General features: G+C 61.1%; 49 protein-coding genes. 28 read left to right on the plus strand and 21 right to left on the minus strand.

Annotation, left to right across the window (positions count from 1 at the left end; all coding sequences use genetic code 11):
* The 12 genes from D8U60_RS17125 to D8U60_RS17180 form a co-directional block, all read left to right on the plus strand.
* On the plus strand, positions 1-275 hold a 275-nt coding region (locus D8U60_RS17125), incomplete at its 5' end, for an aldehyde dehydrogenase family protein (RefSeq protein WP_130900568.1).
* A gap of 172 nt (positions 276-447) precedes the next feature.
* Positions 448-1899, plus strand: a complete 1452-nt coding sequence (eat, locus tag D8U60_RS17130; protein WP_039761854.1) for an ethanolamine permease — start codon at positions 448-450, stop codon at positions 1897-1899.
* Positions 1900-1951: 52 nt separating this feature from the next.
* The gene (locus D8U60_RS17135) at positions 1952-3346 is read left to right on the plus strand and encodes an ethanolamine ammonia-lyase subunit EutB (RefSeq protein ID WP_039761855.1); all 1395 of its coding nucleotides are present in this window, start codon (positions 1952-1954) and stop codon (positions 3344-3346) included.
* Positions 3347-3351: 5 nt separating this feature from the next.
* Entirely contained in the window at positions 3352-4176 is an 825-nt protein-coding gene (gene eutC / locus D8U60_RS17140) for an ethanolamine ammonia-lyase subunit EutC (RefSeq protein ID WP_016773003.1), read from the plus strand.
* A 115-nt stretch (positions 4177-4291) separates the two neighbouring features.
* Entirely contained in the window at positions 4292-4753 is a 462-nt protein-coding gene (locus tag D8U60_RS17145; protein WP_016773002.1) for a GNAT family N-acetyltransferase, read from the plus strand.
* A gap of 228 nt (positions 4754-4981) precedes the next feature.
* Positions 4982-5632: a DedA family protein gene (locus D8U60_RS17150; RefSeq protein WP_016773001.1), complete on the plus strand. Its 651-nt coding sequence runs from the start codon at positions 4982-4984 to the stop codon at positions 5630-5632.
* A gap of 4 nt (positions 5633-5636) precedes the next feature.
* Positions 5637-6449 (plus strand): M90 family metallopeptidase, encoded by an 813-nt coding sequence (locus D8U60_RS17155; protein ID WP_130900569.1) that lies wholly within the window; start codon positions 5637-5639, stop codon positions 6447-6449.
* 112 nt (positions 6450-6561) lie between these two features.
* Entirely contained in the window at positions 6562-7089 is a 528-nt protein-coding gene (ppa, locus tag D8U60_RS17160) for an inorganic diphosphatase (RefSeq protein ID WP_003205933.1), read from the plus strand.
* 320 nt (positions 7090-7409) lie between these two features.
* Positions 7410-8156 carry a S24 family peptidase gene (locus D8U60_RS17165; RefSeq protein WP_073475694.1) on the plus strand — a complete coding sequence of 249 codons (747 nt, stop codon included), beginning with the start codon at positions 7410-7412 and terminating at the stop codon, positions 8154-8156.
* 424 nt (positions 8157-8580) lie between these two features.
* Positions 8581-8820, plus strand: coding sequence for a type II toxin-antitoxin system RelB/DinJ family antitoxin (locus D8U60_RS17170; RefSeq protein WP_039761862.1), 240 nt, complete (start codon positions 8581-8583; stop codon positions 8818-8820).
* Complete coding sequence (locus tag D8U60_RS17175) at positions 8810-9106, plus strand: type II toxin-antitoxin system RelE/ParE family toxin (RefSeq protein WP_041477706.1); 297 nt, start codon at positions 8810-8812, stop codon at positions 9104-9106. The genes D8U60_RS17170 and D8U60_RS17175 overlap by 11 nt, the downstream gene beginning before the upstream one ends.
* A 148-nt stretch (positions 9107-9254) precedes the next feature.
* The gene (locus D8U60_RS17180; RefSeq protein WP_130900570.1) at positions 9255-10340 is read left to right on the plus strand and encodes a macro domain-containing protein; all 1086 of its coding nucleotides are present in this window, start codon (positions 9255-9257) and stop codon (positions 10338-10340) included.
* Positions 10341-10385: 45 nt separating this feature from the next.
* Here the strand turns inward: D8U60_RS17180 and D8U60_RS17185 are convergent, their stop codons facing one another.
* Genes D8U60_RS17185 through D8U60_RS17210 form a run of 6 tightly spaced genes read right to left on the minus strand, consistent with a single transcriptional unit; the run spans position 10386 to position 20568 of the window.
* Entirely contained in the window at positions 10386-11198 is an 813-nt protein-coding gene (locus D8U60_RS17185; protein WP_110646086.1) for a DUF2135 domain-containing protein, read from the minus strand.
* Positions 11199-11201: 3 nt separating this feature from the next.
* Positions 11202-12821, minus strand: a complete 1620-nt coding sequence (locus D8U60_RS17190; RefSeq protein ID WP_130900571.1) for a DUF2300 domain-containing protein — start codon at positions 12819-12821, stop codon at positions 11202-11204.
* A 1-nt stretch (position 12822) separates the two neighbouring features.
* Entirely contained in the window at positions 12823-17397 is a 4575-nt protein-coding gene (locus tag D8U60_RS17195) for an alpha-2-macroglobulin (RefSeq protein WP_130900572.1), read from the minus strand.
* Positions 17394-18044 carry a DUF1175 family protein gene (locus tag D8U60_RS17200; protein ID WP_071173713.1) on the minus strand — a complete coding sequence of 217 codons (651 nt, stop codon included), beginning with the start codon at positions 18042-18044 and terminating at the stop codon, positions 17394-17396. Before D8U60_RS17200 ends, D8U60_RS17195 begins: the two co-directional genes overlap by 4 nt.
* Positions 18029-19741: a DUF2138 domain-containing protein gene (locus D8U60_RS17205; protein WP_130900573.1), complete on the minus strand. Its 1713-nt coding sequence runs from the start codon at positions 19739-19741 to the stop codon at positions 18029-18031. The genes D8U60_RS17200 and D8U60_RS17205 overlap by 16 nt, the downstream gene beginning before the upstream one ends.
* A gap of 35 nt (positions 19742-19776) precedes the next feature.
* Positions 19777-20568 (minus strand): DUF2135 domain-containing protein, encoded by a 792-nt coding sequence (locus D8U60_RS17210; RefSeq protein ID WP_024014479.1) that lies wholly within the window; start codon positions 20566-20568, stop codon positions 19777-19779.
* A 278-nt stretch (positions 20569-20846) separates the two neighbouring features.
* Here D8U60_RS17210 and D8U60_RS17215 point away from each other — a divergent pair, with 278 nt between their 5' ends.
* The 5 genes from D8U60_RS17215 to D8U60_RS17240 all read left to right on the plus strand — a co-directional run bounded on the left by D8U60_RS17215 (position 20847) and on the right by D8U60_RS17240 (position 27229).
* Positions 20847-21980, plus strand: a complete 1134-nt coding sequence (locus D8U60_RS17215; RefSeq protein ID WP_122610992.1) for a Fic family protein — start codon at positions 20847-20849, stop codon at positions 21978-21980.
* Between the two features lie 105 nt (positions 21981-22085).
* Positions 22086-22328 carry an exodeoxyribonuclease VII small subunit gene (locus D8U60_RS17220; protein WP_016772991.1) on the plus strand — a complete coding sequence of 81 codons (243 nt, stop codon included), beginning with the start codon at positions 22086-22088 and terminating at the stop codon, positions 22326-22328.
* Positions 22325-23212 carry a (2E,6E)-farnesyl diphosphate synthase gene (gene ispA, locus D8U60_RS17225; protein ID WP_122610993.1) on the plus strand — a complete coding sequence of 296 codons (888 nt, stop codon included), beginning with the start codon at positions 22325-22327 and terminating at the stop codon, positions 23210-23212. Before D8U60_RS17220 ends, ispA begins: the two co-directional genes overlap by 4 nt.
* Positions 23213-23303: 91 nt before the next feature.
* Positions 23304-25202 (plus strand): 1-deoxy-D-xylulose-5-phosphate synthase, encoded by a 1899-nt coding sequence (dxs, locus tag D8U60_RS17230; protein WP_130900574.1) that lies wholly within the window; start codon positions 23304-23306, stop codon positions 25200-25202.
* Between the two features lie 140 nt (positions 25203-25342).
* Positions 25343-27229, plus strand: coding sequence for a TonB-dependent receptor (locus tag D8U60_RS17240; RefSeq protein WP_130900575.1), 1887 nt, complete (start codon positions 25343-25345; stop codon positions 27227-27229).
* Between the two features lie 103 nt (positions 27230-27332).
* Here the strand turns inward: D8U60_RS17240 and D8U60_RS17245 are convergent, their stop codons facing one another.
* The 12 genes from D8U60_RS17245 to nrdR form a co-directional block, all read right to left on the minus strand.
* On the minus strand, positions 27333-28133 hold the full coding sequence (locus D8U60_RS17245) for a cobalamin-binding protein (RefSeq protein WP_122700408.1): 801 nt from the start codon (positions 28131-28133) through the stop codon (positions 27333-27335).
* Complete coding sequence (locus tag D8U60_RS17250) at positions 28133-28552, minus strand: MFS transporter (protein ID WP_073475718.1); 420 nt, start codon at positions 28550-28552, stop codon at positions 28133-28135. Before D8U60_RS17250 ends, D8U60_RS17245 begins: the two co-directional genes overlap by 1 nt.
* Positions 28549-29166 carry a GTP cyclohydrolase II gene (gene ribA, locus D8U60_RS17255; protein WP_024014485.1) on the minus strand — a complete coding sequence of 206 codons (618 nt, stop codon included), beginning with the start codon at positions 29164-29166 and terminating at the stop codon, positions 28549-28551. The genes D8U60_RS17250 and ribA overlap by 4 nt, the downstream gene beginning before the upstream one ends.
* Positions 29167-29410: 244 nt before the next feature.
* Entirely contained in the window at positions 29411-30148 is a 738-nt protein-coding gene (locus tag D8U60_RS17260) for a transporter substrate-binding domain-containing protein (protein WP_130900576.1), read from the minus strand.
* A gap of 25 nt (positions 30149-30173) precedes the next feature.
* Positions 30174-30677: a phosphatidylglycerophosphatase A gene (locus tag D8U60_RS17265; RefSeq protein ID WP_024014487.1), complete on the minus strand. Its 504-nt coding sequence runs from the start codon at positions 30675-30677 to the stop codon at positions 30174-30176.
* Positions 30674-31639, minus strand: coding sequence for a thiamine-phosphate kinase (thiL, locus tag D8U60_RS17270; protein ID WP_024014488.1), 966 nt, complete (start codon positions 31637-31639; stop codon positions 30674-30676). Before thiL ends, D8U60_RS17265 begins: the two co-directional genes overlap by 4 nt.
* Before the next feature lie 27 nt (positions 31640-31666).
* Positions 31667-32167: a transcription antitermination factor NusB gene (gene nusB, locus D8U60_RS17275; RefSeq protein WP_024014489.1), complete on the minus strand. Its 501-nt coding sequence runs from the start codon at positions 32165-32167 to the stop codon at positions 31667-31669.
* Positions 32164-32640, minus strand: coding sequence for a 6,7-dimethyl-8-ribityllumazine synthase (gene ribE, locus D8U60_RS17280; RefSeq protein ID WP_003228649.1), 477 nt, complete (start codon positions 32638-32640; stop codon positions 32164-32166). The genes nusB and ribE overlap by 4 nt, the downstream gene beginning before the upstream one ends.
* A 90-nt stretch (positions 32641-32730) precedes the next feature.
* On the minus strand, positions 32731-33822 hold the full coding sequence (gene ribBA / locus D8U60_RS17285) for a bifunctional 3,4-dihydroxy-2-butanone-4-phosphate synthase/GTP cyclohydrolase II (RefSeq protein ID WP_039761895.1): 1092 nt from the start codon (positions 33820-33822) through the stop codon (positions 32731-32733).
* A gap of 21 nt (positions 33823-33843) precedes the next feature.
* Entirely contained in the window at positions 33844-34506 is a 663-nt protein-coding gene (locus tag D8U60_RS17290) for a riboflavin synthase (RefSeq protein WP_016772981.1), read from the minus strand.
* A 47-nt stretch (positions 34507-34553) separates the two neighbouring features.
* Positions 34554-35687: a bifunctional diaminohydroxyphosphoribosylaminopyrimidine deaminase/5-amino-6-(5-phosphoribosylamino)uracil reductase RibD gene (gene ribD, locus D8U60_RS17295; protein ID WP_130900577.1), complete on the minus strand. Its 1134-nt coding sequence runs from the start codon at positions 35685-35687 to the stop codon at positions 34554-34556.
* A complete protein-coding gene (nrdR, locus tag D8U60_RS17300; protein WP_007910946.1) occupies positions 35684-36148 on the minus strand; it encodes a transcriptional regulator NrdR in 465 nt (154 codons plus the stop codon). Before nrdR ends, ribD begins: the two co-directional genes overlap by 4 nt.
* A 128-nt stretch (positions 36149-36276) precedes the next feature.
* On the opposite strand from nrdR, the gene D8U60_RS17305 reads away from it, so the two are divergent.
* The 3 genes from D8U60_RS17305 to trxA all read left to right on the plus strand — a co-directional run bounded on the left by D8U60_RS17305 (position 36277) and on the right by trxA (position 38396).
* Positions 36277-36741 (plus strand): YbaY family lipoprotein, encoded by a 465-nt coding sequence (locus D8U60_RS17305; RefSeq protein ID WP_130900578.1) that lies wholly within the window; start codon positions 36277-36279, stop codon positions 36739-36741.
* Positions 36738-37394, plus strand: a complete 657-nt coding sequence (locus D8U60_RS17310; RefSeq protein ID WP_130900579.1) for a 50S ribosomal protein L11 methyltransferase — start codon at positions 36738-36740, stop codon at positions 37392-37394. The genes D8U60_RS17305 and D8U60_RS17310 overlap by 4 nt, the downstream gene beginning before the upstream one ends.
* 129 nt (positions 37395-37523) lie before the next feature.
* On the plus strand, positions 37524-38396 hold the full coding sequence (gene trxA, locus D8U60_RS17315; RefSeq protein WP_016772977.1) for a thioredoxin: 873 nt from the start codon (positions 37524-37526) through the stop codon (positions 38394-38396).
* A 4-nt stretch (positions 38397-38400) separates the two neighbouring features.
* On the opposite strand, the gene D8U60_RS17320 is transcribed toward trxA, so the two are convergent.
* Positions 38401-38760 carry a hypothetical protein gene (locus tag D8U60_RS17320; RefSeq protein WP_130900580.1) on the minus strand — a complete coding sequence of 120 codons (360 nt, stop codon included), beginning with the start codon at positions 38758-38760 and terminating at the stop codon, positions 38401-38403.
* 136 nt (positions 38761-38896) lie between these two features.
* Between D8U60_RS17320 and D8U60_RS27925 the strand changes: the two genes are divergently transcribed.
* The 8 genes from D8U60_RS27925 (at position 38897) to D8U60_RS17370 (ending at position 45301) form a co-directional block, all read left to right on the plus strand.
* A complete protein-coding gene (locus tag D8U60_RS27925; protein ID WP_225930982.1) occupies positions 38897-39478 on the plus strand; it encodes a PAAR domain-containing protein in 582 nt (193 codons plus the stop codon).
* Complete coding sequence (locus D8U60_RS17335; RefSeq protein ID WP_024014497.1) at positions 39475-40422, plus strand: CHAP domain-containing protein; 948 nt, start codon at positions 39475-39477, stop codon at positions 40420-40422. The genes D8U60_RS27925 and D8U60_RS17335 overlap by 4 nt, the downstream gene beginning before the upstream one ends.
* Complete coding sequence (locus tag D8U60_RS17340; RefSeq protein WP_024014498.1) at positions 40419-40985, plus strand: hypothetical protein; 567 nt, start codon at positions 40419-40421, stop codon at positions 40983-40985. Before D8U60_RS17335 ends, D8U60_RS17340 begins: the two co-directional genes overlap by 4 nt.
* Positions 40986-41140: 155 nt before the next feature.
* The gene (locus tag D8U60_RS17345) at positions 41141-41746 is read left to right on the plus strand and encodes a DUF2796 domain-containing protein (protein WP_130900581.1); all 606 of its coding nucleotides are present in this window, start codon (positions 41141-41143) and stop codon (positions 41744-41746) included.
* A gap of 127 nt (positions 41747-41873) precedes the next feature.
* A complete protein-coding gene (locus tag D8U60_RS17355; protein ID WP_073475782.1) occupies positions 41874-42584 on the plus strand; it encodes an ABC transporter ATP-binding protein in 711 nt (236 codons plus the stop codon).
* Between the two features lies 1 nt (position 42585).
* Positions 42586-43851 carry an ABC transporter permease gene (locus D8U60_RS17360; protein WP_130900582.1) on the plus strand — a complete coding sequence of 422 codons (1266 nt, stop codon included), beginning with the start codon at positions 42586-42588 and terminating at the stop codon, positions 43849-43851.
* An 11-nt stretch (positions 43852-43862) separates the two neighbouring features.
* Entirely contained in the window at positions 43863-44381 is a 519-nt protein-coding gene (locus D8U60_RS17365; protein ID WP_024014502.1) for a DUF3299 domain-containing protein, read from the plus strand.
* Positions 44382-44602: 221 nt separating this feature from the next.
* Positions 44603-45301, plus strand: coding sequence for an OmpW family outer membrane protein (locus D8U60_RS17370; protein ID WP_024014503.1), 699 nt, complete (start codon positions 44603-44605; stop codon positions 45299-45301).
* 183 nt (positions 45302-45484) lie between these two features.
* Here D8U60_RS17370 and D8U60_RS17375 read toward each other — a convergent pair whose 3' ends face one another.
* Both D8U60_RS17375 and D8U60_RS17380 read right to left on the minus strand, forming a co-directional pair.
* On the minus strand, positions 45485-46417 hold the full coding sequence (locus tag D8U60_RS17375; protein WP_130900583.1) for an NAD-dependent epimerase/dehydratase family protein: 933 nt from the start codon (positions 46415-46417) through the stop codon (positions 45485-45487).
* Positions 46410-47294 (minus strand): sugar nucleotide-binding protein, encoded by an 885-nt coding sequence (locus D8U60_RS17380; RefSeq protein ID WP_038860943.1) that lies wholly within the window; start codon positions 47292-47294, stop codon positions 46410-46412. The genes D8U60_RS17375 and D8U60_RS17380 overlap by 8 nt, the downstream gene beginning before the upstream one ends.
* Positions 47295-47574 lie beyond the last annotated feature (280 nt).

Raw genomic sequence — 47574 nt, forward strand, 5'->3', positions numbered from 1 at the left:
AAGCCGAAGCCCTGGCGATTGCCAACGACACCGAGTTCGGCCTCGGCGCCGGCCTGTGGACCCGCGACATCAACCGCGCCTACCGCATGGGCCGGGCGATCAAGGCCGGTCGCGTGTGGACCAACTGCTACCACCTCTATCCGGCGCATGCCGCGTTCGGCGGTTACAAGAAGTCCGGCGTCGGGCGTGAAACCCACAAAATGATGCTCGACCATTATCAGCAGACCAAGAACCTGCTGGTGAGCTACGACATCAATCCGTTGGGATTCTTCTGATCCTGCGATGCTGATCGTTCCCACGCGCAGCAAAGGAATGCCTCAACGGACGCTCCGCGTTCGGTTTCGAAGGGACGCGGAGCGACCCGGGCTGCATTCCCACGCAGAGCGTGGGAACGATCAGGTTCCTGGCTGTAGCCGGGCCTATAAAACAATAAGAAAGGTGAACCCTATGCCAAGCGAATCCCCGGCCGGCGCTCCGGCGACCGGCTCCTCCGTCGACTTCGAAAAAGTCGGCTCCGACTACTTCCAACAACGCGAACTGAAAAAAGGCGCCGCTGGCTGGGTCCTGCTGGTCGGCCTCGGCGTCGCTTATGTGATTTCCGGCGACTACGCCGGCTGGAATTTCGGCCTCGCCCAGGGTGGCTGGGGCGGCATGTTTCTCGCCACGCTGCTGATGGCGACCATGTACCTGTGCATGTGCTTTTCCCTGGCCGAACTGTCGTCGATGATTCCCACCGCCGGCGGCGGCTACGGTTTCGCCCGCAGTGCTTTCGGACCGTGGGGCGGGTTTCTCACCGGCACCGCGATCCTCATCGAGTACGCCATCGCCCCCGCTGCCATCGCGGTGTTCATCGGCGCCTACTGCGAGTCGCTGTTCGGTATTGGCGGCTGGATGATCTACCTGGCGTTCTACATCATCTTCATCGCCATCCATATTTTCGGGGTCGGCGAAGCGCTCAAGCTGATGTTCATCATTACCGCCGTCGCCGCGCTGGCGCTGGGCGTGTTTCTGGTGGCGATGGTGCCGCACTTCGACGTTGCCAATCTGCTCGACATCCCGGTGACCACTGCGGTCGGCGCCAGTCCGTTTCTGCCGTTCGGCTATGTCGGCGTATGGGCGGCGATTCCCTATGCGATCTGGTTTTTCCTTGCCGTTGAAGGCGTGCCATTGGCCGCAGAAGAAACCAAAAACCCCAAGCGCGACCTGCCGCGTGGCCTGATCGGGGCAATGCTGGTGCTGCTGATGTTTGCCCTGCTGATTCTGATCGTCGGCCCTGGCGGCGCTGGTGCGAATTCGCTGCTGACCTCGGGTAACCCGCTGGTCGAAGCACTGAGCAAGGCCTACGGTGGCTCGACCTGGATGGGCAGCTTCGTCAACCTTGTCGGTCTGGCGGGGCTGATTGCCAGTTTCTTCTCGATCATCTACGCCTACTCGCGGCAGATCTTCGCGCTGTCGCGGGCCGGTTACCTGCCGCGCAAACTGTCGCAGACCAACAAGAGCAAGGCGCCGGTGCTGGCCCTGGTGATTCCCGGCATCATCGGCTTCGGTCTGTCGCTGACCGGCCAGGGCGACCTGCTGATTCTCGTCGCGGTGTTCGGCGCTACCATTTCCTATGTGCTGATGATGGCCGCGCACATCACCCTGCGCATCCGGCGCCCCAAAATGGACCGGCCGTACCGCACGCCGGGTGGCATTTTCACCTCGGGTGTGGCGCTGGTATTGGCGTGCATCGCCGTGGTGGCGGGCTTCCTCGTCGATCCACGGGTGGTGATCGGCGCGGCGATCATCTATGGAGTGTTAATTGCTTACTTTGCTTTCTACAGTCGGCATCACTTGGTAGCGGGCACGCCGGAAGAAGAATTCGCGGCGATTCAAAAAGCTGAACAAGCCTTGCACTGATTGTCGAAAACCACGGCGCAGACGCATTCTGCGCCGTCACGGAGAACGCTGAATGGCCAGTTTTGCTCACACGGTCGGCGCGCAGACTTACCGCTTCGACAGCCTCAAAGACGTCATGGCCAAGGCCAGCCCCGCCCGCTCGGGGGATTTTCTCGCCGAGATCGCCGCGCTCAACGACGGCGAACGGGTGGCCGCGCAAATGGCCCTGGCGGACATCCCGCTCACCCACTTCCTGCAAGAAGCGCTGATTCCCTACGAAGCCGATGAAGTCACCCGGCTGATCATCGACACCCACGACAAGCAAGCCTTCGCCGTGGTCAGCCACCTCACCGTTGGCGGCTTTCGCGACTGGCTGCTCAGTGATGCGGCGGACGAAACCAGCCTGCGCGCCCTCGCCCCCGGTTTGACCCCGGAAATGGTCGCCGCCGTGTCGAAGATCATGCGCGTGCAGGATCTGGTGCTGGTCGCGCAGAAAATCCGCGTGGTCACCCAATTTCGCGGCACCCTCGGTTTACGCGGGCGCCTGTCGACCCGCCTGCAACCCAACCACCCGACTGACGAGCCGTCCGGCATCGCCGCGAGCATTCTCGACGGCCTGCTCTACGGCAACGGCGACGCAATGATCGGGGTCAACCCGGCCACCGACAGCATCGCTTCGATCTGCGCGATGCTGGAAATGCTCGACGCGATCATCCAGCGCTATGACATCCCGACCCAGGCCTGCGTGCTGACCCACGTCACCACTTCGATCGAGGCGATCAACCGTGGCGTGCCGCTGGATCTGGTGTTCCAGTCGATTGCCGGCACTGAGGCTGCCAATGCCAGTTTCGGCATCAACCTCAACGTGCTGCAGGAAGGTTACGACGCCGGGCTCAGCCTCAAGCGCGGCACCCTCGGGCAGAACCTGATGTATTTCGAAACCGGTCAGGGCAGCGCGCTGTCGGCCAACGCCCACCACGGCGTCGATCAACAGACTTGCGAGACAAGGGCCTACGCCGTGGCGCGACATTTCAAGCCATTCCTGGTGAACACCGTCGTAGGATTTATCGGCCCGGAATACCTCTACAACGGCAAACAGATCATCCGCGCCGGCCTTGAAGATCATTTCTGCGGCAAGTTGCTCGGCGTGCCGATGGGCTGCGACATCTGCTACACCAACCACGCCGAAGCCGATCAGGATGACATGGACACCCTGCTGACGTTGCTCGGCGTCGCCGGGATCAACTTCATCATGGGCATCCCCGGCTCGGACGACATCATGCTCAATTACCAGACCACTTCGTTTCACGACGCTTTGTACGCACGCCAGACCCTGGGCCTGAAACCGGCACCAGAGTTCGAACAATGGCTGGCCAACATGGGCATCTTCACCCAGGCGGACGGCAAGGTTCGCTTCGGCAACAACCTGCCGCCGGCCTTCCGCCAGGCCTTGGCGCACTTGGGATGAGTCTTATGGAAAAACCTCCGGTCGATCCGCAAAACCCCTGGCTGGAACTGCGCCGCCTGACCCCGGCACGCATTGCCCTGGGCCGCACCGGCACCAGTCTGCCGACACGGGCGCAGCTGGATTTTCAGTTTGCCCACGCCCAGGCCCGCGATGCTGTGCACCTGGCCTTCGATCACAGCGAAATCAGCGCACAACTGAGCGAGCGCGGACGGGAAACCCTGGCGCTGCAAAGCGCCGCGCCGGACCGACACACCTACCTGCAACGCCCGGATCTGGGGCGCAAGCTCAGCGATGAATCGGCGCAGACCTTGCGCGACTACGCCAGCCAACATCCGGGCGGCGTCGATCTGGTGATGGTCGTCGCTGATGGCCTGTCGGCACTGGCGGTGCATCGCCACACCCTGCCGTTCCTGACGCGCCTGGAAGAGCAGATGAGCGGCGACGGCTGGTCCGTGGCACCGGTGGTGCTGGTCGAGCAGGGCCGAGTGGCCATCGGAGACGAAATCGGCCAACTGCTCGGGGCGAAAATGGTGGTAATGCTGATCGGCGAGCGTCCGGGCCTGAGTTCGCCGGACAGCCTCGGGCTGTATTTCACCTACGCGCCAAAGGTCGGCCTGACCGACGCGTATCGCAACTGCATTTCCAATGTCCGGCTTGAAGGTTTGAGCTACGGCATGGCGGCGCATCGCTTGCTGTATCTGATGCGCGAGGCCTGTCGGCGGCAGCTGTCGGGGGTCAACCTGAAGGATGAAGCTCAGCTGCACACATTGGAGGCGGACGACGCTGTCGACATGAAAGGCAACTTCCTGCTCGATCCACCGCCAGCCTGAACCGTTTCCGCATTGCCTTTCTGCGCTGCTTTCAGGCAGGATCGACGCACGGCCGCCCGGGTTTCCCATCGCCGTCAGAGCAGTTGAAGACAGCCACTTGAAGACGAGACCTATCATGCGGATTATTCAAGCGACCCTCGAACATCTGGATTTGCTGACTCCTTTGTTCGTCAAATATCGCGAGTTCTACGGCTCCCTGCCTTACCCGGATTCCTCCCGCGCGTTCCTCGAAAAACGCCTGCGCCGCAAAGAGTCAGTGATCTATCTGGCCCTGGCCGACGATGACGACAAGAAACTCATGGGCTTCTGCCAGCTCTATCCGAGCTTTTCGTCGCTGTCGCTCAAACGCGTGTGGATTCTCAACGATATCTACGTTGCCGAAGATGCGCGCCGGCAACTGGTGGCCGACAACCTGATCCGCACCGCAAAGAAAATGGCCAAGGAAACCCAGGCCGTGCGCATGCGCGTCTCGACCAGCGCAAACAACGAAGTGGCGCAGAAAACCTACGAATCGATCGGCTTCAAGGAAGACACCGAGTTCAAGAACTACGTACTGCCGATCAGCGACGAGCTCTGACTCCAACGGCTTCGGTGATGAGGGAGTCCGCTCCCTCGCCACGGCCGCCCCTTCCCTGACAATTGCTCACTTCGCGACACTCCCCGCTACAAAACCGACGCGCTTTTCATCGCTCAGACCGTATAATCCCGATCTTTCCGGCTTGTAAGAAAAACTACACCCCGCTGTAGGCTTACACGAAGTCATCCGCACAGGCCTGCCGAGTCGGGCCGTCATACAGGTGCCCCCATGGATTTCAACCCGCTCGACCTTATCCTGCATCTCGATGTGTATCTCGATTTGCTGGTGAACAACTATGGGCCATGGATCTACGCCATCCTGTTTCTGGTGATCTTCTGTGAAACCGGTCTGGTGGTGATGCCGTTCCTGCCGGGTGACTCGCTGCTGTTCATCGCTGGCGCAGTGGCGGCCGGCGGTGGCATGGATCCGGTGCTGCTCGGCGGCCTGCTGATGCTGGCGGCGATCATGGGCGACAGTACCAACTACGTGATCGGACGCACGGCCGGGGAGAAGCTGTTCAGCAACCCGAACTCGAAAATCTTCCGTCGCGACTACCTGCAAAAAACCCACGACTTCTACGACAAGCATGGCGGCAAAACCGTGACCATGGCGCGTTTCCTGCCGATCATCCGCACCTTCGCGCCGTTCGTCGCGGGCGTGGCGCGGATGCCGTACCCGCGTTTCTTCGGCTTCAGCGTGCTCGGTACCATCCTCTGGGTCGGCGGTCTGGTCACCCTGGGTTATTTCTTCGGCAACGTGCCGTTCATCAAGAAAAACCTCTCGCTGCTGGTGGTGGCAATCATCCTGCTGTCGCTGGTGCCGATGATCATCGGCGTGGTGCGCAGCCGGTTCGGCGGCACCAAAGTGCAATCGCACTGATCCGATGTGGTCACTGAGCGCCTGGCGACGCCGGCGCCTCCTGGCCAGGCACCCGATTGCCGACGACCTGTGGCAACGGGTGCGCGATCAACTCTCCTTCCTCGATGGCATCAGCGCGACTGAAGACCAGTGGCTGCGCGAAGCCTGTGTGCTGTTTCTCGACGACAAACACCTGACCGCCCTGCCCGGCGTCGAACTGCATCAGGAACAGCGCCTGCTGCTCGCCGCCCAAGCGCAGTTGCCGTTGCTGCATCTCGGCGATCTGAACTGGTATCAGGGTTTCCACGAGATCGTGCTGTACCCGGATGACTTCCTCAGCCCGCAACGTCATCGCGATGCCAGCGGCGTCGAGCATGAGTGGGACGGCGAACACAGCGGCGAAGCCTGGCAACAGGGGCCGGTGATTCTCGCCTGGCCCGGCGTACAGGCCAGCGGTGGCTGGGAAGGCTACAACCTGGTGATCCACGAACTGGCGCACAAGCTCGATATGCTCAACGGCGACGCCAACGGCCTGCCGCCACTGCACACCGACATGCGCGTCAGCGACTGGGCTGAAGTGATGCAGGCCGCCTACGACGACCTCAATCGCCAACTCGACCACGATCCAGACGCCGAAACCGCCATTGATCCCTACGCCGCCGAGAACCCGGCGGAGTTCTTCGCCGTCACCAGCGAATACTTCTTCAGCGCCCCGGATCTGCTGCATGAGGCTTATCCACAGGTCTACTTGCAACTGCAGCTTTTCTACCGGCAGGATCCGTTGGGCAGACTGCAGCAACTTCAGGCCACAGACCCGGTCTATCAGGCGCACGACTAAGCTCTGCACGACTTCTGGTACGTGGCGTCGGCGTAGGAATGTGCCTATAATCGCCGCCACTTTTTGGTCAATCCGGCCAAGTGTTTTTGGTCAACTACGGGGGCAACGCCCAATGAGCTACAGCAAGATTCCGGCTGGCAAAGACCTGCCGAACGACATCTACGTCGCGATCGAGATCCCGGCCAACCACGCGCCGATCAAATACGAAATCGACAAAGACAGCGATTGCCTGTTCGTTGACCGTTTCATGGCCACCCCAATGTTCTACCCGGCCAACTACGGTTACATCCCGAACACCCTGGCTGACGACGGTGATCCCCTCGACGTGCTGGTTGTGACCCCTTACCCGGTAGCGCCAGGCTCGGTAATCCGCGCGCGTCCAGTCGGCATCCTGAACATGACCGACGACGGCGGCGGCGATGCTAAAGTCATCGCCGTGCCACATGACAAGCTGTCGCAGCTGTACGTCGACGTGAAGGAATACACCGACCTGCCACCCCTGCTGATCCAGCAGATCGAGCACTTCTTCGCGAACTACAAGGATCTCGAGAAGGGCAAGTGGGTCAAGATCGAAGGCTGGGCCGGTGCAGACGCCGCCCGCGAAGCGATCACCAAGTCGGTTGCCGCCTACAAGGGCTAAGCCAATGCGCCTTGCGTGACGCTTGAAAAAAACCCCGGATTTCCGGGGTTTTTTGTTATTGGCGTCTGCATAATCGACTCGGTTGTTCTGGTCGATATAACTCGAAATACACCTTGGTTGGCCCCCTCTCCCTCCGGGAGAGGGTTGGGGTGAGGGGCTCTTGAAAAAGCCCGACTAAACAAACCGTTTAAATTCCTACATGCAGTTTTAATCTGTTTAATTTCCCACAAGTACGTCTTACATCCCGTCGCAAAATACAGGCTTTTTTTGAACGCCCGGTTTATTCAAACCGCTCTAGTCCGGCCGTAGACTCCGTGTTTATGAGAAAGAACACTAGCGGTCCACGATTCAAGGCACTCCTGGAAGCAGCGAACATCAGCACCACGGATTTCGCAAGGTTCTGGGGCACGGAAGCCCAAAACGTTCATAACTGGTACACCCGGGGCGTCCCGGCGTATCGCATGGAAGAAGTCTCACGCCTGTTGTCGGTCAATAGTGAATGGCTGAAAACCGGGGAAGGCGTCAAGGAGGTCGCGCGCCTGCACCCACCCGCCAGCAACGGCGACACGTTCGATGCCCAGTCCATCTGCGGCGTCTACACCGTCATCAACCCCAGCGACATCGACCTGGCATTTTTCAAGGAAACCCCGATCGCCAACGGCGACGGCAAAACCCACGTCATCCTCGACCCCGACCAATCCCTGCGCCTGCCCCGCGCCCACCTCGATCAACTCGACATCCAGCACGCCAATGCCATCTGCGCGCACATGATCGGCAACAGCATGGCCGATCGCATCGAAGACGGCTCCATCGTCGCCATCGACCGCGGTCTGACCCAGGTCGTCGACGGCGAAATCTACGCCGTAGAGCACGACGGCATGCTGCGCATCAAATACCTGCACCGCATGCCCGGCAACGGCCTGCGCATGCGCAGCCACAACAGCGCCGAATACCCCGACGAGGTCTTCCGGCCGGCGCAGATCGAAGAGCAGCGGATTCACATTCTTGGCTGGGTGTTCTGGTGGTCGACACTGGGCAAGCGCCGGCCGGTGGTGCCGTTTCTATGACTGTTTGCCAGAACCTGTGGGAGCGGGCTCGCCCGCGAAGAGGCCCTGACAACCGGTACAAATCCCGAGTTTGTACCGCTTCAGTCGCTCTAAACCGCACTTGAGGCTGGGAATCCAAAGCAAAACTCAGTATCCTGCGCCCCACATTCGCGCATCGACCCGCCCAGCGGCTCGGATGACGCCCGACGCGGCAGACCAACGTCTGACCAAGTCCCACAGCCGGACGCAGATCCGGATGTACGTTTTGAAGGCTGGCGCGGTTTACCAAAAATAAACCAAGCCAGTCCCCGAGAAGCCGGCCACAAGCCGGCTTTTTAATGCCTGCAAAAAGGCTACGCCTACCGTCCGGAACTTGAATTCTCACTTGTCGAGAACGCGATCCCCTTGTTACCGTAACGACAACCGTCATTACAGGTATCCCATCATGGCTTCCATCAACATCCGCATCGATGATGATCTGAAACAGCGCTCATTCGCAGAACTCGAAAAGCTCGGCGTCACGCCGTCGGAGCTTCTGCGCCAAACCCTCCAATATGTAGCAGAGCGAGGCAAGTTACCCTTCAAAGCGGCGCTGCTCAGTGAAGAGGATGAAGCGCTGATTGCCGTAGTCACCGAACGTCTCGCATCCCCTCAGCGGGTCAAGGTGAGTCTGGATGACTTATGAGCTTGAGTTTGATCGACGTGCGTTAAAAGAGTGGAACAAGCTGGGCGATACGGTTCGCCAACAGTTCAAAAAAAAACTGGCTGAGGTCTTGGAGAATCCTCGAATCGAAGCCAATCGGCTTCGCGAGCTACCAGACTGCTATAAAGTGAAATTGAAAAGCGCCGGTTATCGCTTGATCTATCAGGTACTTGATCACGAAATCCTGGTGTTCGTGGTCGCCATAGGCAAACGTGAGCGGGAGGCAGCCTACGAGGTTGCGCAAGATCGCTTGCCATCCCGGACCTGATTTCGAAACATCCCATTTGCCGGACGCACGCCGCCGAGGTGCAAGTGCTGATCATTTGTAAAAAGTACAACGCGTACACCCTCAGAAGCAGACATCGCACCCAGAGCCTGACGTTGCATGTCCATGCGCGTCCCAAATGGTATTTCCAATGATCAGATTCACCCAAGGCAACCTGCTGGAAGCCAAAACAGAAGCCCTCGTCAACACGGTGAATACCGTAGGCGTGATGGGCAAGGGCATCGCATTGATGTTCAAAGAGCGCTTTGCGCAGAATTACCGCGTGTATGCAGCGGCGTGTAAGGCCGGGGAAGTAGAAACCGGCAAAATGCATGTGACTGCCACCAACGAACTCGACGGCCCTCGCTGGATCGTGAATTTCCCCACCAAGCGCCACTGGCGGTCGCCGTCGCAGATGGCATGGATCACCGAAGGTTTGCATGACCTGCGGCGGTTCCTGCTTGAAAACGAAGTGAAATCCGTTGCGGTTCCACCGTTAGGTGCTGGTAACGGCGGTTTGAAGTGGCCTGACGTCCGTGAACAGATTGTCGAAGTGTTGGGAGATCTCGATGCTGATGTCTTGGTGTTCGAGCCGTCCAATCAGTATCTGAATGTCGCCAAACGCGCGGGCGTAGAAAAGCTCACGCCAGCCCGGGCGCTTATCGCCGAACTGGTTCGTCGCTACTGGGTTTTAGGCATGGAGTGCAGTCTGCTGGAGATTCAGAAGCTCGCCTGGTTTCTTGAGCGCGCTATCGAGCAGCTGCCAGATACCGAGAACCTTCTGAACCTGAAGTTCGTCGCACATAAATATGGCCCATACGCCAACCGGCTTGAACACCTGCTTGATAACCTCGATGGCAGCTATCTGCACTGTGACAAGCGCATCAGCGACGCAGGCATTAATGATGTGATCTGGTTTGATCAAGATCGCAAAGCGTTTTTACAAACGTATCTCAAGACTGAGGCCAAGGCATATTCGCAAGCGTTGGAACGTACGGCTCAACTGATTGACGGTTTTGAATCGCCATTCGGTATGGAGTTATTGGCCACGGTCGATTGGTTGTTGAGCCAGGAAGGGGTATCTGCGACTGTTCCAGCGCTACGCGAAGCATTGAAGCATTGGGAAGGTGGCGCCGGTGCTGCGGCTCGCAAGAGCAAACTGTTCGATGATCAGGCCCTTGATATTGCGCTCAAGCGCCTGACATCCAGTACTTTCCGGCCTGGATTAGCGGCCTGAAAGACGCTCGATAAAATTGGGCAGCAACCTGCTGCCCAATTTCCGTCACGGATAACTGAACGACTTCACCAGCGTCAATTCCCCGGCCGTCCGCATCGGCACTACAAACGTCTCCATCTTCTCGCTCGGCGTGCCTTCTTCTGTGATGACCGTCACCTGCGCCGTGGTCAGCGCCTGCACCGCTTCATCCCCACCTTCGTCATCCCCGCGATATCCGCCGCCGTAATAATTCACGTACACCAGATACTGCCCTTTGATCGGCGCGGGCATGGCGGCGATCTCCGGGCCGTAGCCGGTGGTGACGTCGACGTCGAGGGCGGCGCCGTTGGCGGCGCTGCGGTTGCCATACCAGATGTGGGCGCCATCGGGGGTGATCAGGTGCAGGTCGAGGTCGGTGCCGTCGCTGTCCCAGGCGAGCAGGACGCGCAGTTTGGCCGGGGTGGCGCCGCCGCGGGCGTTGAGGAATTGCGTGCGGTGGCGTTGCTGGCCGTCGGCGCTGCGCACTTCGACGCTGTTGCTGCCGTTGGGGAAGGAGAACGGGCGATCGAAGCCGCCGGCGGGGTCGATTTTCAGCGGCATGCTGACGCCGTTGACGATCAGGCGGCCGGGTTCGTTGTTCTTCGGCACGGCTTTGATCTGGCCGCTGATTCTGGCGGTATTGGCCTGGCCAAGCGGTGTGTTGACCGACGAGGCCGGGTAGTTGACGGTCTGGCGGAAGCTTTCGCCCTCGCCTTGCGGTGCGCCGCTGCGCCAGCCGCCCACCGGGGTGTCGAGTTTGACGCCATCGGCGGCGAATGCTTGCGGCAGCACGTTGAGGGCACAGAGCAGCAGCAAGACCTGTGGATAACGGAGTGTCATGGTCTATTCCAGCAAAAGGTGACGGGCGAGCCCTTCGATGTAGGTTTCATCCTGGCCGTTGGGGTGTGCTTCGAAGGCCAGGTGCAGATATTCATGAGTCAGGTCGAGGCGATCCTGCAGGGTCAGTACCCCGCGCACGTAAATGCGCTGGCGTTCGCGGTCGACGAAGGGTCGGCCGAAGGCGAGTTTGCATACGGCGAAAGTGCTGACTTCGTTGTAGCCGGTTTCGCTTTCAAGCCTCGGACGCCAGCCGCGTCGCTGCTTTTGCAGCCAGTCTTGCGCGGCGGGCAATGCTTCGCAGGAGGCGACCGGGTTGTCCCAACGGCTGAGGCTGGCGCGTGGATAGGCGTGCAGCAGAATCGCGTCGTAACGTTGGCCGGCGTTCGCTTGCTCGACGGCTTGCTGCCAGGCGAGTTTGTCCGGGCCGGGCTGGTCGGAGTGATAGGTGACGGTGCTGCCGGCCAGTACCAGGTCCGCCGTCCACGCCGCGATGTTGCGTGACTCGGCCGAGGCTGGACGCGGGGCGACGCGCTGGCGATTGCTGCTGTCGTCGATGCTCAGGCAGTCGCCGTTGCGCGTGGCGTTTTGCAGCAGATAAGTGCGGATCGCTACGGCCAGCGCCTTGGCGGCTTCGGCGGGTTGCGGTTTGGCTTCGCGTTCGAGAACGCGAGCGACATATTCTTCGCGATCAAGTCTTGCGACGAGTTTGTCGTTGAGCAGAAACAGTTCGCCATCGCTGTGGATGTCCAGCGCATTGCCGTTGGCGAATTCGACGCGGTAGTCGCCGCGCAATGGCCCGGACGTGGCGACACGGTCCCCGACCAGAACCTTCGAAACCGGATATTTCGAAAACAGCCCGACTTCCACACAACGCCCCGTGTCCGCTGGCCACGCCGTCGGCAACACGCTGGCCAGCGCCTGACCGTAGTGACGCAGAACCATTTGACTGGTACCGCGCCCACCCGCCCAGATCGGTGCGCCGTCGGCGCTCCAGCCGGCGAATCCACCCTGGCGCGATTGTGCATCCTGGTCGCCGAGCCAGCTCCAGGTCTTCACCCGCAGGCGTCCGCCCAACTCGCCGACAACATTGCCGTCCGACGCGTTCAGCACGACATCGAGCAGCACGCGGCGCATCTGTTCCTGCGCTGGCAGCAACGCCAGAACGCTCAATAACTCGGCAACCGAAACCCTTGTTGCCGGTTGCACGGCTGGCAAATCCAGCAACCACGACGGCGCTTGCCGCGCCTGCCAATACGCTCGCCAATCCGTCGCTGCAATGCCCAACCGCGCCGGTTCGAAATACAGACCGCAGGATTTCACCAGCGCCTGATCCCGCTCTATCCTGCCGCCCGCCGAGCAGCAATAAACTTCTTCTTTGGACTGCCCGCGACATTCATACGCCGGTTCCTGTGCACCGGTATCCACCAGCCACGCGTAGACGAACAACTTCCACAGACTGCCCAGCGGCGCATCCAGCGACGCTGGCAACGGTTCGCGCTTGGTCAGTTGCGTCTGACTCAACGACAACAAGTCGCCCTGATAGGCCACGCGCAACGGCTCGTCCTGCGCTGTCGCCAGCGCAGGCATCACACCCATCAGCAGCCACAACAGCGGCCGGCGCATGTCAGTTGACCGTGACCTGACCGAGGGCGGCTTTCGCCTCCTGGGCCTGATGCTGCGGTGCATACACTTGCTTGAAGCGTACCGGCGGCAGGTTGAACTGGCCCTTCTGCGAGAAGCGCACCAGATGACGCAGGCGCAACTCACCACTCAGCGCGTCGACCGGCACCGCGTATGCCAGTTGTCCCGGTTCGAAACGCGCCTTCTCCAGCGCGGTCGGTTCGGTGCCGTCCTTGCCCTGCAACTTGATGCCCCACGTCGTGCGCTCGACATCCGCGCCCGGTGGCAGCGGCACTTCAAGCATGCCATAGCGCAGCGGTTTCGCTGCCTTGCTGGTGAGGATCACCTCGTCCAGGTACAGGCTGTCGCTGGACAACGGTTTAGTGCCGACCGGCTCGAGTTTAAAGGTGAACGCTTCGTCGCCCGGCACCAGACGCGACAGGCGCCGGGTGATGGTCACGGCCATTGGATCGACCTGCGGCTGTTGCGTCTGGAAGCTCAGCGCTGCACGCAGCGGTCGCTCTTGCGTGCCGGACACGCTCAGCACGCTCGGCAGCGGCGTCGCACCTTGCCATGTCCAGTACATCTCGCCGCTGGCGCCGTAGCTTTTCTTCCAGCCCTCACCCGGCATCAGCGCGATGGTCGGCGAAGCCTGAGCGATGCTGCGTTGCAGCCAGGTCAGCGCCAGTGCACGTTCCAGTGTCGATTGCTGCGGCAGTAACCGTTGCAGCAGCGCTGTCGCACGAGCCTGATCAAACGGTTGCAGCGACAGGTTCAGTGCCTCAACGAAGGGCTGCGAGCTGACCGCCAGACGTTGTTGCGCTGCGCCCAGTTGCCGATTGAACGCCTCCGGCAAAGCAACTTTCGCCTGCGAGGCCAACGATGCAGTGAGTACCCGCGCCGCCGCCAGACCGAGCGCCGAATCCGGGTCGTTCATCACCAGACTGTCCTGGCCGTCGTCGAGCAAGGCTTCGGCAGCGCCTTCACCGGCCATGGCCAGATCGTCGATCAAACCGCTGAGCAGCGTGTTCACTGGCAGCTGCATCTGTTTGGCGAACGACAGAATCAGCGCCCGTTGCAGCAATGGCGTATTCGGCGCTTGCTTGGCATAAACCTCCAGCACCCGCTGCCAGTGCTCCGGCGGCAGGGTCAGGTCGAGTACGCGGCTGGCATTCCAGTCGGCGAAATAGGCATAGGCGGTGAGAAAGGCATCGGGCTCACCGTCGTAGCCCCACCAGGTAAAGCTCGCCGACGGCCCGGCCATTTGCACCAGGCGCAGACGACTGTTCTGCATGATCAGGCGCAAGCGATCGCGAATCTGCGGGTTCGAAGCCAGCGATGGATAGGCGATGCTTAGCGGCAGCAAGCGACTGGCCGTCTGCTCGACGCCGCCGTACGGGTAGCTCAGCAGATCATCGAGGGCGGAACGGAACAGCGCTTGCGGACTGTCATCCAGACGCAGGCGGATATCCGTGGCATCCGCCGGCAAACTCAACGGCGTATCGCCGCTGACCACGTCGAGGCTTTGTGTCTGGGTGACCTGCCAGCCTTCACCGGTGGCACTCAAGCGCACAGCCAGGGCATCGGCGACTTTGCCGTCCTGCACCAGCTCCGCCGTCCACTCGCCAGAGGCCAAAGCGAACGCCGGCAGTGGCAGGTAATTGATGCCGCTGTTCAGAGTCACCGGCAGACGTTGTTCGCTACCGGCATAGTGAGTCACCAGTTCAGCCTTGACCGGTTTCTCCGCCTGACTGAAAGCGAACACACCCAGTTGCGGCTGATCGCCCTTGCGGAATCTGCTCGGCCCGCTCCACTTCAGGTACAGCGGTTTTTCCGAACGGACAAACTGCTTCTTCTGCCCGACCTGACCGTCATCGGCAATCGCCCGCGCGGTGATGCGCCAGCGGGTCAGCGAGTCCGGCATCTTGAAGGTGAAGCGGGTTTTGCCGTCGGCGCCGGTCAACAACTCCGGTTGCCACGCAGCGGTGTCGACGTCTTCACGGCGCGGACGCTCAAGCACTTTCACGCCGCGCTCGCTGCGATTGGCCTTGCCCGGTGCGCCGGGGCTGCCCGGCAATGCCACGTCGTAGCTGATGAATGACAGGCTGGCACTGGTGCGCACGTTGTTGCGCCGTGGGTGATAGAAGAACTGGTCGATGGTCGGCGCGACTTCCGGTTGCAGCGCGTAGACCATTTCGTCGACCACGCTGACCGTCAGATGCGCCGGAACCGCTTTGCCGGCGAACTGAGTGGTCAGGTCGACCGTGACCGTATCGCCCGGCAGGTACACCGCTTTGTCGGTGCTGATCGCCACGTCGATTTGTGGCGCGACCACTTTGATCCCGGCGTTCTGAAAGCTGTACTGACCGCCCTTGGTGTAGAGCACGGAGAAGGTCAGGTTCGGCGCGAAGTTATCCTTCACCGCAATGCGCGCGCGGTATTGGGTGTCGCTGAGTTTTTCCAGCTTCAACCAGTCAGCGCCCTTGGCCAGCAGCGCAGTGGCCTCGACCTTGTCGCGCTCCAGCGACAGCAGTGCATCGCTGACCGGCTCAGGGAAGGTGATCAGCGCCAGCGCTTCTTCGCCCGCCTTGTACTCGGGCTTGTCGAGGACGATTTCCACGGTACCCGGCACCGCTTTCACGCCGTCGCCGGTGACCGAATGGCCGGTGGCGCCGAGGACGCGACCGTGTTGATCCTTCAGCGTCAGGTTGTAGGTGCCCGGACGTTCGAAGGCGAGGCTGAAGCCTTTGTCCGTTGCGGCGAGTTTGCCTTCGCCGGTGCTCTGATCTTCCAGGCGCACCCAGGCGTAGCTGCTCGGCGTTACGGCTTTGCTTTGTTCGGTGCCACCCTCATTCGCGTAGCTGAAGACAACCTTGTCGCCGACCGCGCTGAACCGCTGCGGCGCGCTCAAGCGGAAGCTCGCCGCGCCACGGTCGATGAGGATTTCCTTGGTGGTCTTGACCCGATAAGCCGCGCCGTCGCTGGCAAACACAGTGAGCATGTAGCGGCTTGGCTTGTCGGCGGCTGGCAGATCGAGGGTCGCGTTGCCCTTGCTGTCGGTGGTCAGTTCGGTGCTGGTCAGCTCCACCGGAAATTGCCCGAGGTATTGCAGCTCGTTGTCGACCATCGACAGTTGCTGGGCGCGCAGGCTCAGGCTCAATTTGGCGTTGGCCACCGGTTTGCCGTCCGGGTAGAGCAACACCAGACTGCCTTTCACCGGCTCACCGGTACGGTAATCCTGCTTGGCCAGATTCAGCGAGATTTCGAAGTGCGGCTTGATGTATTCAGCCACACGGAAAGCACTGCTGTAGGCCTGCTCCTTGTAGTTGAAACGGATCTCGTAACCACCGGCCACGGCGTTATCCGGCAACTGGAAACGGCCCTGGGTACCGGCCTTGGAATCCAGTTTCAGATCGAGGGTCTGCAATTCGGTCCCCGTGGCATCAAGCACGCTGACACTGACATCCGCCGCGCCCGGTAGCACCGAATCACGGGCATTCTTGAACTCGCGACCGACGATTTTCAACGACACCCAATCGCCCGGACGATACAGCGGCCGGTCGGTGAAGGCGTAAAGTTTGGTGTCGTAGATTTCGCTGTCGTAGTAGAAGTTTTCCGAGACGAACACGCCGCCCTCTTCGTCCTCGCCGATGACGAACGAGCGCTCCGGGCTGACGTGTTTCAGGCGCAGCAGACCGTCGGCATCGGTAGCACCGCTGCTCATCACGCCGAGGCCATCGGTCCACAGCACGTTGACCTTCGGCACCGAGCTGCCCTCGTGTTTGCGCGCGGCCCAGACCAGTAATTCGTCACCGGCAATCTTGCTCACCGCGACGGTGTTGGAGACGAAAACCATGGTGGTCGCGCGGTACTTGCCGATCAGCGCTTCAACCAGATACAGCCCAGGCTTCAGGTTACCCAGCGGGATGTAGACGTTGCCCGGCGCGACGCTGACGAAGTCGCTGGACGAGCCGGCCAGATTAACCCCGGCCGGCGGCTGGATAGGCTTGGCCTGCCACAGCGGATAACGGAACTGGCTGACCACCGGCAGACCCGGGATCAGCGCGAATTGCGGCTGCGCGTCGTACGGCGTCGGCGCGGCCATGGCCTCGCCCATTTTCAGCTCCGGCACTTCTTCGGTGATCTGCTTGCGCGACTCGTAGGAGAACGCACGCTGCATCACCCGCCGGGATTTGCGATACCAGTTATCCCACAGATAGGCGAGAGTGTTGGACAGACCTTCGCCCTTGAACTGGCCGTCGCTGACGACGCGATGCAGGTTCTTCTGGCGCTTGAGGAAATCCAGCGGCTTGTCGATGCGATATACGCGAATGTCGGCGCCGCCGTACGGCTCCATGCGAAAACGCCGGTAGTCACGACCCGGGGCTTCGAGGCGGACCATCGCCGGCTCGTCGCTGGCAAAACTGCTGTCGGCAAGCAAAAAGAAACTCTCACCGGCCACCGGCGTGTAATTGCTCGGCTCCACCGAGTCTTCGGCGTTGACCCAGGTAAACGGCAGCAACAACGCCAACAGCAAGAAAATTCGCGAACAGATACGCAACATGCGGGCACCGGTCATTGGGAGAGAAAGTTCAGTCGATAGACGCCGATGAAGTTGGGGTTGGCTGCGTCGGGTATCCATCGGGTGTCCTTCCATGTCATGAGTTGCTGCAGGCTTGCCGAACGCATGCCGTTGTCAGTGGGGGTGGTGGTGCCGGTGTGATAGGCGATGTAGCGGCCCATCCAGATCATCAGGTGCTGGTCGTCGCCCTGATCGAAAAACATCAGGTCACCGGGCCGCGCCTGCGACACATCGCGGCCGACCAGATGGCTGTTGAACTGAATCAGTTTGATCGCGTTGACGTACGGCCCGACCTTGCCGCCGCCCTGCTGCCACTGTTGCGCGAGCTTGCGTTGCGCATCGCTCAGCGCCAGTTCCGGCGGCAGATAGCGATTGGACAGACCATTGCTGCGCAGCCATTTGTCGTCATGGACTTTCAGCGCTTCGTTGGCGGCAAAGCGCACCAGACCGGCGCAGTCCTGCTGATACCAGCGCGGGCTCGGGCCCTGGCTCAATTGCTCTTGAGCAATACGCACAAACCAGGCGCGAAACACTTGGGATTGCGCCGGGTCGAGCGCTGGAGCTTCAACTGCACGGGCGCCTGCGCTCAGCAGCAACGCAAGCAAGCCGAGGCTGCGGATCAGTGCGCTCACAGCGCTTTCCATTCCAGCGGCAGCCATTGCCAGTGGCCGTCAGGCTCGCTGCCTTCGGGCAAGGTCAGGGCATATTTGCCGTAGCCGCCAAGTGTGCGCAGTTTTGGTATCAGGTAGGTTTGCGCAGCGTTGTAGAACACCGGCTCCATGTCCTGGGGCAGGCTGTCGAGGGTTTCGCGCTGCATCAGTTGCGCCATCGCGTCCGGGCCGAAGTAGATCGGCATCAGTACGTCTTTTGGCAAAACGTCGGCCATCGGCGGGAAACGCTTGTCGAGGGTGCCGAGGGCTTTGTCGACAAGTTTGTCGTCGAGGGAAAACAGCAGCGTCGAGCCGTGACGGGCGAGGCTGACTTTCATGAACGCCTTGCCGGAAATCGCCTCCGGGTTTTCAGCGGTCTTCGCCGCGTACGGACCGAAACTGGAACTGACCTGACGCTGCCAGACGTGGCTCTGGCCTTCCTGCTTGTCGATCACCGGGAATACGCTTTCGGCGACATTGGCTTCGAACGCGCCGACCATCGAGCCGAACAATTTGCCCAGATCACCGTCAAGCTTGCTGCTGTCCTCGTCTTTGAGGCTGGCTACCAGCAACGGTGTGTACAACCGCGAATCGGCGTACCAGCACAGGCCGGCCGCGCCGGCGACATGTTCGGTGAGGGTCTGCGCCACTGCTTCTTCGGCGCCGAGTTTGATCAATATCGGCTTCTGCGGTTCGGCCGCCACTGACAGGGTCACGCAAGCGCTCGCCCCCAGCGGCATCGCTTGCCAAACCGGTTTGAAGTCGAAGTCCGGCTGGTTTTCCAGCTCATCCATGGCCAGATAGCTGTGCCAGCCCTTGTCGTCCATGTCGAAACGCAGTCCGGCGAAATTCGGGATAAAGCGCTGATAGCCCATCGCGAGCACGCTGGAATTGACCGAAAGACGCTGCTTGGTTTCCGGACTTTTCGCTGGCAAGCCGAACGCTTCGGGGAAGAGTTTTTCACCATTGAGCAACGCCGCCAGCGCTTGCGCGGAAACGCGGCCCGACTCTTCCGAGACGCCGCTCTCGGGGTCGTAGTACTTGGCTGGATTGGACAACACCACCAGTTTGTCGCCGCGCGACGCAAACAGCAGCGATTTGCTGGCGTTGTAGCTGAGTTGATACAGCGGCACGTCATCGCCGCCGACTTTGAGAGTGCCGAAGACGCTGAGCTGGGTGTCATCCAGCGCCACTTTCGCCAACGGCTCGAGCAGCTTGGCCAACCCGCCGCGATCCATCACCAGCAGGAAATCCTTCAAACGACCATCGGCGCCACGCCACAGCGCAACATCGGCCGGTTGATCGAAAAGCTGCTCGATCAGGCTGTCCTGCAACTTCAGGTCATGCTCGTAGATGATCCGCCGCAGGCTGCCGATCAGGCCGAGGCGATCGGCGTGGGTTTCGTAATAGAAGACGAAATCCTCGGTAAGCGTGGCCTTGAGGAACGGCACTGTCAGCAGGTCCTTGGGCAATTGGCTCAGTGAACGGGTTTCGAGCAAGGCGTCTGGACGGCCGAGGCCGAGCTTGTCACTGGCAAGTGTCGCCGGCGGCGCTTTGGGCTTGAGCAGCAGCCAGCCGAAACCGCCCGCCACACCGGCCACCAGGCACAGGCCGAGCAATACCAGCGGCCAGCGCCGCGAAGGTTTGGCCGCCGGTGTCGCGGCAGCTGGAGTCACAGTGTTATCGCTCATGTTCACAACATCCGAGTTCATCCGTGGCGGGATGCTTAATAGTTGAAAGTCTTGACCAGCAGCAGATCACCGATCGCCCGCAGGGGCACGATGAAGGTTTCGCGTTTTTCGTCGACGGTGTTTTCGTTGAGCACCAGGGTGATCTGCGAGGTGATCACCTCGTTCTGATTACTGGTTTCCTCGAAGTTATAGCCACCATCGCCGTAATTGCCCCAATAGTTGACGTAGACCAGATACGTGCCGTGCAGCGGCGCGGTCATGGTGAACATTTCCGGGCCGGGGCCGTCGACACCATCCGGGTCGAGGCCGCCGCCATTGCTCAGCGCCGGCCGTGCCCAAAAGGCATGCTGACCGTCGGGGGTGACAATATGCAGATCCAGCTCGGCTTTCGGGTCGTCCCATCCCAAGACAAGACGAATCTTCGCCGGCGTGCGCAGATTATTTGCTTCATAAAATTGCACGCGCTTGAGCGACTGGCCCTCGGCGCTGATCACTTCGACGCTGTTGGAACCGGCGCCAAATGCGTAGGGCCGGGCAAAACGTCCCTGATCATCGGTGTACAGATTCAATGGATTGCCGTTGACGGCGAGGCTGTGCGGCGGACGCATGTGGCCGAGGGCTTTGAGCTGGCCCTGGATCATCGTGCGATTGCGCTGAATGCCGCGATCGATCGGCGGCGTCGGGTAGGCGACCTGCGGATTTTCCGAACGATCGAGCAGGCCGTGATAACGCCAGCCGCCGACCGGCTCGGACAACTGCGCAGTCGGCGCGGCCCACAGCGCAGGCGCGCAGGCGAGGCCGATCAGCAGCAAAAGAAATGAACGCATGTGACGCCTCCTGCCATGCCTTGAACGAAACCTTGCACCCGATCCTCGGTACTTCACAGCGGTTAACTGCGTTTCGTCTGAATGCCCCGCAACTGTCGGGGCCGTAGAAGCGGCGAAGAGTAGCGATTCGGCAGTTTTTTAACAATCGGATACATGTGTGATTGCTGTAGGAATCGCGCCATCCGGGTAGACGATGAGCCGAATAGGCGGCATATTCGGCTCACCAAATGAGCCGAATAGCGTTTTTATTCGGCTCACGCTTCTACGACAGGTGATCAATGACCGCACATTGGATCTGGCAACAACCGGATTGGCCCGACTTCAACTGGCAAGCAGAGCGCCTCGCCCCGCTGCTGCGCGAGTGCGTGCAGATGCAGGGCCGACTCTTGGGAATGGCCGGCTCAGTGGGCGATTCGATGAGCGCACAGAGCGAGCTCGATGCGTTGCTTCAGAACATCGTCACCTCCTCCGCCATCGAAGGTGAGCAACTGAATGTCGGCTCCGTGCGTTCTTCTCTGGCCCGGCGCCTGGGTCTGGAATGGATTGATCGCGATAGCGTCAGCCAGCGTAGCGAGGGCTTGGCGCAATTGATGCTCGATGCCACCCATGGCTTCGACGAGCCGCTGACCCTGGCCCGATTGCTGGAATGGCACACCTGGCTTTTCCCCGCCGAGGAAGCGATGTTCAGCGCGCGGCCAATACTCGTCGGTACCTTGCGCGGCGACGAACCGATGCAGGTGGTGTCCGGTCGGCTCGACCGGCCAACGGTTCACTTTGAGGCGCCACCGCGCCAAGGGCTGGAACAGCAAATTGAGCGTTTTTTGAGCTGGTTCGAAGCCAGCCGCGATCAGGTTTCGCTGGATCCGCTGTTACGCGCTGGCATCGCGCATTTCTGGTTTGTCACTCTGCACCCTTTCGACGATGGCAACGGTCGTCTGACCCGCACCATCACCGATCTGGCGCTGGCTCAAGGCGAAGCGCAGGCGATCCGCTTCTACGCGATGTCCGCAAGCATTCTCGAGGATCGCGCCGGTTATTACCGGATTCTGGAGTCGAGCCAAAAGGCCACGCTCGATATCACCGAATGGCTGACCTGGTTTTTGCAGACACTGCTGCGCAGCCTGCAGCAAGCCATCACCCGGATAGATTCGGTGTTGGGCAAGACTCGCTTCTGGCAGGCGCACCGCGAATCCGACCTTTCAGCGGAGCAGATCAAAGTGCTCAATCGCTTGCTCGATGGCGGTGAGCGCGGTTTCGAACAGGGCCTCAGCGCAGGGCAATATCAAGCGGTTGCGAAAGTTTCCAAAGCCACCGCGACGCGGCATCTGGCGGAGTTGCTGGACAAGGGCTGCCTGCAACGCCTGCCGGGCGGCGGACGCAGTACGCGTTACAAAATCAACTATCCGGATTGACTCGCCGACCGTTATGGAGAGGCTTGGCGACGGCCCGCTCATTTGCCCATACCCCCCCTATCTGCTAGTGTCGCGCCGGTTTAACGTCTACCGGAATTTGCCGCCATGGCCCGCAAAAAAGCTGCACTGGATTTCGAACAATCCCTCGCCGACCTGCAAACACTGGTCGAGCGTCTGGAGAACGGTGAATTGTCGCTGGAAGACTCGCTGACCGCTTTCGAGCAGGGCATCGGCCTGACCCGTGACTGCCAGGCGGCGCTGGCCCAGGCCGAGCAGAAAGTGCAGGTGCTGCTGGAGCGCGATGGCGAGCTCGCCGAGGAACCCTTCGACGCGGATGAGCCAGAATGATCGCGGCGTATTCGGCGAGCAGTCAGGCCCGGGTCAACGCGGCGCTGGAAACGCTGTTCAACGCGCCGCTGCCGGAACTGGCGCGGCTCTACGAAGCGATGCGCTACAGCGTGATGAACGGCGGCAAGCGCGTGCGCCCGTTGCTGGCTTACGCGGCGTGCGAAGCCCTCGGCGCAAAGGCTGAACAGGCCAGCGGCGCGGCGTGTGCGGTCGAGTTGATCCACGCCTACTCGCTGGTGCACGACGATTTGCCGGCGATGGACGATGACGATCTGCGTCGCGGCCAGCCGACGACCCACAAGAAATTCGACGAAGCCTGCGCGATCCTCGCCGGTGACGGCTTGCAGAGCCTGGCCTTCAGCGCCCTGCTCGACCCGCGCCTGAGCGATTGCAGCAGCGAAATCCGTCTGCAGATGGTCACTGCGCTGGCCCATGCAGCCGGCCCTGCGGGCATGGTCGGTGGTCAGGCCATCGATCTGGGTTCGGTCGGTCTCAAACTCGATCAAACAGCCCTCGAACAAATGCACCGGCACAAGACCGGCGCGCTGATTGAAGTCAGCGTCAGGCTCGGCGCCCTGGCCAGCGGCCGCGCCCAGCCTGATCAGCTTCAGGCGTTACAGACTTATGCACAGGCCATTGGTCTGGCCTTTCAGGTGCAGGACGATATCCTCGACGTGGAAAGCGATACCGCGACCCTCGGCAAACGTCAGGGCGCCGATATCGCCCGCGACAAGCCGACCTACCCGGCCCTGCTCGGCCTCGACGCCGCCAAGGCCTATGCTCTGGAACTGCGCGATCAGGCCTTGCAGGCGCTGCGACCGTTTGACGCGGCCGCCGAGCCGTTGCGCGAGCTGGCCCGGTATATCGTCGAGCGGCGCAACTGACGGCGTATCGGCCAAAAAAGACCAACGCGTGGGCAGGGGGCGATGCATCAGGTAAACTGCCGCATCTTTTATACCTATAACGATTCGCCTGATGCCCACGACGTTTCATGAGATTCCCCGCAAGCGCCCGACCACGCCCCTGCTCGACCGCGCGAACACGCCGGACGGCCTGCGCCGGTTAGGCGAAGCCGAGCTGGAAACCCTGGCCGATGAGTTGCGCCTGGAATTGCTCTACACGGTCGGCCAGACCGGTGGGCATTTCGGTGCCGGCCTGGGCGTGATCGAGCTGACCATCGCGCTGCATTACGTTTTCGACACCCCGGACGACCGTCTGCTGTGGGACGTCGGGCATCAGGCGTATCCGCACAAGATCCTCACCGGTCGCCGCGAGCGCATGGCCAGCCTGCGTCAAAAGGACGGCATTGCCGCGTTCCCGCGCCGCTCCGAGAGCGAGTACGACACCTTTGGCGTCGGCCACTCCAGCACTTCGATCAGCGCCGCGCTGGGCATGGCCATTGCCGCCCGCCTGCAGGACAGCGATCGCAAGGCCATCGCCGTGATCGGCGACGGCGCGCTGACCGCCGGCATGGCTTTCGAGGCGCTCAACCATGCGCCTGAAGTCAACGCCAACATGCTGGTGATCCTCAACGACAACGATATGTCGATCTCGCGCAACGTCGGCGGGTTGTCGAATTATCTGGCGAAGATCCTTTCCAGCCGCACCTACGCGAGCATGCGCGAGGGCAGCAAGAAAGTCCTTTCGCGCCTGCCCGGCGCCTGGGAAATCGCCCGTCGCACCGAAGAATATGCTAAGGGCATGCTGGTCCCTGGCACCCTGTTCGAAGAGCTGGGCTGGAATTACATCGGCCCGATCGACGGCCACGATCTGCCCACCTTGATCGCCACGCTGCGCAACATGCGCGATCTCAAAGGCCCGCAGTTCCTGCACATCGTCACCAAGAAAGGCAAAGGCTTCGCCCCGGCGGAAGTCGACCCGATCGGTTACCACGCCATCACCAAACTCGAACCTTTGGACGCCCCCGCCGCTGCGCCGAAAGCCGTCAGCGGGCCGAAGTATTCGGCGGTGTTTGGCGAGTGGCTGTGTGACATGGCGGCGGCTGACGCTCGTCTGGTCGGAATTACCCCGGCGATGAAGGAAGGCTCGGATCTGGTGGCGTTCAGCGAGCGCTTCCCCGAGCGTTATTTCGACGTGGCGATTGCCGAGCAGCACGCGGTCACTTTCGCTGCCGGCATGGCCTGCGAAGGTGCGAAACCGGTGGTGGCGATCTATTCGACATTCCTGCAACGCGGTTACGACCAACTGGTACACGACGTCGCCGTGCAGAACCTCGACGTGCTGTTCGCCATCGACCGTGCCGGCCTGGTCGGCGAAGACGGCCCGACCCACGCTGGCAGCTACGACCTGTCGTACCTGCGCTGCATCCCGGGCATGCTCATCATGACCCCGAGCGATGAAAACGAACTGCGCAAGATGCTCACCACCGGCCACCTCTACAACGGCCCGGCGGCGGTGCGTTACCCACGCGGCAGCGGGCCGAATGCAATCATCGAAAAAGATCTCGAACCGATCGAAATCGGCAAGGGCATCGTCCGTCGTCAGGGCAGCAAGGTCGCCATGCTGGTGTTCGGCGTGCAACTGAGCGAAGCCTTGAAAGTTGCCGAGAAGCTCGACGCCACCGTGGTCGACATGCGTTTCGTCAAACCGCTGGATGAAGCGCTGGTACGCGAGATCGCCGGCAACCACGAGTTGCTGGTGACCATCGAAGAGAACGCAATCATGGGCGGCGCCGGTGGCGCGGTCAGCGAATTCCTCGCCCGCGAGAACATCCTCAAGTCGATGCTGCATCTGGGCTTGCCGGATATCTATGTCGAGCATGCGAAACCGGCGCAGATGCTCGCCGAGTGCGGGCTGGATGAGGCCGGGATCGAAGCGTCGATTCGCCAGCGGCTGGATTTGCTCAACAGCTGACGCAATCCCTTGTAGGAGCTGCCGAAGGCTGCGATCTTTTGATCTTGCTCTTCGGCAGCTCCGGAACCTTTAAAAAGCAAAATCAAAAGATCGCAGCCTTCGGCAGCTCCTACATGGTTTTGCAAAGACCATAGATTGCCATGAACCTCTCCCGCCTCGCCCTGCCCTTCCTCCTGCTGCCAACCGCCAGCGTCCTTGCCGATACATTCGAACGCGATCAGGCGCTGAAGCTGCCGGACACGCTGATCAGCGCCAATCGTCAGGTCGAGGCGCGCAACGACAGCAGCGCCGCCAACACCGTGTTCACCCGCGAAGACATCGATCGCCTGCAACCAAGCGACGTGCCCGATCTGCTGCGGCGCGTGCCCGGCGTGCAAGTCGCGCAGACCGGCGGGCGCGGAAGTCTGCCGGGGATCTACATTCGCGGCACGCAATCAGCGCAGAGCCTGGTGCTGGTCGATGGCCAGCGCATCGGCAACTCGACTTCCGGCGACAGCAACCTGCAACATCTGAACATCGAGCAGATCGAGCGCGTTGAAGTGCTGCGCGGTTCGCGTTCGGTGATCTACGGCAGCGACGCGATTGGCGGGGTGATCCAGATCTTCACCAGGCGCGGCACCGAGCAAGGCTTGCAGCCACGCCTGCATCTGGGCTTCGGCAGTCAGCAGACATGGGAACGCAGCCTCGGCTTGTCCGGCGGCGACGACAAAACCCGCTTCAACCTCGGCGCCAGCCTCGACGAAACGGCCGGGCTCGACCGTACCCACGAGTCGTATCCAAGCGACAGCGACCATGACGCCTACCGCAACAAATCCCTGAGCCTGAGCCTCAGCCACGCGCTGACCGATGACGTCGAAGTCGGCGCCAATCTGCTGGATAACCGTGGCAGGAGCGAATTCGACAACCCGTTCGGCCGCTTCGACATGGACACTTTCGAGTCGGTGCAACAGCAGCCATACAGTGATTTCAATGTCAGCAGCCTCAGCAGTTATGTCGATGCGCGGGTCAACGAAACCTGGAAAACCCGCATCGAATTCGGCCACAGCGAAAACCGCGAAAAGACCTTCGACAAGCTCAGCGACGAGCGCACGGTGTTCAACACTTATCGCGACTCGGTGAACTGGCAGAACGACCTGACGCTGGACGCTCGCAACAGCCTGATTCTGGGCGGCGACTGGTACGAAGACCGGGTCAACAGCAGCACTGCGTTTGACGAGGACAGCCGCTGGAATCGCGCAGCGTTCATCCAGCATCGCTATCAGGCCGACAGCTTCTCCACCGAGATCGGCCTGCGCCACGACGACAACCAGCAGTTCGGCAGCCAGAACACCTGGAGCGGCACTTTCACCCTGCCGCTCAATCCGGATAACGACGTGCTGCTGAGCTACAGCGAAGGTTTCCGCGCGCCGACCTTCAACGACCTGTACTACCCGGATTTCAGCAATCCCGACCTGAAACCGGAAACTTCGAAAAGCTACGAACTGCAATGGCGCAGCCAGTTGAGCGACAGCGCGCGGCTGGAAGCCTCGATTTACCGTACCGACCTGGAAGACGCGATCATCTTCGGCAGCAACTCACGCCCACAGAACGTTGCGTCAGCGCGGATCAATGGCTTTGAAGCGGCACTGAAGCACGAGCTGTTTGGCTGGCAGAGCAATCTTGGCGTAGCGATCATTGATCCACGTGATCGCGATACCGGGCACACACTGGCACGGCGGGCGCGGCGCACGGCCAGTTGGGATGTGGATCGGCAGTTCGATCGCTTGGGACTCGGCGCCAGTTGGCAATTGGTCAGCGGCAGTTACGATGACTTGAACAACACCCAGTCGCTGGGTGGCTACGGCACGCTCGGGCTGCGCAGCAGTTGGGCGCTGAACCGTGAGATCAAGCTGGATCTGAAGGTGGATAACCTGCTGGACAAGGGCTACAGCCGGGCGAACTACAGCTATGAAGGCGCGCAGTATGGCTATCGTGAGGAAGGTCGGGTGTGGATGTTCGGGGTGACGTGGACCCCTGAAGTTCACTGATTCCCTGTAGGAGCTGCCGAAGGCTGCGATCTTTTGACCTTGCTTTTGAAGGTGCCAAGAGCGCTGAAGATCAAGATCAAAAGATCGCAGCCTTCGGCAGCTCCTACATGTCCGGCGCGATCAATTGGCAGAGTTTGGCGGTCGCACTGATCATCTGACCACTGGGCCTTTCCAGACCTTTGTCACTGACCAATAGCAGTCTCCCCTGCCTGACCGCCGCCACCTGCGGCCAGGTTTTCCACGCCCCTAGCTGCGCCTGATCACCGGCGACAATCACTTCCGGATCACGCTGCAATACCGCCTCGATACTCACCTGCGGTGCCGGCAGATTCAGCTCGGCGAAGACATTGCGCGCGCCGCACACCTCAAGCGCATCGCTGATGATCTGCCCGCCACCCACGGTGTATAGCGGTTTGTCCCAGACTTGATAAAACACCCGCAGCGGCACATCACGACGATAACGCTGACGAAGGTCATCCAGTTGTTTGCGCAATTCGGCCGCCCGTTTCGCCCCGCGTTCAGGACGCCCGAGCTGTTCGGCAATGGCTTCGATCTGCGCCGCGAGTTGCGTCAACGTGTGCGGTTCGGCGACGAAGGTCGGAATGTTCAGGTGCTTGAGCTGATCACGCTGCCCCGCGCCAACACTGCCGGGCCAGAGCAGCAGCAAATCCGGTTTCAGGCTGAGCAAGCGCTCCATGTCGAGCTGGCCGTAGCGGCCCACTGATGGAACATCCGCTATCGCCGCCGGCCGCTCGCCCGCATCCAGTACGCCGACCAGCAGGTCAGCGGAATCCAGTTCAACGACGATTTCAGACAGTGAGGGGGCGAGGCTGACCACACGCAGTGCGGCCAGCGCCGGGCTGCTCAGGGCGAGCAGCAGAACCGCCAGCCACAGGCGATGCATCAACCGAGTTGACGCGGAATACGATAGAGGTAGAACAGCACGGCGGTGGACAGCGCCAGCAGCATCAACGGCACGGCTTCGAGGCCGACGAACACCGCCAGTGCGCCAATCCAGGCCGGCAAGGACGCTACCAGCAACGCCGTACGCCGACGCGCCGCAAGGGCAATCCAGGCGGCGGGTTCTTCGGCGGTATCGAGGGCTTTTTGCGTGGCGATCAGGGCGTGTTTGTAGCGGGCGAAATACTTCAGGCTGACAAACATCGAGGCGACGCCGGCGATGAACAAGGGCATTGCCAGCACCGGCAGCAGGCCCTGGCCTTCACCGAACAGCGCGTTGAGCACGAACAGCGGCAACAGCGCCAGCGCCAGGTATTGCCACCAGGCCACCGACAACCGCCGCCGCACCTGGCCACGGGTCACGCGCGGTCGACCTCGCCCTGATGCTCGTTGCCCATCATGTGGTCGAGCTTGCTGGCCTTGGTCGCCAGATAGAGTTTGTTGTGCGGATTGTGCCCGGTGTGCAGCGGCACGCGCTCGGCGACGACGATGCCCATGTCGGTCAGCGCTTTGACCTTGCGCGGGTTGTTGGTCATCAGGCGCAGGGATTTCACGCCCAAATGTTCGAGCATCGGCAGGCACATGGCGTAGTCGCGCTGATCGGCAGCAAAGCCCAGACGCTCGTTGGCTTCCACGGTGTCGGCGCCGCCGTCCTGCAATTCGTAGGCGCGGATCTTGTTCAGCAGCCCGATGCCGCGCCCTTCCTGACGCAGATACAGCAACACGCCACGGCCTTCGCGCGCAATCGCCTGCAAAGCTGCCTCTAATTGCGAGCCGCAGTCGCAACGCTGGCTGAACAAGGCATCGCCGGTCAGGCATTCGGAATGCAGGCGACCGAGTACCGGGGCGCCATCGGCAATTTCACCGAGGCTCAGCACGACGTGCTCACGCCCGGTGCTCTCATCGAGAAAGCCGTGCATGGTGAATTGCGCAAAAGGCGTTGGCAGCTTGGAAGCGGCGACGAAGACGACAGGCACCGATGTGCTCCTGATCTAGAAGACTGAAAATTCGCAGGCGGGCATTGTAACAGCAGGTTCCTGTGGACGCTTAGGCTGAATTATCGGGCATAACCATCAAAAAGTTTGATGACACTGGCGCCAGCACCGCCGCTCCCTGTAGGAGCTGTCGAGTGCAACGAGGCTGCGATCTTTTGATCTGGCTTGATATCAAGATCAAAAGATCGCAGCGTGCCGCAGCTCCTACAGGGATTCGCGTTGGGCTTCAGTTCGGGTTGAACGGATACGGCTGCTGCCACTTCTCGAAGACCGGCTTCAACTCTCCGCTCTTGACCAGCTCCGCCATGCGCCGGTCATACAGCGCCATCAACGCGCGAGCCTGAGGGGTATCGGCGAAACCGAGAAACAGCGGCAACTCAGCCAGATGCGAATAGCGATACTGCGCTGGATCCCCGGCATCGCGCACGACCGCTTCAATCTCGGTCAGCGCATCGATGTAGTAATCCGCCCGCCCCTGCTTGAGCATCAGCAGAATGCCGGTACGTCGTTCGATCTGGTTGAAGCGCTGGATGTTCGGCAAGTAGTTTTCGTAGCGGTAGCCGCGCACCCAGGCCAACCGATATTTGCCCAGGGTCGCCTGGGTCGGCGGCGGGCTGCTGGCCAGGCCCAGCGCGTAGATGTGATCAGAATCGAACTTCGATTGCGGGTACAGCACGTGCTCGGCTTCGTCGCGGTAGGAGCCGACCAGTGCGTCGACCTCCTTCAACTGCACCAGCCCGATCGAACGGGTGTACGGCACCGTGCGAATATCCAGCTTGACCCCGGCCGGCTCGAACACTTTGCGCAACACGTCCCAGGCCAGACCATGGCCGTCGGCGGCGGTGTAATCCTCCCAGTCTTCGCTGGCCAGATGGATCACCCCAGGCACAGGCGCGGCGGCCTGCGCATGGGCGAACGTGCCCAGCAGAGCCAGAAGCAGCAGCGCCAACCCGCGTCGCAGCATTGCGTGTTTCCTCACGTGAGTCGAATCAGGCGAATATCCAGACCAGCCCTTGCATCGCCAGCCAGGCGAACACACCGGCCAGCACGTCGTCGAGCATGATGCCGACGCCGCCATGCACGTGCTTGTCGATCCAGCGGATCGGCCACGGCTTGAGAATATCGAAGAAGCGGAACACCAGAAAACCCGCGAGCAACCAGTACCAGCCTTCCGGCACCAGCCACAGGGTGATCCACATGCCGACCATTTCGTCCCAGACGATGCCTTCGTGGTCGTGCACGCGCAAATCGTCAGCGACTTTGCCGCACAGCCAGAAACCGAACAGCATGGTGATGCCGAGCATCAGCCAGTAGCCCCAGTCGGGCAGCATCTGCCACAGCGGAATGAACGGCAGCGCCACCAGCGAGCCCCACGTGCCCGGCGCTTTTGGCAAGGTACCGGAGCCGAAGCCGAACGCTAGGAAATGCCACGGATTGCGCCAGACCGAAGGAGGCACGAATTCGGCAGGGACCTGTTTCGGGTGATCTGTCACGGTGTCTCCTGAAAATGTTGGTAGCCGCGAATCTGCGGAGTGATGTCGCGCCCGTCGCGGTCCAGCAGCAGCACGCCCTGGCCCGGCAGCACACGGCCGATCACATGGATCGGCCAGCCGTCGGCCAGCAGTGCCGGCAACTCGGCGGACGGCAAGGTGAAGGCCAGTACGTAATCATCACCACCGCTCAATGCCGCGCGCTCGGCACCGCGCTGGCCGAGAAACGCGACTAAAGCATCCGACAACGGTACACGCTCGCGTTCAATCTCAAGTCGCACCTTCGACGCCAGCGCGATATGTCCGCAATCGGCGAGCAGGCCGTCAGAGATATCCAGCGCCGCCGTGGCTTTGCCGCGCAGGGCCTGACCGAGGGCCAGTTGTGGTTGTGGCGACCAGTAATGCTCGAGCAGCGGCTGGGCGATATGCGCTTCGGCATCACGTTGAGCCAAAACCAGCGGCAAGGCGCCGGCTGCATTGCCCAGTTCGCCGCCGACGCAGAGCAGATCACCGGCCTGCGCACCGCTGCGGGTCAAGGCCTGGCCAGCGGGTACGCGGCCGAACACGGTGACCGTCAGGCTCAACGGTCCGCGCGTGGTATCGCCGCCGACCAGCGCGACGCCGCAGCTTTGCGCCATGCGGTTCAAACCCCGGGCATAGGCTTGCAGCCAATCGGCAGTCACCGTCGGCAAGGTCAGGGCAAGGGTGAAGGCAACGGGCGCGGCGCCCATGGCGGCCAGGTCACTGACCGCGACGGCCAGCGAGCGCTGACCGAGCAGAAACGGATCGCAGGGGTCGGCGAAATGCACACCGGCCACCAGCGTATCGGTAGAAACCGCCAGCTGTTCCCCAGCGGGAACCGCCAGCAAGGCGCAGTCGTCGCCGATCCCCAGAGCAACGCCTTCGCCGCCCTGCGCACAAGGCGCGGCGGCGAAGAAATTGCGGATCAGCTCAAACTCGCCCATGGCCGAGAAAAAGTATTCAAGCGCCGATCAGCGCTTGAACGCCTTCACTTCAGCTTCACGCAGGCGCGGGGCCAGCTTGTCGAGCACGCCGTTGACGAACTTGTGGCCGTCGGTCGAACCGAACACTTTGGCCAACTCGATACCTTCGTTGATCACAACGCGGTAAGGCACGTCGACGCGCTTGAGCAGTTCCCAGGTCGACAGACGCAGAACCGCCAGTTCAACCGGGTCGAGCTCTTCGATCGCCAGATCCAGGCAAGGCGTCAGGGCAGTGTCGATTTCGGTCTTGAACTGCGGAACCCCGTGAAGGATTTCACGGAAGTAGGCGCCGTCGACATCGGTGAAATCGTTATCAACGCGAAACTGCGCTTCGATCTCGTTCAGCGATTGCCGAGCCATGTGCCACTGGTACAGCGCTTGAGTCGCGAGCTGACGGGCTTCGCGACGCTTGGCGCTCTTCGACGGCTTGCCGGCATCCGCAGGTTTCGGATCGCGCGGGTTGAAACGATCGCTTTCGTCGCTAATCACTTGGCCTCCAACTGTGCCAGCAGGCTGACCATTTCCAGAGCGGACAGGGCAGCTTCGGCACCTTTGTTACCGGCCTTGGTGCCGGAACGTTCGATGGCTTGCTCGATGGAGTCGACGGTCAGCACGCCGAACGCGACCGGTACGCCGAATTCCATGGAGACCTGGGCCAGGCCTTTGGTGCACTCGCCAGCCACGTATTCGAAGTGCGGAGTACCGCCACGAATGACCGCGCCAAGGGCGATGATCGCTGCGAACTCGCCTTTCTGGGCGACTTTCTGCGCAACCAGCGGGATTTCGAAGGCGCCCGGTGCGCGGATGATGGTGATGTCGCTTTCGCTCACGCCGTGGCGAACCAGGGCATCAACGGCACCGCTGACCAGGCTTTCAACCACGAAGCTGTTGAAGCGGCCCACTACCAGAGCGTAGCGGCCTTTGGGGGCGATGAAGGTACCTTCGATGGTCTTCAGGGTCATTCGTCAGTTCTCTTAAAGAGCCGGGACGCGTCTGCTACGCGCCCCTCAGTGATTATTTGCCGCGAATCGGAGTCCGGAAACAGCCGGTCATTATTCGGAGGGCACGTATTCTACAACTTCCAGATCGAAACCGGATATCGCATTAAATTTCATCGGTGCCGACATCAGGCGCATTTTGCGCACGCCGAGGTCACGCAGGATCTGCGAACCGGCACCGACAATGCTGTAAGTGGTCGGTTTTTTCGGCGCTGCCTGCTCACCGGTTTCACGGATATGCGCCAGCAGCACGTCGCCATCGAGCGGGTGACCGAGCAGCAGCACCACACCGCTGCCGGCCTCGGCGACCGCAGCCATGGCGGCGCGCAGGCTCCAGCGACCGGGTTGCTTGACCATCAGCAGGTCGCGCAGCGGGTCCATGTTGTGCACGCGAACCAGCGTTGGCTCCTCAGCGCAGACAGTGCCCAGCGTCAGAGCCATGTGCACGTCGCCTTCCACCGAATCACGATAGGTCACCAGGTTGAATTGGCCCAGTTCGCTGTCCAGCGGCTGCTCGGCAATCCGCTGAACGGTACGTTCGTGGATCATCCGGTAGTGGATCAGGTCGGCGATGGTGCCGATCTTGATGTTGTGTTCGGCGGCGAATGCTTCGAGTTCAGCGCGACGGGACATGGTGCCGTCGTCGTTCATCACTTCGCAGATCACTCCGCTCGGCTCGAAACCGGCCATGCGCGCCAGGTCGCAGGCGGCTTCGGTGTGGCCGGCGCGAGCGAGGGTGCCGCCGGCCTGGGCCATCAGCGGGAAAATGTGGCCCGGGCTGACGATATCTTCAGCCTTGGCGTCTTTGGCGGCAGCCGCTTGCACGGTGCGCGCACGGTCAGCGGCGGAGATGCCGGTGGTCACGCCTTCGGCAGCTTCGATCGAAACGGTGAACTTGGTGCCGAAACCGGAACCGTTGCGCGGCGCCATCAGGGGCAGCTTCAACAGTTCGCAGCGCTCGCGGCTCATCGGCATGCAGATCAGGCCACGGGCGTGCTTGGCCATGAAGTTGATGTGTTCGGCCTGGCAGCATTCGGCGGCCATGATCAGGTCGCCTTCGTTCTCGCGGTCTTCGTCATCCATGAGGATGACCATCTTGCCTTGGCGGATGTCTTCAACCAGTTCTTCGATGCTATTGAGCGCCACAAGGCACCCCCTTCTTTTGAATTATTTGAGGTAGCCGTTTTGGGCCAGAAAGCTTTCGGTGATGGTGCTGCCGGCGGTCTTTTCGGCGGCTTTGTCGCCCAGCAGCAGACGCTCCAGATAACGCGCCAGCAGGTCGACTTCCAGATTCACCCGGCGGCCCGGCTTGTATGAAGCCATGATGGTTTCGCTGAGGGTGTGCGGAATGATCGTCAGCATGAATTCGGCGCCATCGACTTCGTTCACGGTCAGGCTGGTGCCGTCGACGGTGATCGAGCCTTTATGGGCGATGTACTTGGCCAGCTCTTTCGGCGCGCGGATGCGAAATTCCACGGCGCGGGCGTTGTCGCTGCGCGAGACCACTTCGCCGACACCATCGACGTGACCGCTGACCAGATGCCCGCCAAGGCGAGTGGTCGGGGTCAGGGCTTTTTCCAGATTGACCGGGCTGCCGCTTTTCAGGTCATTCATCGCGGTGCAATCAAGGGTTTCGCGGCTGACGTCGGCGGCAAAGCCGTCGCCCGGCAATTCGACTGCGGTCAGGCAAACGCCGTTGACCGCGATGCTGTCGCCGAGTTTGACGTCACTCAGATCGAGCTTGCCGGTTGCGACGTGCACCCGCACATCACCGCCCTTTGGGGTCAGTGCGCGGATACTGCCGATGGATTCGATGATGCCGGTGAACATGGGGTTCTCCTTGAGAACGAGGCCAGCGCTAACGCGATGGCCGGGAATTATACGCGGGCTGCAGGGACAGGGATCGCAGTGACTCGCCAGTCATCGCCCACCGCGCGGATTTCAGTGATTTTCAGTTCCGGCGCATCTTTCATCTGCGCCAGCGGCCAGTCGAGTAGCGGACGCGCCGTGGAGCCGAGGAACTTGCCGGCAATGAAGATCACGAATTCGTCGACCAGCCCCAGTTGCGCAAAGGCACCGGCCAGACGCGGCCCGGCCTCGACCAGCACCTCGTTGGTGCCACGGCTGGCCAGTTCGATGAGCAATTGATGCAGATCGACCTGGCCGTCGTCACCCGGCACGATCAGGCATTCCGGGCCATTGGCATATTGCTCCTCGACCGCGACACAGGTGGCGACCAGCGCCGGCCCGGCCTTGAAGAACGGCGCATCCAGCGGCACCCGCAGGCGGCCATCGATCAACACGCGCAATGGCGGGCGACTCATGGCCAGCGCGGTTTGCTCACTGCCCAGACCGAGTTCGTCCGCGCGTACGGTCAAGCGTGCGCCATCGGCCAGCACCGTGTCGGCGCCGGTCAGCACCACAGCCGCCTCAGCGCGCAAACGCTGTACCGCAGAACGCGCCGCCGGGCCGGTGATCCATTGGCTCTCGCCGCTTTCCATCGCTGTGCGACCATCGAGACTCATGGCCAGCTTGACCCGCACGAATGGCAAGCCATGTTCCATGCGTTTCAGAAAACCTTGATTGAGCTTGCGTGCATCTGCTTCCAGCACCCCGCTTTCAGTGGCGATACCGGCCTCGGCCAAGCGCTGCAAACCGCGCCCGGCGACTTGCGGATTGGGATCACGCATCGCCGCTACGACCCGGGCAACGCCAGCGGTCACCAAGGCGTCGGCACACGGCGGCGTGCGCCCGTGGTGGCTGCAAGGCTCGAGGGTCACATACGCCGTCGCGCCCCGGGCCTGCTCGCCAGCGGCGCGCAGGGCGTGGACTTCGGCATGGGGTTCGCCGGCGCGCTCATGCCAGCCTTCGCCGACAATCTGGCCGTCACGCACCACCACGCAACCGACTCGCGGATTGGGATGGGTGGTGTAGTGGCCTTTGCGCGCCAGTTCCAGCGCGCGGGCCATGAAATGCGCGTCGAGGATCGCCTGCTCGGCGGCGGTGGTCATTCTTTCACCGGTTCGCGGGCGAGGCGGTCGATCTCTTCGCGGAATTCATTGAGGTCCTGGAAGCGCTTGTACACCGAGGCAAAACGGATATAGGCGACTTCATCAAGCTTTTGCAGCTCGGCCATCACCAGCTCGCCGACCACGAGGGATTTGACCTCGCGTTCGCCGGTGGCGCGCAGCTTGTGCTTGATATGGACCAGAGAGGATTCGAGGCGCTCGACGCTGACCGGACGTTTTTCCAGCGCGCGTTGCATGCCGGCGCGGAGTTTTTCTTCGTCGAACGGTTGGCGGCTGCCGTCGGTTTTGATCAGGCGCGGCAACACCAGTTCGGCCGTCTCGAACGTCGTGAAACGTTCGCCGCAGGCCAGGCATTCACGCCGGCGGCGCACCTGTTCGCCCTCGGCGACCAGACGCGAGTCGATGACCTTGGTGTCGTTGGCACCGCAGAAGGGACAGTGCATGGTGGCTGGCAACAAAAAATGGGAGGGCCATGGTAGCGCATCCCCGTGGCAAGACAAGCCATAGGCTTTGCGGTATACAGAACGGCATGATCGTCTGATCCATGGAATTCATTCTGCCGGAGCCTCCAATGCCGTTACGTCCGCTTGTTCTGCTCAGTCTTTTCGGCCTGCTGGTGGCCTGTGGCAGCGACGCACCCAAGCCGCAACCGCCGACCCCAGGCCCCGCACCGCAACAGGCGCAGAAAAAAGCCAAAGAGGCCGCCGAACTCGGCCCGCTGCCAGCCCATCAGCGCGAATTGAGCGGCACCCTGCAAGGCGTGCCAACCGGCGCCGAAGTCGAATTGGCGCTGCTGGTGATCGATGAAAAGGATCGCCCGCAAAAATTGCTCGCCAGTTCCAGCCTGATCGGCAACAACCAGATCCTGCCGTTTCATCTGCGCTTCAACCCCGAGGCATTTCCGGCCGGCGCACGGGTTGAGCTGCGCGGTCGCGCCAGCCTGTCCGGACAACTGATCCTGCACCTGCCGTCGCAGACCATCACTCAACCGACCACTCAGGCTTTGGGCCAGCTGCAATTCGTCAAAGCGCCATGACAGCACCGCTCGACCTGCAACAGGCCTTGGGGGAATTGCTCGGCGACGCCAGACTGAAAGCCTGCGCGTTGCCTGGCACCGATTTGCAGCTGTGGCTGATCGATGGCGACAACATGGCCCGCGAATTCAGCCAGGAAGAAACCCAGCGCATCCTGCATGAACCGCCCTATTGGAGTTTTTGCTGGGCCAGCGGCTTGGCCGTGGCGCGTTATCTGGCACAGTTTCCAGAGTGGGTGCGCGGCAAGCGCGTGCTGGATTTCGGCGCCGGTTCCGGGATCGCCGGCATCGCAGCGCTGAAGGCCGGTGCGCTGGAAGTGGTGGCCTGCGATCTCGATCCGTTGGCGATCGCCGCGTGCAAGGCGAACGCCGAGCTCAACGCTGTGCAGATGAGTTATTCGACGGACTTCTTTGCCGAGGCGGATCGGTTTGATCTGATTCTGGTTGCCGACGTGTTGTATGACCGCGCCAATCTGCCGTTGCTCGACGCGTTTCTCAGTCGCGGACGCGAAGCGCTGGTGGCGGATTCACGGGTGCGGGATTTTCGTCATCCGCTTTATGAGCGAATTGAAATGCTCGAGGCGATGACCTTGCCGGATCTGGCCGAGCCTGAGGAATTCAGACATGTCAGCCTCTACCATGCGCGGCGTGATTGACGCCGCCAAAAGATCGCAGCCTTCGGCAGCTCCTACAGTGCAACGCATTCCAAAGTAGGAGCTGCCGAAGGCTGCGATCTTTTGCGTCACCCCTTATAGTGCGGTCATTGACGCTTAGAGAGATCCCCCATGAGTCAGCAAACGCCGTACATCTTCGACGCCACGACTGCCGATTTCGACCAGTCGGTGATCGAAGCCTCCTTCAACAAACCGGTGCTGGTGGATTTCTGGGCCGAATGGTGTGCGCCGTGCAAGGCGTTGATGCCGATGCTGCAGGGCATTGCCGAGAGCTATCAGGGCGAGTTGCTGCTGGCCAAGGTCAACTGCGACATCGAGCAGGACATCGTCGCCCGCTTCGGCATCCGCAGCCTGCCGACCGTGGTGCTGTTCAAGGACGGTCAGCCGGTCGATGGCTTTGCCGGGGCACAACCGGAATCCGCCGTGCGCGCCCTGCTGGAACCGCATGTGCAGATGCCGCCACCGGCCGCTGCCGACCCGTTCGAACAGGCTCAGGCGATGTTCGACGAAGGTCACTTCGCCGAGGCGGAAGCGGTGCTGGTGACCATTCTCAATGAAGACAATACCAACGCCAAAGCGCTGATCCTTTACGCACGCTGCCTGACCGAGCGCGGTGAGCTGGGCGAAGCGCAAACTGTGCTCGACGCGGTCAAGAGCGATGAGCACAAAGCCGCACTCGCCGGGGCCAAGGCGCAGATCCAGTTCCTCGGCCTCGCCCGCGACCTGCCGGACGCCGCCGACCTGAAAAGCCGCCTGGCGCAAAATCCGCAGGACGATGAAGCGGTGTACCAACTGGCGATCCAGCAACTGGCGCGCCAGCAATACGAAGCGGCGCTGGACGCCCTGCTGAAGCTATTCATCCGCAACCGCAGCTACGGCGAAGGCTTGCCGCACAAGACCTTGCTGCAGGTGTTCGAACTGCTGGGCAATGATCATCCGTTGGTGACGGCTTACCGTCGCAAAGTGTTTGCGGCGCTGTATTAAGGCCTCACCCGATCCAGCTATAGAGCGGCGTATCCCCGCCGCTCGCCACTTTCACATCGGAACTATGGCGCAGACGCACCAGCAAACGCTTGCCCGCTGCCGCACTGCCGGTGAGCGCCTCCAACTGATCCAGCAGATCCGGCCCGCTAAGTTGCCCGGCGTTGCGCAACACGTCTTTGGCCACCTGCCACAGCGCATCATCCTGATTCACCGGCTTCGCCGCCGGAGCGGGCGCAACCGCCTCAGACTGCGCAATCGGCGCCTGCCCGCTCAGCGCCGAACCCAGCCTCGCCCAATCGCTGTCATCCAGCTCCACCGTCAAATCCACCGGCAACTCGCCGACCGTTCCGCGTATCCGCAACATCAAGTTCGCTCCTGCACTTTTCTGACCTGCATGCTCCCACGGGACTTGTGCAACGCCAAGTAAAGGGCGCCAAACACATCTGGTAATTCCCGGTTAATCGGCTAAATTAATCTCTTTTTTGCGGGAAGGATTCCCAATGTCTTCAGGACGAAAACTGGCCTCTAAAGGAGGCCCGACCTCTACAGGTGGCGTGATACTTGAAGGAAATGAGAACCTCAATATCGAAGGAAGAATAATCGCTTCCATTGGACAACTCGCCAGTTGTCCGGTCTGTGGGCCTGGCAAAGGCCCCATCGTAGCAGTGGGTGAAAGAACGCTGATTTTACCTGCCGGACCAGCTGCGCTAGAGGGTGACTACGTCGCCTGCGGTTGTCCGCCCATGACCAATAAGCTGCTCACTCAGCAACACAGTGGTTTTGCAGGAATTGGCCGGCCCGCTCCAATTGACATGGGGCCACCGATTGCTGCCCTGACCTCTTATCGCTACTTGCAGGTCATCATCGAACGCCTCGATGACACGGAAAAGCCAGGTTTGGCTTACAAACTCAAGGACAAGGCGAAGGTTGCCGTTTTACAAGACAGCACTTGCAACCTCACAGGCGAAGGCTGCGAACACCCGGTAAAAAACGCTTCGGATTACGACACCCTGTTGGTAGGGGAAGATTCCGAATGGACTTTCTATGCCTATGAAGAGCCCCTGACACAGGATTTGTCATGAAATCGGAAATCAAACTCATCTTTAAAGACTTTCTGATGCAGCCACCGCCAGGCGTAAAATTTCAGCTGCTTATCGACGGTCAGGTCGTAGATGACAACATCGTTCAAAACGATGACAGGCCTCGCATTTATTCATTGATGTCCAAAAACGGCCAGATCGCTATAACGCTCGCGGGCAAGGAACTACCGTCGATCAAAACCCGAGACACCCACGAAGTGACGGTTCAGATTGTGGGGAACTCCGGTACAAAAAAAGGTATGCACACTGCTACGTTGAATCCAGGGAAGTCTCTTTCGATCGTAGCGATATCACCGTGGGTAAAAGTCCCGCTAACGACCAGCGGCGCTGTCTCGAACGACGCGTTCTACGAAGTCGAATATGGTGTGAAACGTACAAATGAAACCCGAACGGTGAAAGTCGTCATTCAGGACATGCCGCGCAGGATACTGATGGAGGCGCTATCACACCGGGGATCAACACAGTGGGCAGGGAATAAAAGCAAAAAGTCGCTGCCACACCCTACTCTCAGGCAGAGCGTGGAATTTCCACCAAACACAAATAAATGCAATCTGTTCGTCTACGACGTGCTGACCGCAATTGGGGTCAACGTGGCGTTGATTGAACATGGCAAATCGAAATACCTGCCATATTTCTCCAAGGTTAGTCCTCCGCTCGCGGGTGAATGGGCGAATGGACAACGATTGCTCAACAGCTGGAAAGTCGAGCGCACGCCGTTGCCCGGGGACGTCGGCGCTTACGCAATGAATTATTCCGACGCCAGCGGCCATGTCGGCTTCGTTCTAACGAAGGGCGTATGCATTTCTGCAGGGTGGGAAAAAGTTGAAGTTAACGACGCAGGTTTTCGCCATGCGACCGGTAATGCAAATCCCAGCGACCATGACTTCACTATTTTCCGACGCTATAAACACAGCACGCCACAATGAAACGCCCTTATTCGCTCCTCCTCATAATTCCGTTTTTGCTCATCGTGGCATGGCGCATCTGGTTGCCTGCCGATCTTTCGGCTTGTCCCGCTGACGGGGAAACTGCAGGTCCACTGACCCTTGTTATTCGTGATTACTTTGAGCGCAATAGCCGGACCGACTGGCGAGACATGGATGATCGTTTCGACATACTTTCAACCCCCGAAGGCCAGAGCATAGCGAGTCAACCGAATTCACACACTTGCGAAGCATTGCGGGTACTCCAGAGTCCGGCGTTCAGTCAGAGTGAAAAAATCTTCACCATGGCACTTATGTTCAGACTGCCAATCGACCAGTACATGGCCCTGATGGATCGCAGTCATCAACTCTACACGCAGGGCAAAATGGATAAGGAGGTGCTGACTCTGGTGGTATTTCCGCGCGGAACAGCCATCAACTACTGGTGGCTTCCGGCTTGGCGACAGCGTTTCAGTCGCGATGCCCCGAGCGTGCTCGACGCAAATCTGATCAACGATGTTCTTTCGGGACACTATTGGTTCGACTATCCCGGCGCAGGCTTCTGATTCTGCAAGCATGACATCCAATCCCAGCACCGCCCGCGAACTCATCCCGGGCGGTGCTTAGCCATGTCTTGCGCAATCTCAAGCGCACGGGCACACTCTGCGCACTTTCGTTATAAGATTACATAACAAACTTTTCATTTTTCTCGGAGTCCGTCATGCGTCGTCTGTTGCTCGCTTTGCCGTTTGCCCTGTTGCCGCTGGCCGCTGCCCATGCGGTTGATGAGCACGATCATGATCATGATCATGATCATGAGCACGGCAGCCTCGGCGCTCACGAACATGGTGTGGGTCGCCTGAACGCCGCGCTGGATGGTCAGACCCTGGAGCTGGAGCTGGAAAGCCCGGCGATGAATCTGGTGGGTTTTGAACACGCCGCCACGTCGGATGCCGACAAGGCCAAAGTCGCTGCCGCTCGGGCGCAGCTGGAAAAACCATTGGCCCTGTTCAGTCTGCCCGCTGCGGCCGGTTGCAAGGTGGTCAGCCAGGAACTGGAAAGCCCGCTGTTCGGCGACAAGCCGGACGCCGATGATCACGACGAAGATGAAGCGGACAAGGACGGTCACGAGCATCACCACGACCACAGCGAAATTCATGCGCATTACCAGTTCAGCTGCGCCACACCGGGGGAGCTGAACACGCTGAACCTGACGAACGTCTTCAAGACCTTCCCGGCGACGCAGAAGATTCAGGTACAACTGATCAGCGCGACCGGCCAGCAAGGTAGCGAAGTGACGGCGAAATCGGCTGAGCTGAAATTCTGAAGCGAATGAAGATCCCCTGTAGGAGCTGCCGAAGGCTGCGATCTTTTGATTGTGCAGATCAAGATCAAAAGATCGCAGCCTTCGGCAGCTCCTACAGGGGTCCGTGTCCAACCATGAAATCGGTGCCATGACCCAAGCACTCATCGAACTTTCCGACCTTGGCTTCAACTGGCCCGGTCACCCGCCGCTGCTGGACATCCCGGCGTTTCGTCTGGAAGCCGGCGAAACCCTGTTCCTCAAAGGCCCCAGCGGCAGCGGCAAGACCACCCTGCTCGGCCTGCTCGGCGGAGTGCAGAAGCCCGGTCGCGGCAGCATTCGCCTGCTCGGCCAGGAGCTGACCGAGCTCTCTGCCGGCAAGCGCGATACATTTCGCGTCGATCACACCGGCTACATTTTCCAGCAATTCAACCTGCTGCCGTTTCTCTCGGTGCGCGAGAACGTTGAGTTGCCGTGTCACTTCTCGAAACTGCGTGCGCAACGGGCGAAACAGCGCCACGGCAGCGTCGATCAGGCCGCCGCCACCCTCCTCGCGCACTTGGGTCTGAAGGACGAAAGCCTGCTCGGTCGTCGCGCCGACTCCTTGTCCATCGGCCAGCAACAACGGGTCGCTGCCGCCCGCGCCTTGATCGGCCAACCGGAACTGGTGATCGCCGACGAGCCGACCTCGGCGCTGGATTACGACGCCCGCGAGAACTTCATTCGCCTGCTGTTTGCCGAGTGCCGCGAGGCCGGATCGAGTCTGTTGTTCGTCAGCCACGACCAGAGCCTGGCGCCGCTGTTCGACCGTCATCTGTCCCTGGCCGAACTCAATCGCGCCGCCACGTCCGCCGAGGTCTGAGATGTATCTGTTTCGTCTGGCCATGGCCAGCCTGGCCAACCGCCGCTTCACCGCATTGCTCACCGCCTTCGCCATCGCTCTTTCGGTGTGTCTGCTGCTCGCCGTCGAGCGTGTGCGCACCGAAGCCAAGGCGAGTTTCGCCAGCACCATCAGCGGTACTGACCTGATCGTCGGCGCTCGTTCGGGGTCGGTGAACCTGCTGCTGTATTCGGTGTTCCGCATCGGCAACGCTACCAACAACATCCGTTGGGACAGCTTTGAACACTTCGCCAACAATCCGAAAGTGAAGTGGGCAATCCCCATGTCCCTCGGCGATTCCCATCGCGGCTATCGCGTGATGGGCACCACCGAAGCCTACTTCGAGCACTACCAGTACGGGCGCCAGCAACACCTGGCGCTGGCCGACGGTCGCGCGTTTGCCACCGATCCTTTCGAAGTGGTGCTCGGTGCCGAAGTCGCCGAAGCGCTGCACTACAAGCTCGGCGACAAACTGGTACTGGCCCACGGCGTGGCGGCGATCAGCCTGGTCAAGCACGACGACAAACCCTTCACCGTGGTCGGCATCCTCCAGCGTACCGGCACCCCGGTGGACCGCACGCTGCACATCAGCCTCGGCGGCATGGAGGCGATTCACATCGACTGGCACAACGGTGTGCCGGCGCGCGGCAACGGGCGGATCAACGCTGATCAGGCGCGCAACATGGACCTGACCCCGCAAGCGATCACCGCGTTCATGCTCGGCCTCAACAGCAAGATATCCACCTTCGCCTTGCAGCGCGAGATCAACGAATACCGTGGCGAACCGATGCTGGCGATCCTGCCGGGCGTGGCCTTGCAGGAATTGTGGAGCCTGATGAGCACGGCCGAGAAAGCCTTGTTCGTGGTCTCGCTGTTCGTCGTGCTGACCGGGTTGATCGGCATGCTCACGGCGATTCTCACCAGCCTCAACGAACGTCGCCGCGAGATGGCGATTCTGCGTTCGGTGGGCGCGCGGCCGTGGCACATCGCAAGTCTGCTGGTGCTGGAAGCTTTCGCCCTGGCCCTGACCGGGGTGATTGCCGGGCTGGCGTTGCTGTACGTCGGCATCGCCGCTGCGCAAGGGTACGTGCAGGCCAATTACGGTTTGTACCTGCCGCTGGCATGGCCGAGCGAGTATGAATGGACGCTGCTCGGTGGCATTCTGGCGGCCGCGCTGCTGATGGGCAGCGTGCCGGCCTGGCGCGCGTATCGCCAATCATTGGCCGATGGCCTGTCGATCCGTTTATGAGGATGTTCACCATGCCCCGCGCCCTGCTTGCGCTGCTGATGCTGGTCGCCCTGCCCGTGTGGGCGGCGGCGCCGAAAGACCTGACCTGGTCGGAAATGATCCCGCCGGACGCCGCGCCGGAAGTACCCAACATGACCCCGCTGCACGACCTGTCGAAGATGGGCGACGCACTCTCCGCCGAGTCCGCACCAGCGGCCAAGCAGGACATGCCGAATGCGCCGGTCGTGAAGAGCCTCGACGGACAGAACATTCGCCTGCCCGGTTACATCGTGCCGCTGGAAGTCAGCGAAGAGGGGCGCACCACCGACTTTTTGCTGGTGCCGTATTTCGGCGCCTGCATCCACGTACCGCCACCGCCGTCGAACCAGATCGTCCATGTGAAAAGCGAACTGGGTGTGAAGCTCGATGAGCTGTATCAGCCGTATTGGGTTGAAGGACCGTTGCAGGTGAAAGCCTCGAGCAGTGAGCTGGCCGATGCCGGGTATCAGATGGAGGCGGAGAAGATTTATGCGTATGAACTGCCGGAGTAATTCCCGGTAGTTTTGTATTGGCCGGTCTATCGTCTTCGCGAGCAGGCTCGCTCCCACAGGTGATCACATTCCAAGGTGGGAGCGAGCCTGCTCGCGAATAGGCCTTCAAAGGTTTCACAGAAACCCCGCCCCTTCACTGTTTCATTGAGCTGAGTCAAAACACCGTATCAGACGGCTTCGTACCCTAGGACATCGAATTTTTATGTCCTTTCGGAGCCCCCATGAACAAGTCCTTGCTCAGCGCCCCGCTGTTTGCCCTCGCGCTCGCAGCCCCGCTCGCCCACGCCCACGAAGCCGGTGACATCCTTGTGCGCGCTGGCGCGATCACCGTCAACCCGAAGGCCGACAGCTCCAGCGTCAAGGTCGATCAGGGTCCGCTGAGCGGCACCAATCTGGGCGGCAAGGCGACCATGAGCAGCGACACCCAACTGGGTCTGAACTTCGCCTACATGCTCACCAACAACATCGGTATCGAACTGCTGGCAGCCACGCCGTTCGAGCATGACGTCAAGCTCAAGGGCACCGCCCTGCCCGCCGCCAACGGCAAGCTCGGCACGCTGAAGCACCTTCCGCCGACCCTCAGCGTCGTCTACTACCCACTGGATTCGAAATCGGCCTTCCAGCCGTATGTGGGTGGTGGCATCAACTACACCTGGATCTACGACGAACACGTCGGCAGCGAAGCCAGCGCCAACGGCTTCAGCAACTTCAAGGCGAAAAACTCCTGGGGCCTGGCCTGGCAGGTCGGCGCCGACTACATGATCACCGACAACATCATGCTCAACGCCCAAGTGCGCTACATCGATATCGACACCCGCGCGACCGTCGAGAACAATGCTGTCGCCCCCGGCACCCGCGCACGGGTGAATGTGGATGTCGATCCGTTCATCTACATGGTCGGTCTGGGCTATAAGTTCTAAGCTGATTTTTACCGAACGTTCACGTGGTGGTGAATGAGGCTTGGTGGCGGGCAGGCACAGACCTGACGACGACCGTACGCAGTCGATCGGGGGATAACATTCCCTCGCCACAGGGATAGCGATATTCCGGCCGTGAAAAAGGCGCCTGATGAAGGGCGCCTTTTTCATGTCCGAAAGCTTGCTTCATCCGCGCCCGAGCAAGCGCGCCAAGCCCACACTCATCGGCGTCTGCGGCGGCATTTCGAAGCGCTGCAGCAAGCGTCGGTTATCGGCTCGCGAATGGCGGATATCACCCGAGCGCGCCGGCCCGTAACTCACGGGCGGCAACTCACCGATTACCGATTTCAAAGCTTCGAGCATCTGCTTCAGGCTCATCGCCTGATTCCAGCCAACATTGACCGCGCCTTCCTGTACATCAGGCTTTTCCAGCGCCTGCACCAGCAAATCGACCAGATCACCGACATAGAGGAAATCGCGAGTCTGCTCGCCATCGCCAAACACGGTGATCGGTAAACCTTTCGACGCGCGTTCGCTGAAGATGCTGATCACCCCGGAATACGGCGAGGAGGGATCCTGGCGTGGGCCGAAGATGTTGAAGAAGCGAAAAATTGCCGGTTCCAGGCCATGCTGGCGACGGTAGAAATCGAAGTACTGCTCACCGGCCAGTTTGTCCGAGGCATAGGGTGTCAGCGGCGCTTTTGGCGTGTCTTCATCAATCGACTCGCCCTCGCCATTGTTGCCGTACACCGCCGCGCTGGAGGCGTACACCACACGTTTGACCCCGGCCAGGCGCATGGCTTCGCAGACATTCAGGGTGCCAATGAAATTGCTCTGGTGGGTTTTCACCGGATCGTCCACCGAGGCCTGCACCGAGGCCACGGCCGCCAGATGCGCGACAGCGTTGCAGCCTTGCATGGCGCGGGCGACCAAAGCGGCATCGGCGACATCGCCGACCACCAGTTCGACCTTGGGATTGTCCATCGGCAGATTGCTGCGCTTGCCGGTCGACAGGTCGTCGAGCACGCGTACCGCATAGCCCTTGGCGAGCAAGGCGTCGGTCAGGTGCGAGCCGATGAATCCTGCTCCGCCGGTGATTAGAACCGTTGCTTCAGCCATGTCGGTAAAACCTGTCCAGTAGACCCGGGAGCGCGGCACGCCAGGCGCGCGGCTTGATCCCGAAAGTGTGGAGAATCTTCTTGCAGGCCAGCACCGCGTGTTGCGGTTCTTCGGCGGCGTCCGGGCGCGCGGCGTGGGCCTGCGCGGTCGGTGCTTCGATCGCCAGCGGATGCAGGCTGCGTGCTTCGGTGAGAATCGCCTGGCCCAGCGCCAGCGGTGTGGTCGCTTCGTGGCCGGCGTAATGGTAAGTGCCCCACAGCGGCGCGGCGCAGTCGAGTTGCTTGAGCACGGAGATGATCACTCGCGCGGCGTCATCGACCGGAGTCGGATTACCGCGACGATCATCGGCCAGCAGCAACTCTTCGGGTTGTTCCGCACGGGCGAGGAAGCGTCCGAGGGTGCCGTCCGGGCTGTCGTCGAGCAGCCAGCCGAAACGCAGCAGCACATGTTGCGGGCAGGTCGCGCGCACACTTTGCTCGATGCGCCACAAGGCCTGACCGCGCAGGCCCAGCGGCACCGGTTCGTCTTTTTCGCTGTAGGCCGTGGCCCGCGAGCCGTCGAACACGCGATAGCTCGACGGCTGCACGAGGACAATGTTGTGGTGCTGGCACAGTTCGGCCAGACGCTCGATGGCGCGTTCCTGACCGCTCATGCGGCTTTCGCTGACGCTCTCGGCCTGGAACCAGTCGAAATAGTAGGCGAGGTTGATCAACGCATCGGGACGGGTGTCGTCGAGCAGTTGGGTGAGGCTCGCGGCATCCCAGCCGTTTTCGGGCGGGCGGGGGGCGAGGAAACCGATATCTTCTTCCGCACCGAGGCGAATCAGCGCCTGCCCAAGGGCATTTCCGCCGCCCAGTAACATAAGGCGCATTCGCATAGAGTCAGCAGGCCCAGTCTGATTGGAACGATGGCTTTGGCGACGGTTCTCGTGGAACCGTCGTCGATAATTGCCGGAATCGTTGCATTTTGCGGGTTTAGTGCGCAACCGTCATCCGTAAAGTGTAGATGCGGGGATTTGTATTGAGGCAACCGGCCTCATCGTTGGCAAGCCAGCTCCCACAGTTTTGTGCCAGGCCTGAATCCTGTGGGAGTTGGCTTGCCGACGATGAGGGCCTGACTGTCTCTGAGATCCCCAGCGGTACTTGCATCTTCCCGCC

It is taken from the genome of Pseudomonas sp. Sample_11, from assembly GCF_004307505.1.
Lineage (GTDB): Bacteria > Pseudomonadota > Gammaproteobacteria > Pseudomonadales > Pseudomonadaceae > Aquipseudomonas > Aquipseudomonas atacamensis.

Coding starts and splice junctions, on each gene's coding strand:
- D8U60_RS17345 (WP_130900581.1), top strand. CDS start 41,141: ATGCGTCGTCTGTTGCTCGCTTTGCCGTTTGCCCTGTTGCCGCTGGCC.
- D8U60_RS17260 (WP_130900576.1), bottom strand. CDS start 30,148: ATGCTGCGACGCGGGTTGGCGCTGCTGCTTCTGGCTCTGCTGGGCACG.
- D8U60_RS17245 (WP_122700408.1), bottom strand. CDS start 28,133: ATGCATCGCCTGTGGCTGGCGGTTCTGCTGCTCGCCCTGAGCAGCCCG.
- ribD (WP_130900577.1), bottom strand. CDS start 35,687: ATGACCACCGCCGCCGAGCAGGCGATCCTCGACGCGCATTTCATGGCC.
- D8U60_RS17215 (WP_122610992.1), top strand. CDS start 20,847: ATGACCGCACATTGGATCTGGCAACAACCGGATTGGCCCGACTTCAAC.
- D8U60_RS17210 (WP_024014479.1), bottom strand. CDS start 20,568: ATGCGTTCATTTCTTTTGCTGCTGATCGGCCTCGCCTGCGCGCCTGCG.
- D8U60_RS17380 (WP_038860943.1), bottom strand. CDS start 47,294: ATGCGAATGCGCCTTATGTTACTGGGCGGCGGAAATGCCCTTGGGCAG.
- D8U60_RS17290 (WP_016772981.1), bottom strand. CDS start 34,506: ATGTTCACCGGCATCATCGAATCCATCGGCAGTATCCGCGCACTGACC.
- D8U60_RS17370 (WP_024014503.1), top strand. CDS start 44,603: ATGAACAAGTCCTTGCTCAGCGCCCCGCTGTTTGCCCTCGCGCTCGCA.
- D8U60_RS17195 (WP_130900572.1), bottom strand. CDS start 17,397: ATGACCGGTGCCCGCATGTTGCGTATCTGTTCGCGAATTTTCTTGCTG.
- D8U60_RS17200 (WP_071173713.1), bottom strand. CDS start 18,044: ATGGAAAGCGCTGTGAGCGCACTGATCCGCAGCCTCGGCTTGCTTGCG.
- D8U60_RS17145 (WP_016773002.1), top strand. CDS start 4,292: ATGCGGATTATTCAAGCGACCCTCGAACATCTGGATTTGCTGACTCCT.
- ispA (WP_122610993.1), top strand. CDS start 22,325: ATGATCGCGGCGTATTCGGCGAGCAGTCAGGCCCGGGTCAACGCGGCG.
- D8U60_RS17220 (WP_016772991.1), top strand. CDS start 22,086: ATGGCCCGCAAAAAAGCTGCACTGGATTTCGAACAATCCCTCGCCGAC.
- D8U60_RS17360 (WP_130900582.1), top strand. CDS start 42,586: ATGTATCTGTTTCGTCTGGCCATGGCCAGCCTGGCCAACCGCCGCTTC.
- D8U60_RS17180 (WP_130900570.1), top strand. CDS start 9,255: ATGATCAGATTCACCCAAGGCAACCTGCTGGAAGCCAAAACAGAAGCC.
- eutC (WP_016773003.1), top strand. CDS start 3,352: ATGGAAAAACCTCCGGTCGATCCGCAAAACCCCTGGCTGGAACTGCGC.
- trxA (WP_016772977.1), top strand. CDS start 37,524: ATGAGTCAGCAAACGCCGTACATCTTCGACGCCACGACTGCCGATTTC.
- D8U60_RS17320 (WP_130900580.1), bottom strand. CDS start 38,760: ATGTTGCGGATACGCGGAACGGTCGGCGAGTTGCCGGTGGATTTGACG.
- D8U60_RS27925 (WP_225930982.1), top strand. CDS start 38,897: ATGTCTTCAGGACGAAAACTGGCCTCTAAAGGAGGCCCGACCTCTACA.
- thiL (WP_024014488.1), bottom strand. CDS start 31,639: ATGGGCGAGTTTGAGCTGATCCGCAATTTCTTCGCCGCCGCGCCTTGT.
- D8U60_RS17155 (WP_130900569.1), top strand. CDS start 5,637: ATGTGGTCACTGAGCGCCTGGCGACGCCGGCGCCTCCTGGCCAGGCAC.
- D8U60_RS17240 (WP_130900575.1), top strand. CDS start 25,343: ATGAACCTCTCCCGCCTCGCCCTGCCCTTCCTCCTGCTGCCAACCGCC.
- D8U60_RS17355 (WP_073475782.1), top strand. CDS start 41,874: ATGACCCAAGCACTCATCGAACTTTCCGACCTTGGCTTCAACTGGCCC.
- D8U60_RS17170 (WP_039761862.1), top strand. CDS start 8,581: ATGGCTTCCATCAACATCCGCATCGATGATGATCTGAAACAGCGCTCA.
- D8U60_RS17185 (WP_110646086.1), bottom strand. CDS start 11,198: ATGACACTCCGTTATCCACAGGTCTTGCTGCTGCTCTGTGCCCTCAAC.
- D8U60_RS17310 (WP_130900579.1), top strand. CDS start 36,738: ATGACAGCACCGCTCGACCTGCAACAGGCCTTGGGGGAATTGCTCGGC.
- D8U60_RS17135 (WP_039761855.1), top strand. CDS start 1,952: ATGGCCAGTTTTGCTCACACGGTCGGCGCGCAGACTTACCGCTTCGAC.
- D8U60_RS17175 (WP_041477706.1), top strand. CDS start 8,810: ATGACTTATGAGCTTGAGTTTGATCGACGTGCGTTAAAAGAGTGGAAC.
- D8U60_RS17150 (WP_016773001.1), top strand. CDS start 4,982: ATGGATTTCAACCCGCTCGACCTTATCCTGCATCTCGATGTGTATCTC.
- D8U60_RS17365 (WP_024014502.1), top strand. CDS start 43,863: ATGCCCCGCGCCCTGCTTGCGCTGCTGATGCTGGTCGCCCTGCCCGTG.
- ribE (WP_003228649.1), bottom strand. CDS start 32,640: ATGACCCTGAAGACCATCGAAGGTACCTTCATCGCCCCCAAAGGCCGC.
- D8U60_RS17340 (WP_024014498.1), top strand. CDS start 40,419: ATGAAACGCCCTTATTCGCTCCTCCTCATAATTCCGTTTTTGCTCATC.
- eat (WP_039761854.1), top strand. CDS start 448: ATGCCAAGCGAATCCCCGGCCGGCGCTCCGGCGACCGGCTCCTCCGTC.
- dxs (WP_130900574.1), top strand. CDS start 23,304: ATGCCCACGACGTTTCATGAGATTCCCCGCAAGCGCCCGACCACGCCC.
- nrdR (WP_007910946.1), bottom strand. CDS start 36,148: ATGCACTGTCCCTTCTGCGGTGCCAACGACACCAAGGTCATCGACTCG.
- ppa (WP_003205933.1), top strand. CDS start 6,562: ATGAGCTACAGCAAGATTCCGGCTGGCAAAGACCTGCCGAACGACATC.
- D8U60_RS17305 (WP_130900578.1), top strand. CDS start 36,277: ATGCCGTTACGTCCGCTTGTTCTGCTCAGTCTTTTCGGCCTGCTGGTG.
- D8U60_RS17375 (WP_130900583.1), bottom strand. CDS start 46,417: ATGGCTGAAGCAACGGTTCTAATCACCGGCGGAGCAGGATTCATCGGC.
- D8U60_RS17165 (WP_073475694.1), top strand. CDS start 7,410: ATGAGAAAGAACACTAGCGGTCCACGATTCAAGGCACTCCTGGAAGCA.
- D8U60_RS17190 (WP_130900571.1), bottom strand. CDS start 12,821: ATGCGCCGGCCGCTGTTGTGGCTGCTGATGGGTGTGATGCCTGCGCTG.
- D8U60_RS17205 (WP_130900573.1), bottom strand. CDS start 19,741: ATGAGCGATAACACTGTGACTCCAGCTGCCGCGACACCGGCGGCCAAA.
- D8U60_RS17335 (WP_024014497.1), top strand. CDS start 39,475: ATGAAATCGGAAATCAAACTCATCTTTAAAGACTTTCTGATGCAGCCA.